This is a genomic window from Exiguobacterium sp. s78 (genome assembly GCF_018618985.1).
Lineage (GTDB): Bacteria > Bacillota > Bacilli > Exiguobacteriales > Exiguobacteriaceae > Exiguobacterium_A > Exiguobacterium_A abrahamii.
The window spans coordinates 1885334-1943004 of sequence record NZ_JACSNB010000001.1; the positions used below are offsets into that span (position 1 = coordinate 1885334).

Annotated in this window: 56 protein-coding genes, 1 riboswitch and 2 other annotated features (2 of these 59 running past the window's edge); of the genes, 21 read left to right on the forward strand and 35 right to left on the reverse strand. The window is 48.9% G+C overall.

Features of this window, described 5'->3' with window-relative positions:
- From KNQ18_RS09815 to KNQ18_RS09835, 5 genes are all read left to right on the forward strand, one after another.
- Window positions 1-340 carry the 3' end of an AAA family ATPase gene (locus tag KNQ18_RS09815; protein ID WP_029341157.1) on the forward strand. 584 nt of this gene lie to the left of the window's left edge, so the window shows 340 of its 924 coding nt (coding positions 585-924); its start codon lies off the left edge, out of view; it ends in the stop codon at window positions 338-340.
- A gap of 6 nt (window positions 341-346) precedes the next feature.
- Entirely contained in the window at window positions 347-1414 is a 1068-nt protein-coding gene (locus tag KNQ18_RS09820; RefSeq protein WP_214769145.1) for a DUF58 domain-containing protein, read from the forward strand.
- Window positions 1415-1442: 28 nt separating this feature from the next.
- Window positions 1443-2303, forward strand: coding sequence for an ABC transporter permease subunit (locus KNQ18_RS09825; RefSeq protein ID WP_023467647.1), 861 nt, complete (start codon window positions 1443-1445; stop codon window positions 2301-2303).
- Complete coding sequence (locus KNQ18_RS09830; protein ID WP_215084654.1) at window positions 2303-3331, forward strand: ABC transporter permease; 1029 nt, start codon at window positions 2303-2305, stop codon at window positions 3329-3331. The genes KNQ18_RS09825 and KNQ18_RS09830 overlap by 1 nt, the downstream gene beginning before the upstream one ends.
- A 114-nt stretch (window positions 3332-3445) precedes the next feature.
- Complete coding sequence (locus KNQ18_RS09835) at window positions 3446-4618, forward strand: MFS transporter (RefSeq protein ID WP_215084656.1); 1173 nt, start codon at window positions 3446-3448, stop codon at window positions 4616-4618.
- Between the two features lie 50 nt (window positions 4619-4668).
- On the opposite strand, the gene KNQ18_RS09840 is transcribed toward KNQ18_RS09835, so the two are convergent.
- From KNQ18_RS09840 to KNQ18_RS09860, 5 genes are all read right to left on the reverse strand, one after another.
- Window positions 4669-5778, reverse strand: coding sequence for an MFS transporter (locus KNQ18_RS09840; protein WP_149426996.1), 1110 nt, complete (start codon window positions 5776-5778; stop codon window positions 4669-4671).
- 144 nt (window positions 5779-5922) lie between these two features.
- Window positions 5923-8478, reverse strand: coding sequence for a sensor histidine kinase (locus tag KNQ18_RS09845; RefSeq protein WP_149426995.1), 2556 nt, complete (start codon window positions 8476-8478; stop codon window positions 5923-5925).
- Window positions 8479-8686: 208 nt separating this feature from the next.
- On the reverse strand, window positions 8687-9139 hold the full coding sequence (locus KNQ18_RS09850; RefSeq protein WP_215084658.1) for a hypothetical protein: 453 nt from the start codon (window positions 9137-9139) through the stop codon (window positions 8687-8689).
- 71 nt (window positions 9140-9210) lie between these two features.
- On the reverse strand, window positions 9211-9630 hold the full coding sequence (locus KNQ18_RS09855) for a hypothetical protein (RefSeq protein ID WP_047390976.1): 420 nt from the start codon (window positions 9628-9630) through the stop codon (window positions 9211-9213).
- The gene (locus tag KNQ18_RS09860) at window positions 9630-11747 is read right to left on the reverse strand and encodes a DNA topoisomerase III (protein ID WP_215084660.1); all 2118 of its coding nucleotides are present in this window, start codon (window positions 11745-11747) and stop codon (window positions 9630-9632) included. The genes KNQ18_RS09855 and KNQ18_RS09860 overlap by 1 nt, the downstream gene beginning before the upstream one ends.
- A 44-nt stretch (window positions 11748-11791) precedes the next feature.
- Between KNQ18_RS09860 and KNQ18_RS09865 the strand changes: the two genes are divergently transcribed.
- Window positions 11792-12688 (forward strand): DMT family transporter, encoded by an 897-nt coding sequence (locus tag KNQ18_RS09865; protein ID WP_023467639.1) that lies wholly within the window; start codon window positions 11792-11794, stop codon window positions 12686-12688.
- Between the two features lie 253 nt (window positions 12689-12941).
- Here KNQ18_RS09865 and KNQ18_RS09870 read toward each other — a convergent pair whose 3' ends face one another.
- Window positions 12942-14402 carry an MDR family MFS transporter gene (locus KNQ18_RS09870; protein WP_058703479.1) on the reverse strand — a complete coding sequence of 487 codons (1461 nt, stop codon included), beginning with the start codon at window positions 14400-14402 and terminating at the stop codon, window positions 12942-12944.
- 145 nt (window positions 14403-14547) lie between these two features.
- On the opposite strand from KNQ18_RS09870, the gene KNQ18_RS09875 reads away from it, so the two are divergent.
- The gene (locus tag KNQ18_RS09875; RefSeq protein WP_023467637.1) at window positions 14548-15363 is read left to right on the forward strand and encodes an SDR family NAD(P)-dependent oxidoreductase; all 816 of its coding nucleotides are present in this window, start codon (window positions 14548-14550) and stop codon (window positions 15361-15363) included.
- A gap of 43 nt (window positions 15364-15406) precedes the next feature.
- Here KNQ18_RS09875 and KNQ18_RS09880 read toward each other — a convergent pair whose 3' ends face one another.
- Genes KNQ18_RS09880 through rnz form a run of 7 tightly spaced genes read right to left on the reverse strand, consistent with a single transcriptional unit; the run spans window position 15407 to window position 20158 of the window.
- Window positions 15407-15778, reverse strand: coding sequence for a hypothetical protein (locus KNQ18_RS09880; RefSeq protein ID WP_215084662.1), 372 nt, complete (start codon window positions 15776-15778; stop codon window positions 15407-15409).
- A 27-nt stretch (window positions 15779-15805) separates the two neighbouring features.
- Window positions 15806-16369 (reverse strand): hypothetical protein, encoded by a 564-nt coding sequence (locus KNQ18_RS09885; RefSeq protein ID WP_050678517.1) that lies wholly within the window; start codon window positions 16367-16369, stop codon window positions 15806-15808.
- Entirely contained in the window at window positions 16366-17319 is a 954-nt protein-coding gene (locus KNQ18_RS09890) for an ATP-binding cassette domain-containing protein (protein ID WP_251133338.1), read from the reverse strand. The genes KNQ18_RS09885 and KNQ18_RS09890 overlap by 4 nt, the downstream gene beginning before the upstream one ends.
- Window positions 17255-17974 (reverse strand): hypothetical protein, encoded by a 720-nt coding sequence (locus tag KNQ18_RS09895; protein ID WP_215084664.1) that lies wholly within the window; start codon window positions 17972-17974, stop codon window positions 17255-17257. Before KNQ18_RS09895 ends, KNQ18_RS09890 begins: the two co-directional genes overlap by 65 nt.
- Window positions 17952-18356 carry a DUF4430 domain-containing protein gene (locus KNQ18_RS09900; RefSeq protein ID WP_087679903.1) on the reverse strand — a complete coding sequence of 135 codons (405 nt, stop codon included), beginning with the start codon at window positions 18354-18356 and terminating at the stop codon, window positions 17952-17954. Before KNQ18_RS09900 ends, KNQ18_RS09895 begins: the two co-directional genes overlap by 23 nt.
- Entirely contained in the window at window positions 18353-19249 is an 897-nt protein-coding gene (locus KNQ18_RS09905) for a hypothetical protein (RefSeq protein ID WP_029341141.1), read from the reverse strand. Before KNQ18_RS09905 ends, KNQ18_RS09900 begins: the two co-directional genes overlap by 4 nt.
- 3 nt (window positions 19250-19252) lie before the next feature.
- Window positions 19253-20158 (reverse strand): ribonuclease Z, encoded by a 906-nt coding sequence (gene rnz, locus KNQ18_RS09910; protein WP_029341140.1) that lies wholly within the window; start codon window positions 20156-20158, stop codon window positions 19253-19255.
- 108 nt (window positions 20159-20266) lie between these two features.
- Between rnz and KNQ18_RS09915 the strand changes: the two genes are divergently transcribed.
- On the forward strand, window positions 20267-20446 hold the full coding sequence (locus KNQ18_RS09915) for a hypothetical protein (protein ID WP_023467629.1): 180 nt from the start codon (window positions 20267-20269) through the stop codon (window positions 20444-20446).
- Window positions 20447-20508: 62 nt separating this feature from the next.
- Here KNQ18_RS09915 and KNQ18_RS09920 read toward each other — a convergent pair whose 3' ends face one another.
- Both KNQ18_RS09920 and KNQ18_RS09925 read right to left on the reverse strand, forming a co-directional pair.
- Window positions 20509-21633 carry a M20/M25/M40 family metallo-hydrolase gene (locus tag KNQ18_RS09920; RefSeq protein WP_064300262.1) on the reverse strand — a complete coding sequence of 375 codons (1125 nt, stop codon included), beginning with the start codon at window positions 21631-21633 and terminating at the stop codon, window positions 20509-20511.
- Window positions 21634-21865: 232 nt separating this feature from the next.
- A complete protein-coding gene (locus tag KNQ18_RS09925) occupies window positions 21866-22819 on the reverse strand; it encodes an aromatic acid exporter family protein (RefSeq protein WP_023467626.1) in 954 nt (317 codons plus the stop codon).
- Between the two features lie 85 nt (window positions 22820-22904).
- Here KNQ18_RS09925 and KNQ18_RS09930 point away from each other — a divergent pair, with 85 nt between their 5' ends.
- The 4 genes from KNQ18_RS09930 (at window position 22905) to KNQ18_RS09945 (ending at window position 26765) form a co-directional block, all read left to right on the forward strand.
- A complete protein-coding gene (locus KNQ18_RS09930; protein ID WP_215084666.1) occupies window positions 22905-23981 on the forward strand; it encodes an N-acetylglucosaminidase in 1077 nt (358 codons plus the stop codon).
- A 57-nt stretch (window positions 23982-24038) separates the two neighbouring features.
- Window positions 24039-24974 carry a manganese-dependent inorganic pyrophosphatase gene (locus KNQ18_RS09935; protein ID WP_029341137.1) on the forward strand — a complete coding sequence of 312 codons (936 nt, stop codon included), beginning with the start codon at window positions 24039-24041 and terminating at the stop codon, window positions 24972-24974.
- Window positions 24975-25059: 85 nt separating this feature from the next.
- The gene (fadH, locus tag KNQ18_RS09940; RefSeq protein WP_215084667.1) at window positions 25060-25824 is read left to right on the forward strand and encodes a 2,4-dienoyl-CoA reductase; all 765 of its coding nucleotides are present in this window, start codon (window positions 25060-25062) and stop codon (window positions 25822-25824) included.
- Between the two features lie 227 nt (window positions 25825-26051).
- Window positions 26052-26765 (forward strand): ZIP family metal transporter, encoded by a 714-nt coding sequence (locus tag KNQ18_RS09945; protein ID WP_035398248.1) that lies wholly within the window; start codon window positions 26052-26054, stop codon window positions 26763-26765.
- 65 nt (window positions 26766-26830) lie between these two features.
- On the opposite strand, the gene KNQ18_RS09950 is transcribed toward KNQ18_RS09945, so the two are convergent.
- From KNQ18_RS09950 to KNQ18_RS09980, 7 genes are all read right to left on the reverse strand, one after another.
- Window positions 26831-27469, reverse strand: coding sequence for an HD domain-containing protein (locus tag KNQ18_RS09950; RefSeq protein ID WP_215084668.1), 639 nt, complete (start codon window positions 27467-27469; stop codon window positions 26831-26833).
- A complete protein-coding gene (locus tag KNQ18_RS09955) occupies window positions 27451-27987 on the reverse strand; it encodes a GNAT family N-acetyltransferase (protein WP_035398252.1) in 537 nt (178 codons plus the stop codon). The genes KNQ18_RS09950 and KNQ18_RS09955 overlap by 19 nt, the downstream gene beginning before the upstream one ends.
- A gap of 65 nt (window positions 27988-28052) precedes the next feature.
- A complete protein-coding gene (locus tag KNQ18_RS09960; RefSeq protein WP_035398695.1) occupies window positions 28053-28775 on the reverse strand; it encodes an amino acid ABC transporter ATP-binding protein in 723 nt (240 codons plus the stop codon).
- A gap of 13 nt (window positions 28776-28788) precedes the next feature.
- Window positions 28789-29448 carry an amino acid ABC transporter permease gene (locus KNQ18_RS09965; protein WP_035398698.1) on the reverse strand — a complete coding sequence of 220 codons (660 nt, stop codon included), beginning with the start codon at window positions 29446-29448 and terminating at the stop codon, window positions 28789-28791.
- Between the two features lie 57 nt (window positions 29449-29505).
- The gene (locus tag KNQ18_RS09970) at window positions 29506-30279 is read right to left on the reverse strand and encodes a transporter substrate-binding domain-containing protein (protein ID WP_029341130.1); all 774 of its coding nucleotides are present in this window, start codon (window positions 30277-30279) and stop codon (window positions 29506-29508) included.
- A gap of 287 nt (window positions 30280-30566) precedes the next feature.
- Complete coding sequence (locus KNQ18_RS09975) at window positions 30567-30992, reverse strand: BrxA/BrxB family bacilliredoxin (protein ID WP_023467616.1); 426 nt, start codon at window positions 30990-30992, stop codon at window positions 30567-30569.
- A 30-nt stretch (window positions 30993-31022) separates the two neighbouring features.
- The gene (locus tag KNQ18_RS09980; protein WP_023467615.1) at window positions 31023-32207 is read right to left on the reverse strand and encodes a class I SAM-dependent methyltransferase; all 1185 of its coding nucleotides are present in this window, start codon (window positions 32205-32207) and stop codon (window positions 31023-31025) included.
- A 110-nt stretch (window positions 32208-32317) separates the two neighbouring features.
- On the opposite strand from KNQ18_RS09980, the gene KNQ18_RS09985 reads away from it, so the two are divergent.
- Both KNQ18_RS09985 and KNQ18_RS09990 read left to right on the forward strand, forming a co-directional pair.
- The gene (locus tag KNQ18_RS09985; protein ID WP_058705388.1) at window positions 32318-33091 is read left to right on the forward strand and encodes a sporulation protein; all 774 of its coding nucleotides are present in this window, start codon (window positions 32318-32320) and stop codon (window positions 33089-33091) included.
- Between the two features lie 208 nt (window positions 33092-33299).
- Window positions 33300-35216: a glycoside hydrolase family 3 protein gene (locus KNQ18_RS09990; RefSeq protein ID WP_215084669.1), complete on the forward strand. Its 1917-nt coding sequence runs from the start codon at window positions 33300-33302 to the stop codon at window positions 35214-35216.
- 30 nt (window positions 35217-35246) lie between these two features.
- Here the strand turns inward: KNQ18_RS09990 and KNQ18_RS09995 are convergent, their stop codons facing one another.
- Complete coding sequence (locus KNQ18_RS09995; protein ID WP_156323186.1) at window positions 35247-35543, reverse strand: hypothetical protein; 297 nt, start codon at window positions 35541-35543, stop codon at window positions 35247-35249.
- 51 nt (window positions 35544-35594) lie between these two features.
- Window positions 35595-36290, reverse strand: a complete 696-nt coding sequence (gene tenA / locus KNQ18_RS10000; RefSeq protein ID WP_215084670.1) for a thiaminase II — start codon at window positions 36288-36290, stop codon at window positions 35595-35597.
- A 74-nt stretch (window positions 36291-36364) separates the two neighbouring features.
- Window positions 36365-36471: riboswitch (TPP riboswitch) on the reverse strand.
- Between the two features lie 193 nt (window positions 36472-36664).
- Here tenA and KNQ18_RS10005 point away from each other — a divergent pair.
- The 7 genes from KNQ18_RS10005 (at window position 36665) to KNQ18_RS10035 (ending at window position 45852) form a co-directional block, all read left to right on the forward strand.
- Window positions 36665-37546 (forward strand): DUF1002 domain-containing protein, encoded by an 882-nt coding sequence (locus KNQ18_RS10005; RefSeq protein WP_023467610.1) that lies wholly within the window; start codon window positions 36665-36667, stop codon window positions 37544-37546.
- 276 nt (window positions 37547-37822) lie between these two features.
- Window positions 37823-39622 carry a ribosomal protection-like ABC-F family protein gene (abc-f, locus tag KNQ18_RS10010; RefSeq protein WP_215084671.1) on the forward strand — a complete coding sequence of 600 codons (1800 nt, stop codon included), beginning with the start codon at window positions 37823-37825 and terminating at the stop codon, window positions 39620-39622.
- Window positions 39623-39818: 196 nt separating this feature from the next.
- Complete coding sequence (locus tag KNQ18_RS10015; protein ID WP_064300273.1) at window positions 39819-41282, forward strand: alanine/glycine:cation symporter family protein; 1464 nt, start codon at window positions 39819-39821, stop codon at window positions 41280-41282.
- Window positions 41283-41419: 137 nt separating this feature from the next.
- Window positions 41420-42313 carry a diacylglycerol/lipid kinase family protein gene (locus KNQ18_RS10020; protein ID WP_023467607.1) on the forward strand — a complete coding sequence of 298 codons (894 nt, stop codon included), beginning with the start codon at window positions 41420-41422 and terminating at the stop codon, window positions 42311-42313.
- A 245-nt stretch (window positions 42314-42558) separates the two neighbouring features.
- Window positions 42559-43275, forward strand: a complete 717-nt coding sequence (locus KNQ18_RS10025) for a M23 family metallopeptidase (protein ID WP_023467606.1) — start codon at window positions 42559-42561, stop codon at window positions 43273-43275.
- Between the two features lie 116 nt (window positions 43276-43391).
- Window positions 43392-45365, forward strand: a complete 1974-nt coding sequence (locus tag KNQ18_RS10030; RefSeq protein ID WP_214769108.1) for a penicillin-binding transpeptidase domain-containing protein — start codon at window positions 43392-43394, stop codon at window positions 45363-45365.
- A 16-nt stretch (window positions 45366-45381) separates the two neighbouring features.
- A complete protein-coding gene (locus KNQ18_RS10035) occupies window positions 45382-45852 on the forward strand; it encodes a GNAT family N-acetyltransferase (RefSeq protein ID WP_214769105.1) in 471 nt (156 codons plus the stop codon).
- A gap of 265 nt (window positions 45853-46117) precedes the next feature.
- Here the strand turns inward: KNQ18_RS10035 and trpA are convergent, their stop codons facing one another.
- The 11 genes from trpA to lpdA all read right to left on the reverse strand — a co-directional run.
- The gene (gene trpA, locus KNQ18_RS10040) at window positions 46118-46900 is read right to left on the reverse strand and encodes a tryptophan synthase subunit alpha (protein ID WP_214769102.1); all 783 of its coding nucleotides are present in this window, start codon (window positions 46898-46900) and stop codon (window positions 46118-46120) included.
- Window positions 46900-48096, reverse strand: a complete 1197-nt coding sequence (trpB, locus tag KNQ18_RS10045; protein ID WP_023467602.1) for a tryptophan synthase subunit beta — start codon at window positions 48094-48096, stop codon at window positions 46900-46902. The genes trpA and trpB overlap by 1 nt, the downstream gene beginning before the upstream one ends.
- A complete protein-coding gene (locus KNQ18_RS10050) occupies window positions 48093-48662 on the reverse strand; it encodes a phosphoribosylanthranilate isomerase (RefSeq protein ID WP_215084672.1) in 570 nt (189 codons plus the stop codon). Before KNQ18_RS10050 ends, trpB begins: the two co-directional genes overlap by 4 nt.
- Window positions 48659-49426, reverse strand: a complete 768-nt coding sequence (gene trpC / locus KNQ18_RS10055) for an indole-3-glycerol phosphate synthase TrpC (protein WP_058713633.1) — start codon at window positions 49424-49426, stop codon at window positions 48659-48661. The genes KNQ18_RS10050 and trpC overlap by 4 nt, the downstream gene beginning before the upstream one ends.
- Window positions 49423-50439, reverse strand: coding sequence for an anthranilate phosphoribosyltransferase (gene trpD / locus KNQ18_RS17310; protein ID WP_035398277.1), 1017 nt, complete (start codon window positions 50437-50439; stop codon window positions 49423-49425). The genes trpC and trpD overlap by 4 nt, the downstream gene beginning before the upstream one ends.
- A 6-nt stretch (window positions 50440-50445) precedes the next feature.
- The gene (locus KNQ18_RS17315) at window positions 50446-51012 is read right to left on the reverse strand and encodes an anthranilate synthase component II (RefSeq protein ID WP_214724482.1); all 567 of its coding nucleotides are present in this window, start codon (window positions 51010-51012) and stop codon (window positions 50446-50448) included.
- A complete protein-coding gene (gene trpE, locus KNQ18_RS10065; RefSeq protein ID WP_214769098.1) occupies window positions 51009-52403 on the reverse strand; it encodes an anthranilate synthase component I in 1395 nt (464 codons plus the stop codon). The genes KNQ18_RS17315 and trpE overlap by 4 nt, the downstream gene beginning before the upstream one ends.
- Before the next feature lie 51 nt (window positions 52404-52454).
- Window positions 52455-52703: a binding site (T-box leader), on the reverse strand.
- A gap of 48 nt (window positions 52704-52751) precedes the next feature.
- Window positions 52752-53003, reverse strand: a binding site (T-box leader).
- 56 nt (window positions 53004-53059) lie between these two features.
- Entirely contained in the window at window positions 53060-54328 is a 1269-nt protein-coding gene (locus tag KNQ18_RS10070) for a dihydrolipoamide acetyltransferase family protein (protein WP_075642029.1), read from the reverse strand.
- A 14-nt stretch (window positions 54329-54342) separates the two neighbouring features.
- Window positions 54343-55326 carry an alpha-ketoacid dehydrogenase subunit beta gene (locus KNQ18_RS10075; RefSeq protein ID WP_023467596.1) on the reverse strand — a complete coding sequence of 328 codons (984 nt, stop codon included), beginning with the start codon at window positions 55324-55326 and terminating at the stop codon, window positions 54343-54345.
- On the reverse strand, window positions 55323-56336 hold the full coding sequence (locus tag KNQ18_RS10080; RefSeq protein WP_023467595.1) for a thiamine pyrophosphate-dependent dehydrogenase E1 component subunit alpha: 1014 nt from the start codon (window positions 56334-56336) through the stop codon (window positions 55323-55325). The genes KNQ18_RS10075 and KNQ18_RS10080 overlap by 4 nt, the downstream gene beginning before the upstream one ends.
- A 13-nt stretch (window positions 56337-56349) precedes the next feature.
- Window positions 56350-57671: the 3' portion of a dihydrolipoyl dehydrogenase gene (gene lpdA, locus KNQ18_RS10085; RefSeq protein ID WP_214724480.1), read on the reverse strand. It continues 100 nt past the right edge of the window; the window shows 1322 of its 1422 coding nt (coding positions 101-1422); its start codon lies off the right edge, out of view; it ends in the stop codon at window positions 56350-56352.

The window sequence follows — 57671 nt, forward strand, 5'->3', positions numbered from 1 at the left end:
AGGTGGCGACTTGATTTCTTGGCAGGAAGAGGCACGCCGCGTCCATGCATCGCAAGACGTGCTTGATTATCTATTACACATCGTTCAAGCGACACGAAACCATGAACTCATTGAAGTCGGTGTCAGTCCGCGTGGAGCGATTGCATTACTTCGCGCCTCGCAAAGCTACGCTTTCTTGAATCAACGCGACTTCATCATCCCGGAAGATATCAAATATCTTGCAAAACACGTCCTATCCCATCGCCTGACACTGACACTCGAAGGTGGAATCAAGACGACGAAAGCGGCTGTTTTGACGCATATTCTGGACGACGTGCCGGTTCCGGTCGAGATGGGGTGACGAATCATGCAGATTGAACGTTCCGTCCCGTTTTGGCTTGAACGCCGACTTTTTCCACTGTACGTCACGATGACGTTCATCTTCCTCTTCATTCCGCGTCTTTCCGTCCTCGGATTTCTGTTCGCAGCTTTGGCGACGATTCATTTCGTCGTCGGGCGAACAGAAAAGCAGTTACGACGGGACGTCGCCATCGAATGGAAGCACTATGAATCATTGATGTTCAACCAGGAACAGACGACACTCCATTTACAAGTCTTCGGTGTCGAATCCTTGAGTCAGCTTGGGCTCGAAGCGACCCTTCGTTTGCACACGGATGGCGGAGTCATCTTTCCGGAGATGGATCCACTTCACCCGGCGACGTTTCATGCAGTGATTGACTCTGAAGACGCAGTGACGATCCCGATTCAGACGGTTCGTCGTGGACCAGCCGAATTCGATGAGATCATCTTGACGATTCGTCTGCCGTGGAAGATGGGCGTTTATCTCTTCACGTTCGATACGTATCCGTCGTTTACAGTCTTGCCGTCCTTGACGGCGCAAGCGACGCCGTTGCTATTACAACGTTTACGGATTGGCGACCGACCGGACCGTTACTCACCGCTCAAGAACAAACTCGTTCAGCTTGGTGCAAAACCTTATACGGCGGAACCGTCAAAAGAAATCGATTGGTATGCGACGGCGAAGACCGGTCGCCTGCAGGCGAAAGTATTCGAAACGAGCAATCAGGATACGTTTACGATTGCCTTGAACTTATCTGCCCCGAGCGGTTACGGACTCCACCAACAATTTGAGACGTTCATCGAACAAGCGGCATTCCTGATCAGTGAATTAATCAAGGAGGGCTGTAAGATTGAACTGTTCTTGAATCGACTCGACGTAGCAAACCGGATGACACATCTCTCGTTACAAGAAGGACAACCGCAATTAAAACATGTCTTGATGACCCTTTCGACGGTCTCGACGCGTGATTCGTTCATCGCGACACAACAGTTCGAACGCTATGTACTGCGCCGGAAACATATGAACAGTCAGTTGATCCAAATTGGCAATGACCGGATCCTCGCCATCGGCTGAGGATCCAAAGAAAGGAGTTTTTCGCCTCATGGTGTTTATCGCCCGAAAATCAATTCAGCTTATCGTGGCATTTTTTGTCTTGATTGCGATCAGCGCCCTTCCGGCGCTTGTCGCGCAAATGAAATTCAACCCAGCAAGCTACTGGGAAGGTCTGAAGCAACAATTTGCTCAATTAACGAAACTTGATGAGATTACCTATTTCAACGTAACCGCTCAAAAGGAATTCTTGTTGCTTCCTACCATCAGTCCATTCATTAAAGAGACGTTGATCATCTTTACGACAGCTATGCTGGTCTCCGCTGTGTGTGCGATTTTTTATGCTTATTTGTTTTATCGGAGTGGTCGCAAAACACGCATGATGCTGAAACAAACGACTCGGACGCTTGAGATGGTTCCGGATCTGTTCTGGATCATTCTTTCGCAATTCCTTGTCCTCTATCTGTTTAAAACGACCGGGTATGACAAAATCGAAATTGCGGGATCCTATGCTGAGTACATTCGTTTTTTACCGATTCTTACGCTAACGTTGACAACACTATTCTTCTTCATCAAATGGTTAACGACGCAAGTACTCGAACAGGAAGCTGCTCCTTTCCTTGAACTCGCACGGGCTAAAGGCATTCGTCCTGCCGCTCTTTTCTGGAAACATTTGATTCCGACAATGATCTATCGGTTTTATCTGTTTTTCCGAGCGAACATCATTACGGTCTTATCGAGTCTCGTGATCATTGAATACACGTTCGAAGTGCAAGGTATGTTCCGGTTCGTCTTTTATAATGGACAAATGCCGATTTTGATGGTCATCTTGTTCTTAATCTATCTGCCGATTTTCATCATTGATTTGTTGGCAGAATGGCTTATTCCTAACGCCTGGAAAGGGGGGATTTGATGCGTCGTACTTTGATGCGAGATCCTGTCTTCTGGCTATGTTTAGTTTTACTCACTGGTTTACTGCTCCTTAGTTTTGGAAATACGATCTTCCGTGATGGTCAAGTCGATCAAATCTCGAACCGGTATGCTGAAGACGGTACGTTCCTTGCGACGTCACCACTAAAACCGTCAAGTGATCAATGGCTCGGTACAGACCGCTCTGGCTATGACCTCTTTCAATTGATGATTGAAGGATTTAAATGGACAGCCGGTATTTGTATGATTGTTGCGCTCGGTCGAATGTTTCTTTCGCTAGTGATTGCGATTCCGCTAGCTTTTAGAAGTGCTCGCGTCAATCGATACTTAAAACTTATTCTTGATGGATTTTTAGTTTTACCGCTCTCTCTTGTCGCGTTGCTCATTTTGCTTCCATCACTTACGTTCTTTGATTCGACTGCTATCCCACCGTTGTTCGACCGTGTATCGTTCGAGTTGATCGTCTTGATTTTGCTTGGTCTCCCCTCTTTATCGCTTTATCTGATTGCTGAGACCCGTCAGTTACTTAGTCAAGAGTTCATGATTGTCGCCCAGACGCTTGGTGGCAGTCCGTGGCATCGGTTCAGACGCCACATTTGGCCACATCTTGTTCCAACGTTGACAATCGTTTTTATGCAACAGTTCATCCAAACGTTGATGTTACTCGTTCACTTATCACTTTTCAAAATTTTCTTCGCTGGAACGGTTAATTTACATGTAGGAACTGCCCCAACGATTTTTGAGTGGTCCTCGATGTTCGGTTATTACTATAACCAGTTTTCAGCGACGTCTTGGCTCAATCATATGTTCCTTGTTCCACTGATTGGGCTAGCATTAGTCGTCTTGTTCAGCAATCTATTCATGAGTCGACTCGAACGGGCTTTCCGCTTCCGCCAGCAACTAAAACCAATCAAGCTATCGGCATCTCGTGCTCAAGACGAAGCCGCTGCGACGTCGATGGTCGATCCCTTTACACTCGTTGCCCGGAACTCCCGTCACGATTCTGATTGACAATCCATTTTTTTCCTCTTACACTAGAAAAAAACATGAAATGAGGGCGTCCAATGTAAGTCATTCTGAATTCTCACTCCTAACTAAATACGTACGATATGGAGGTCATTCAGAATGAACCGGTTTACGCTTTTATTGGTCAGTCAATGGATTGCGAATGCGGGAGATGCGCTCTATATCGTCTCCCTGATCGCGATGATCTATCAAACGACAGGGCAAGCGAGTCTCGCTGCCCTGTTTCCTGTTCTCGTCACAGCAGGCATGACAGGAAGCGGCTTCTTATTCGCCCAAGTCGCTCAACGTGTTCCCCATGCCTCGTTGTTGTTCGGCAGTCAACTCCTCAAGACGATTCTCTTAGGCATCATCTGGGGACTTGATTTACCACTGCCACTTATCCTCGCACTCGTTGGATGTATCGCTTTCTTCGACGGATTTGCTCGTCCGATCGAAAGTGCCTTCATCCCTCGACTGTGTCAGGATGTCCAAAAGGCTAACAGCCTCGTACAAGGTTCGAATCAAGTGATTCAGCTCATCATGTGGCCGCTCGGCGCCATTCTGGTCAGCTGGTTATCGCCGCTTTCCGTCTTGTCCGTCTCGGCCGGTCTGTTTTTAGGTGCGAGTCTCATCAGCTATCTGTTCTATCGAAGCGTCCGCTCTCTACCCGATCCTTCGATGGAAGAAGAAGACGTCTCCTTCCGGTCGAGTATTCGCTACACGCGATCGCATTCTTTCGCGAAAGCCAACACGTATCTCGTCGGAATCGATGCGTTCGTCAGTACGGCGTGGATTTCTGCTCTGTTCCTCGTCTACATCGATACACATTTCCAGCTATCGGAACGCTGGTGGGGCATTCTAAATGCCTTCTATCTGCTGAGCATGATCGCCGGCAGTTACATGATGTTACGTCGTCGTGGAACGCGTTCGTTGCTTTATCGTAGTATCGGCTTTTCGATTACTGCGACCCTCTTGTTTGCTTTCGCTCCAATCGTCACACTTGCCGTGATCGCTTGTCTGATCCAAGGGTTTGCAAGTCAAGTCCGGGCGATTGAGCTGAATACGTTGTTGCAGACGACGACACCACTCGAACGTTTACCGTATGTCTATAGCGTGCAACAAACCGTGTATGCACTCTGCTTCTGTCTCGGTAGTCTGCTGTTCGGATGGCTTGCCGATGTGTTTGCGATCGAGCTTGTCTATGCGCTCGCAGGACTCCTCTCCTTGTTGATGTGGCAACCAGCTCGCCAGGTATTGGCACGTTCTTCTCAGGAGCAACGACACGTGTCGTAATAAATGACAGTCAAAAGAGGCTGACTTTTGAGTCAGCCCCTTTTTTTGATTCAGTTCTGACGCGTTCGCGTCACACTATACAATAGAAGCAACATAAGTGAGACGAGACCGAGCGCGGCATAGGTCATCTGAAGCGAAAAGACACGTTCGACGAAGACGAACAGCGTACCGGTTCCAAGCACAGCTAAACGTTCAATGACTGAGATCAGCGACGTAAACGTTGCACGTCCATTTGGCGGCGCAACTTCTTGGATGATAGTGGTCACATAAGGCTCAGCCCAGCCATAGCACAAGTACAGCGTCCCGAGTAACCCGATACTGACGAGCGGAGAGGCAACCGACAATCCGGCAAGACACACGATATAGATCATCGCCCATCCGACCGGAGATCGGAACCGAGATAATGACGCGCCGGTCGCCTGCATGATTTGAAATAACACGAAAACGAATCCGAAATGGACCATCGGTATCGTTTGATCCCGTAGATAAAGTTGCCAAAACTCATCGACGAAATCAATCGTCGCCCCGTATAACAAGACAATACAAAGAATTCGGACGTAGACGCGTCGAAACGAAAAACCGTTTAGCAATGTCTTTAATGAAATCGTCTCTCCGTCTTGTTCTCGCGATGCTTCCTTTAAGAAAAACGTCAGCAGTACTGTTCCGAGCAATACCCACCAGGACACGTGATAGTGCCAAATCAAGTCTACCGATCGCACGGCGTAACTCCCGACAAGTGCTGCGAGTCCTGATGTCAATAAACCACCGATTGAAATCACTCGCCAGACCGTCTCGAATCGCTCTTCCATCCTATGCATTCGCAATGTTTCATAGACGTGGGCTTCAAGCGCTCCACTAAGTGCTGCGCCACCGATGCCGGCAAGGACCATCGCCAAGAGGAAGGCAGGTAATGAGTAGGCTTCAAGCAACACCGTAAACGATAACCACTCACATACGAAACCAGCCAGAATGAACGGCTTTCTGCCCCATCGATCGGATAACAAACCGAACGGGACCTCACCAATCAACATGACCCAAGCAAAGACGATTTCTGCGATGACGACTTCGGCAATGCTCATTCCCCGGTCTTCCCAGTAAAAGCGCTCAATCACATAAGCTGGAATGAACGAACTACTAGCTTCGATCAGGATCCAAAGCATGAGTGATCGTCGGACTTAACAAGGCCATCTGCTTCGCCGCATCTCCTCACTTCCTTTCTGTTTGATAGTAGTTAATTCCCGTTTTGCAGATGAAACCAACAAAAAAACGCCCTTTGATTAAAAAATCAAAGAACGCTTTTGACATTAACATTCATCTGCCGATTCCGTGACCGGTACGACGGACTGGACGATCGGTAGTTCGACGATGAACGCGGACCCGACACCTTCTGTTGATTCGACATGAATCATCCCTTCGTGCGAACGAACGATTTCCTGACAAATCGCAAGACCAAGACCGGTACCGCCGATTTTTCGACTATCCGAATTATCGACTCGATAAAACTTACTAAACAGTTGTGGTAACGCGTGACGGGGAATGCCGATTCCCTCATCTTCGATCTTCAGCTGGACACGATCTTCGACTTGACGCATCGTGATCGTGATTTGACCACCATCCGGTGAATACTTGATCGCATTGTTGATCAGGTTCGTGAACAGCTGACGCATTTTTTGTTCGTCAGCATGAATCCGACCCGTCGTCGTTTCTTCAAAATCAAGGACTAGCTCGTGATCTTTTGCCGAAGCCGTATGGAACTCGACCGTTTCCTGAATGACTTTCGTCAAATCAAGCGGTTTGAAGTCATACTGCTGCTGACTCGATTCCATGCGCTGGACATCGAGGAAGTCGTTGACGAGATTCGTCAACCGTTCGGTTTCTGCATGAATCGTCTCGAGATACCGTTGACGTTTTGATTCCTGGACGTCGCGCGCGAGCATCAATTCCGTGTAGCCGTAAATCGAGGCAAGCGGTGTCCGCAACTCATGCGAGACGGTCGAGACGAATTCCGATTTCATCCGGTCGATCGCTGTCTCTGCCGTCACGTCACGTAAGACGAGCATCGTACCGCGGAAACAACCACCGTAATGAATTTCCTCTGCATACAGCGTGACGAATCGCTCTTCCTTGTTCAAGGACAACGCCAAGCTCTCCGTCGGAATTTCCTGACTGCAGACATGATCCATGTAGGTTAAGAACGCCTCATGTTGATCAACCTGCACTGCCAACTCTTCGATTTTGACGTCGAGCGTCATCAATCCTTCTTCCGCCACTTGATCGTGCGCCGGATGATGGAATAAAGCGAGCAATGGTTTATTGGCAAAAATCGTCTCTCCTTCGATATAGATGACCGCTTCCCGAATCGAATGGAGAAGTTTTGAGGTCTTTTCCCGTTCTCGTTCGACTTCTTCAAAGACACGCATCCGGAGCAAGGAGAGTGCCAATTGACGGGAGAACGACCAGATTTCATTTGTCTGGTCTTCCGTGAAAGCATCCCGGTAACGGACGAGATAAATGCTTGCAATCATCGTGTTCGTCGCTGGATCCATCACCGGTACGACGATTTCGTACATCGTGTATGGATACGGGAGCGGATGATGACTCGCGACTTGTTTCGTCGAGCGAACAGCGCGTTTGTTTTGACGTGTGCGTTCGAGTAATGACGTCGAAGCATGTAATAACTGGTGCTCCTGAGCTGCCGTCATCCCGTACGAGACGAGATCCGTATAGCGGTCTTGCTCTAAGAAGACGATTGCTCCGAGCTCCGCATCGGTGATCGTAATCAATTTTTCGATGATCGCTGGATACGCCGTCAACGTTTCACGAGAAGCGAGCGTTTCCGTCAACTCATTGCGATAACGCAAATGGGTCTCGTTGCGCAACGTGATGTCGAGTGCTTCTTCGAGTTCTTCCTGTTGCGATTGAAGCTCTTCTTGCTGGGCAATTAATTCTTCTTGTTGACTTTGAAGTTCGTCGTTACTCGCGACAAGCTGGTGCTTTTGCCCGGAAATGGCGGCTGCCATCTGGTTGAACGTCGTCGTCAACTCACCAATCTCATCTTGACGATTCGTGATGACGATCGGTGTCGCATCCTCACCTTTAGCGAGTCGTCCACTTTCCCGGTTCAACTGACGCAACTGACGCGTCAAGCGGCGGACGAATGGTCGGACGAAAACGAGAGTAATCAATAAGAGGATTGCAATATTGACTGCTCCGAGAATTTGCGACGAGTTGACTTGTTTACCAAGCTGCTCTTGCGCCGCCATCTCTTGATCGTTTAAGGAATTACGATATTTTGTGAAGACCGTCTCCATATCAACGATACTTGAACTCATATCAGCCGCACTCTTCGTCTTGATGTTGAACTTCCGCTGTGGATCGAGTGGTTTTGATTTCGTGACCTTTCCAAGCGTCGGCATCTTCAAGAACGGTTCCGTCACTTTGCCGTCTTTTTTCGCCGCGACATAATTGACGAGGCTCGGCATGACGCGTTGGGTATACGCTGTATAGAGTTCCCGTGCGTCCGTTGCATACTGCCGTTCTTCTTTGAAGCGTGCATTGCGCTCGAACCATGTCGTTTGTTGATTGATGCCATTTTTCTTTGCTTCGATTTCTTTTAACATCTCTTCGTCACCAAGCAAGACGAAGCCACGCATCTCGTACTGCATGCTTTGCCATGATTCGTACAAATCCGTCGCCCGTGTCCGATGTTCGTTTAACATCTTTAACTCTTGGCGTGATTCATCCACCTGTTGTTTCGTATATAGGTAGACACCACCTGTCGTTAGCAGCAGTGTCAGAAAAATCACATAAAACGCAGACATGATTTGCCGTCCAATCGTTCGATTCAGCCATGTTTTCATTAAAGGAATTCAACTCCTTTCCCTTTATCTTTCTCCAGCAATAAAGGTATTCCCGTCCATTCATTGTAAACTTTTTTCAATCGATACACAGCATTCTGCTCAAAAAGATTTCAATTTCATACAACTTTAATCTAAATCGTTGTATATGACAATTAGATGTCACGATTCAACCGTTTTCAACAAAAAAAGAGCCCCTGAGGACCCTTTTTCAATGATGATGGTGATGGCTATGACTATGACTCCGGACCGGCTGTTCGTCCGCTAAATGATCCGCATCCAAAATGCCGAGCCGTAAGTACTGAGCGACGACTTGTTTTTTCGTCGTTTCGGAAATCTGATCTGTTCCTTGGACGAGCCTTAAGATGCCAGTCGCAATCCGAAACGGTTCGAGATTCGTCTTTTCGACTGGAAAACTTGTCAACGTTTCTAAGTAAGCGACGTAATTCAGTGCATCCGATTCCGTTGGACTGACGAGACGCGACGCATGCTCGCGCAGTTGTTGCGTCAATGAATTCGTCGAAATTCCCTTTGAGGCTGCAGAGATGACTCCAAACAGAATGAACCCGATGATGAGAACAAAAAATCCGACCATGAAAATCGGCATGCCCGAGAAGAAGCCGTCGCCTCCCAGTTCGCCTTCCATGAATGCTACTGTGAACATAGTGAACCCTCCAAATGAATAAAATGATGACGATCACTTATCCTACGTCATCCTCTTCAAGAAAGTTTCACCTAGTTAGGTAGTTTTTGTAAGTCAGCTTGGAACCAGTCTTCAACGAAGAAGCGTTCCGTCTCCGTCTCGATTTGATATGAATACAACACTTCGAAGTCGCCTTCCGTCAGCATCGGTAACGTCAATTCGCGTACGAGTTGGCGTAACTCTTCCGTCAGCTCAGCTTCGTAGCGGATGAATCCATCTTCCCGGTGCTCGACTTCCGTCAAGTACGGAAGCAGGATATGCTTGCCGAATGATTGTGGATCATCGATCACTTCCGCTGTCACACCAAACAGTTCTTCTGCTTCTTCGACCAGTCCTTCTGCCGACTGTACCTCAATATGGTCCGGAAACCAGACCGTCAAGCGGCGCCCTTCCTGTAACAGTCGTTCAAAGACAGGACGAAATGATTGATTTTGAATCAGTTCGTATTGCATCAGTCTTCCCCTTTCGTGAATTCGAATTTTAATTGATCGCGTTCGAGATAGAGCATCGCCTTAAACTGGCGCGCATTCTTTTTCATCTCGAGTGGCTTTGTTTTTTGACCCGCTAGTACTTTTTTGACTTCCGTTTGCGTCAGTCGGGCACCAAGGATCGTTTTCGGTAACGTAAAGCCACAGTTGTTCTTTTGATAGCCACTGCAGCCATAGAACTTCCCACGATCAAGCACTGCTGATTGACACAGTGGGCACGGACCGACCGGACGATTCGTTGCACCCCGCGGGGACTTGCTTTTGACTTGTGTCGGATCAACGGCGAGTTGTTCAATTCGTTGTTTGGCATCGACGACGAGATGCTCCGACAATTTTTTCGCCTGTTCAATGAACTGGGCAGCAGATGCCTCCCCTTTGCCGATTTGCTCGAGACGGCTCTCCCACTTCGCTGTCATCTCTGGCGAAGCAAGAATACTCCCCGTCACGGCATCGATCAAGATCCGACCTTTTGGCGTCGGATGAATCTCTTTTTTGACGAGTTTGATGTATTCCCGCCGTTTTAGTCCGTCGATGATCCCGGCACGGGTCGCTTCCGTCCCAAGTCCCTCGACTTCCTTCATGATCGCTTGCAGCTCATCTTCGAGTAACTTACCGGCTGTTTTCATACCGAGGATGAGCGTCCCTTCCGTATAGCGTTTCGGCGGCTCCGTTTGTTTCTCAAGCAGACGACAGCCTTTGATCGGCATCTCTTGTCCTTGTTCGACGGCTGGTAATTCGACTTCCTTTGACTCGATTTGTAAGACCTGTTTAAAGCCCGGATCAATCGTCCGACTGCCGCGCGTCAAAAAACGGTCCATCTCACGCGTCGTCACGATTTCCGTCTTCTCCGAGACAGCGTCCGGTGCAAAGGCAGCAAGAAAACGGCGAACGATTAAGTCATAGACTTGCGCATCTCGTCCGGAGAGCTTCGCGACGGCACCCGCTTCTTCTGTTGGAATGATCGCATAGTGATCGCTGACCTTTGCCGGATTGACGTAGCGCTTATCGTTAACCGGATTGTTCGTCAGGACATCCTTAATTGGACTATATTCCGCTTGCTTCAGTAACCGATCAAGAATGACCGGGAACTGTCCTGCCTCCTCTTTCGTCACGAAGGAAGAGTCCGTTCGTGGATAACTGATCCAACCACGGATATAGAGTTTTTGCGCGATATCGAGCGTCTCTTTTGCACCGAGACCAAACCGTCGGCTCGCTTCTGTTTGTAAGAGTGACAAACTGAACCAAAACGGTGGTCGTTCCGTCTGCCGCTTTTTCTCGATTGATGCGACGACTCCGGTTCCTTTTGTCCGATCCACGATCGCTTGTGCCTGGTCCCGGTCACTCAGCTTCGTCTGTTTCTTCGCATTGATGTATTTTCCTTTGTATCGCGTAAAATCCGCCTCGACTTCGTAGTACGTCTCCGGTCGGAAGTTCTCGATCTGTTTTTCCCGTTCGACGATCAGTGCAAGCGTCGGTGTCTGGACCCGTCCGAGGGAAAAGACGTCGGCGATGCCCTTCTTCTTCAGTAACGTCGTATACGCACGGGACGCATTCATCCCGATCAACCAATCGGCGCAAGCGCGACTCATCGCCTCATGAAAAATGTTCTCCGTTTCCTTACCATCGAGCAGGTTCGCAAACCCATGATCGACCGCTTGAGGCGTCAGACTCGAAATCCAGAGTCTTTGCAGTGGTTTCGCGTTGTTCGCGAGACGTAAGATCAATCGGACGATTGCCTCTCCCTCTCGCTCGGCATCCGATGCTATAATGATGGAAGTCGTCGTCCGCTCATTCAATAATTTCTTGATGACCTGGTATGGTTTACTCTTGCCTTTTGCCAGTCGGTAATCAAATCGTTCCGGGATGATCGGCAGATGATCGTAGTTCCATCGTTTCCATTTGGCGTCATAATGCGCCGGCTCCTGCAGTTCACATAAGTGTCCGACCGCATAGGCGAGTTTTGCTCCTTGCGGAAACCGGTCACATGGTTTGATTTCAATGTAGCCGTCCCGCTTCACGGACGGATACGGAGCTGCCAGTTTTTCCGCTTGTTTTGGTTTTTCAGCAATGATCAATTGCACACGCTTCACCCTCATTTCCTTACTTCAGACATGTGGAGGTACCCATGCCCTATTTTACGTTATTCATGGCTTTATTCTTTATTTCAACATCGGCAATCTTCGTCAAGTGGGCGGAGACACCGATCGAGGCTGTCGCCTTTTACCGCATGTTGTTTTCGACCTTGTTGTTGCTCCCACTCATTCGATTGAAGGAACTGTTGCAACTCAGTTCGTCGACGATCCGGCATATGCTATTAAGTGGCATTTTGCTCGCCGGGCATTTTTGGCTGTGGTTCCTCTCTCTTGATTATACGACAGTTGCGAGCTCGACGCTCTTCGTGACCGCGAGTCCGATTTTTGTCCTGGCCGGTAACGCGTTATTCTTCAAACAACACCCGTCGCGCAAGGCACTCCTGTTCGTTGCTGTCGCCCTATTTGGTGGCGGTCTCGTCGCTTACGGAGATATCGCCGTCGGCATGCGTGCCTTGATCGGGGACGGTCTTGCCTTGCTCGCAACGATTTTAGTCGCTGGTTACTGGTTGCTCGGTCAACATGTTCGCACGAGCGTCTCGACGAACCTCTATTCGTTCGGTGTCTACGCTGTCGCGTCGCTCGTCTTGCTTTTGTTATCGTTGATTCAATCGACGAATCTCGTCGCTGCGTTCCAACAAGATTGGTGGCTGTATATTCTTCTTGCCGTCTTCCCGACGTTACTCGGTCACAATTTATTCAACTGGGCGCTCGCTCGTGTCAGTGCCAGCATCGTCAGCATCACGATTCTTGGTGAAGCGGTTTGGGGGATGATCTTCGGATACTATCTGTTCGATGAGAAGCTGACATGGATTCAAATCACCGGTGCCGCTTTACTATTGATCGGAATCGGATTGTTCCTCCGACGCAACGAACGCGATATTCGCGAACAACTCGCCCAGCGTGAGAGTGCCACTAGTCAATCTTCCTAATGACAAGAGGCTGACTCAAAAGTCAGTCTCTACAAAGATAAGGGTGGCAGAATGATGATCTGCCACCCTTATCTCGTAACAAAAAGAATGACGCGTCACACGCCACTCCTACAGGAACAAGCGCATTTATGCGCTGTCAGAGACGAACAAGACCCGCTTTCCTGCTTCAACGAAGCAGAAAAACTGGCTTGTGTCTCGCCTGAGGAAAGGGCGTGAAAAGACGCGTCATTCTTTTTTTGAGTCAGCCCCTTCATTACGATCGTGGATCGTCAGGTCGAACTTTCGGTAAACGCCATGTCATCGCAAACGCGAGAATGGCACAAACGACTCCACCGATGAAGACGTAACGTAATCCATGTGATAACGCGATTTCTGCCGCATACTGCACATCCTGTCCGAACGTTTTTGCCGTACTCGATTGGAAGAATGGATCAATCGCGTACCCTGAAAGCGTGTCCGACGCTGCAAACGAACGAAGGATGGATAGGTTGAAGATCGTACCGAAGATCGCAACACCGAGCGTCTGCCCCGTCGTACTCAAGAACGAGTTGACGGCCGTCGCTGAGCCACGAAGTGACCAATCGACGGAAGTCTGCAAGACGACCATGAAGACGGGTTGTGAGAGACCAAAACCAATTCCGATCAGCGAAACGGCAAGATAGATGAAAACATCACTTGATTCGCGCGTGATCAACGATAAAATCACTGTACCGACGATCAGCAGTCCCATTCCTGTCATCGTCCGATACCGGGGTGAGGCGACACCAATCGTCCGTCCACCGATAATGGCGGTCAGCGTCCAAAAAAGCGACAGTGGCATCAACATGAAACCAGCTTCGGTCGGACTCTTGCCGAGTACCCCTTGGGCAAAAATCGGAATATACGCTGACATCGAGACCAGCACCCAGGCGGAAAAGAAGACCGCTAAGTTGATCACGAGAATGACCGGATGGCGAATGACTGCTGGTGGTAAGAGTGGATCGCTCGCCTTTTTCTCGACCCGATAGAACGTGAACAATAAAACGAAACTAATGAAAAAGCTGGCTAGAATGATTGGACGCAAGAACGTCTCCGACTCACTTCCCGATAATAAGCCGTAAAGAAACGCACTCATCCCGAGCGCAAACAATAACGCACCCCGGTAATCGATTTTCCGCTCCGTTTCACGGACCGTCTCTTTGTAGTAAACGACGATCATGAAGAACGACAATAAGGCAAACGGTACGTTTAGTAAGAAAATATACCGCCACGAAAGCGATTCGACGAGGAATCCACCGACAAGTGGTCCAGCGACACCTGAGATTCCCCAGACGGCGCTGAGCACTCCTTGGATTTTCCCCCGCTCCTCATATGTATACAAATCCCCAATGATCGTCATCGCGATCGGCAATACAGCTCCTGCCCCGATTCCTTGGACGGCGCGGAAAACGATCAACATCTCCATCGATTGAGCGAGTCCACAGGCTAACGAAGCGACGGTGAAGACGCCGATCCCGAATAACAGAACCCGTTTTCGACCATATAAATCTGCCATCTTTCCGTAAATCGGTGTTGATACCGCCATGAACAACAAGAACCCAGCAAAGATCCAACTGACTAATTTCGCCCCGTTCAATTCACTCGCCATGACAGGTGTTGCTGTTGCAACGATCGTCCCCTCGATCGCGGCTAAAAACGTCGCGAGCAACAAGGCGACGGTTACTTTTTTCCTCATTCGTTCCACTTCCCCTCTACTGTTCTATCATACTGGTTGAACCAGTGATAAGAAAAGTAAATGCTTACGAAACAGGATTCGCGGGAACGGTATGGAATGGTATACACTAGACTCAGATTCACGATTTCGAATGGAGGAATGTCCTATGTTACGAAAAACGGCACTGATTACCGGTGCATCGGGTGGAATCGGACTAGATCTCGCTGTCCTCGCGGCGCGAGATGGCTTCGATTGTGTACTCGTTGCCCGCAATGAGAAGAAATTGAAGGAGCTTCAACAGGTCCTTGAAAAACGCTATCAGATCAAAGTCTATGTATTCGCTGCTGATTTATCACTGAGCGACAGTGTTGATCGTCTCGTGCAGTACTTAGAGGAACAAGAATTGACGGTCGATCTATTGTTCAATAATGCCGGCTTCGCCACGTCGGGACGCTTTGCGGAAATCGATCCAACAGAAGACATTAACTCGATCCAGGTCAACGTCGTCGCCTTGACGGATTTGACGAAACGTCTCTTACCAGGAATGGTTGAACGTGGCTTCGGACGCATCCTGAATGTCGCGTCGGTCGCTGCCTTCATGCCAGGGCCTTACATGAGTGTCTACTACGCAACGAAAGCCTATGTCCTGTCGTTCTCGGAAGCACTTGCGACAGAAGTAGACGGCTCGGGTGTCAGTGTGACTTGTCTCTGCCCGGGACCGACCGATACGAACTTCTTCGATCGGGCGAACATCACGCTACCGTTTAAGAGTATGCCGTCACACCTCGTCGCATTCGCCGGGTACCGTGGCATGCTCAAAGGACGCCGCGTCGTCGTTCCAGGTGCGAGCAACCGCGCCATGGTTTCCTTGTCTCGTCTCTTGCCACGCCGTCTCCTGACAGAAGTGACAGGTCGAATTCAAGATCCTGCTCGCCAACAAGAATCATCGACAGAAGAAGAACTCCTGTACGCGAATTCATGAAAAAAACGGAAGGACCAGATAGCTGGTTCTTCCGTTTTTGTATTTATGCCTCGTGATGACGAAAACGCCGCGTCGCATAACGTTTGACGCGATCAAAGGTCGTCGTATAGCGATACAGATAACGAATGACGAGCGCACCCGTGATCGAGACGATGTAGCCCGTCGATAAGACGAGTAACCAGGAGACAATCGCGAGGAACCATGAACTCTCGAATCGTAAATGTTGCCAAAGTAATCCTTCTGATGAGGTAATGAGCATGGCGCTTGGGAAGATGGCGGCAGCAAGTAAGTAACAAGCAGCATAACGTCCTCTAATCGTACCTTTCATCAACAGAATACTGCCAAACACTAAGCCGACACTCGAGACGATGAGCAATATGACGACATAAGCAAGCGAAATCGACGATCCCAGCATATGCCTTCCCTCCTGTTCGGTATGTTACTATTCTGTACCCCTCTTTTCATCGAATGAATGCATAATTCGTAAAAAAATCGGAAACAATATCCAAATGAATATCGCGTTACTGAATCCGTGAAGCATATCAAACGTTCCCCCGGCTACAAGCAGTGTCAAAAAAGCTTGCCACGAGAATCCGGTCAATACCAAGAACCCGAGATTGCTCACCCATCCGTATAAGAAACCAGCTAGAAATCCATATCCAGTCAATACGATCCGGTAACGAAGAAACGGAACGAATCCTAAACTGGCAATCGTTGCATACGCCAGCGCCTGAAAGAGGACGAACGGACCGCTTCCGAGAAATAAGCTCGTTAACACAACGACAAGCATCCCAGAAATAGCTCCGACGATCGGATGGATGAATACGGCTAATAATAAGACGAGTGCCGTTGCCGGCTGGACGTTCGGCAAACTAGAGAACAACAATCGTCCGACGATTGCCGCTGCCGTGATGATGGCGATGAACCGTAATCGTTGATCCGTCATCTGAAGTCTCTCGAACATGACTAAAAACAGACAAACGATTAGAACCGTTGCGACGATCATACGAACAACCGACTTTCTTGTAAAAAATGCTTCGTCGGTCCATCGAAAGCAACTTCTCCGTGCACGAGATAAATGATCCGCTGTGCTGCCCGAATGAGAACTGGATCATGCGTCGCCATGACGATCAGATTCGTCGGATTCTGCTTCCACGATGCGACGAAAGCCATTCGTGCGCTGTCATCAAGTCCAGCCGTCGGTTCATCAAAGTAATAGCTGTCTTTACTCCAATCGATACCGTCCAAGAGATGTTTTTTTTGCGTCGTAAAACTACCGCTTCGATCGTCTAATGGCGCAAGCATCGGATGCGCTGGTACATAATGCGTCTCCCCCGACCGCCGGACTTTTCCGTATAGCGGTCGCTCGACACCGAGCGCGAGCCGTAGTAACGTCGATTTCCCACTACCATTCGCACCGACGATCGCAATGCGTTCACCTTGATGAAACGACAATTTTTCTGTCACGAGTGCATAGCGTGTCTGTAACGGATAACGGTGTTGGACGTTTTCGATCCGATTCAGGATACAACCTGTCAGTTCAGTGGCGCGACTCGTGATGGACAAGTCGGATTGTATCGTCATCGAGCAATGGATCTGACAACCAAACCGTCGTTCGATTTCTTCAAGCAATCCCATTAATCGCTTTCGCCTGACATGATCAAGAAAGAGAAACGGTTCCGACAAGAACAGGGTCTTTGGTGACGAAGACAACGCATGACCGAGACCGACAAGCTGTTGTTCTCCGGAAGAGAGCTCACTGGACTCCGCTTCAAAAAAAGCTTCTAGCCCAAGCAAGGTCGCGAGTTCTCCTGCCCGAAACAAGGAACCCGTCGCCAGAAGATCTCGGACACGTCCATGAAGCAACCGCTCGGGTGTCAAGACCGGTTGTTCATGTTCGCCCGCCTGTTGACGTAGTCGCTCTTCGCGATCGGTGTCGGTATACATGATAGGCATCCCGGATTCCCCCTTTTGTAAATAATAGCGCTATAGGCAAAATCATCGCCGGAATGATCGCCCATGGTGTCAGACAAAGAGCCAGTCCTGCCGCAAGCAATAAGCCTGTCTGAACATCACGTCGCGTGATCGGTCTTAAGCGAGACGGCACCGCTTCGATCGGTACGATATGATAGGCGGCCATCCGCTCCAGTCGAACAGCAAGCGACGTATCCGGATGACTCATCTTGACTTCGGGCCAAGTGCGTAAGAAAGACGGAATCAGCGCCAGCACCATACCCGTCAATCGTGTCAGTCGAGGTAAGAAACGAAACAACGGTCCCATCTGATCGAGTCGAACCAACGTAAAAATCCATTGACTCGACGTGATGAATAGCGTCACTTGGACCGTCGTTTCATAAATCGCAACTGTGTCGATGCTTGCACCATAAAGAAGCGGAACACACATCATGACGGCATAAAGAGCCGGGAGGACTAAATAGCGAAACACAGTCCGTTCTTGAACGAACAAAAACAAGAGCAGATGATAGACGACGATCACTGATTGATCATGTGTGAGGACGAACGGGATCGTAATCATCCCGATGAAAAAGAGAGCGACGTTCACTGGGTGAAGTCGCTCCCGTTCTGGTTTACTCAAAATAAGCCATTGCATCTTTTTCAAATCGCCATTCGAGACGATCTCCTTTTTTCAGTTCATAACTTCCGGCCCCGACTTCGCCTGGTTTGCCGTTGACCCCGAAGACCCAGCCACTACCTGCTCCAGCTGATTTCTCTCGAATCCCATCGACTGCCGTGACATATGCCATCTCACCTTTACCTGTTTTGACGACGTCGAGCGTCGTATCTTCCAGTGCATCCAGTGCTGTATCTTTTTCGTTCAAGCATACGTCTTTATTAAACAACGTCTTATCCTTGACGTGATCCACGACCGATACCTTGACTTCCGCCTCACAAGACGCTGTTTGTTGTTCCTCTTTTGCTTCCGCGCAACCGGCAAGTAACACGATACTTGCAGCAAATAGCCATTTTTTCATCGTACGACTCCTTTTCGCCTTGATGTCTCAAAGCTGTAATTGTATAACAGAATGGTTTTATTTCGTAAGGATTGACCGTCAGAACGGTAATACGTCAGACGGACCGCATTCGCTAAGACATCGTCCCCTGTATTGACGTACGGAATCAATTTCCCTTCGTCATCAATCAAGAAGACCGTTGCATCCTGTAGACTAAACGTTTCATAGAGCCCATCGAGATCCATCTCGACATAGGGTGTTTTGGAATCATGTAAAATCTCATGAATCGAAAGCTTTCGCAACGTCTCAAACGATTGATTCGCATCAATCAGTTTCTGGTAATACGACGTCAACGATTTTGTCGTCAACTCTTCACGTGGTCGATAGGAAATCGTTCCTGTCAGCTCCTGATAACTCACATCGTAACGAATGAAACGTTTCGGTGTTTCGACGAGCATCTCAAACGATGCGTTCCTGAGATTCCCGCCCCGATCGAACATCAACTGACTTTGTTCCATCCGCAGCCCCTCTTCACCGACACGTCGTTCGATTTGAGAAAGGAAATTGTCGAATGAGTCATCCGTGATCGTCACGCGACCAATCTGTTGTGTCTCTTCCCGCAACATCCCACCATCAAACGGACCGAGAAATAGTTGGAACAGGAAGAATAAGAACCCAAAGAGTGCCATATACCGTTTATAACGCGAGTTCTTTTTCGGATGCAGGACAATCAGGAAAATGATGATGCCGAGCGGTAACTGAATATCATAGACTGGAAATGACACGGCCCCGAGACACGCATAAAAAACGAACTTCATGTACAAGTATTTTTCTTTTTCCGTCCGACGTTCGAGCAAAAAACCTAATCCGCTAGCAGCCAGTAAAAAGAGTGCCCATAGAATGAGAAAGTCCATCTTCTATCCTTTGACCGGGACGACCCGGTGATCAAACATAAGATGGCTGTTCGCGAATACTTCTCGTGCCTCTTGTTCCAGTACTTCTTCTTGATCGACATAACGAGCGGATACGTGCGTCAATAGAAGCTTTTTCGCCTGTGCCGTTTCTGCAATGACAGCTGCCTGTCGAGCGGTCGAGTGACCGAAGCGTCCCGCATGTTCGACTTCTCGATCGGCAAACGTTGCTTCATGGACTAATACATCGACGTCTCGCGCAAGTTCGACCGAGGCCGCGCACGGCATCGTATCACCAAGAACTGCTAGCTTAACACCCGGTTTTGGTGACTCTAAAAAGTCGGACGACGTATAGACTGTTCCTTCGAATTCAAAGGTTTCTTCCAGTGTGATTCGGCGATAGAGCGGACCGGATGGCACTCCAAGTGCCTTCAGTGCATCAACACGCAAGGCACCTCTTTCCTCAGGACCTTCGAGTCGATACCCGAACGCTAAGAAACGATGCTCAAGCGACCGCGCCGTCACGCGAAATCCGTCCTGTTCATAGGTTTGACCGTCTTCGACTTCAACGATCCGGAGTGGATAACGTAGATATGTTCCTGTGATGCGTAATGTCGCGTCCATCCATTCTTTGATCCCGGTCGGTCCATAGATCGTTAGCGGTGTCGTTCCTTCTAGCGCTGCTCTTGTGCTAATGAAGCCTGGTAAACCAAAGATATGATCCCCATGTAAATGGGTAATGAAGATCGCGTTGACTTTTCGTGGTTTGATTGGGCTGTGTAAGATTTGATGTTGCGTCGCTTCTCCACAATCGAATAACCATGTCATTTTGGGGTGTAACAAGGCAATCGATGTGACGTTTCGTTGTTTCGACGGCATACCGGCTCCTGTCCCTAAAAAATAAAATTCCATCTTTTTCCCCTTTTCGTAAAATTAGCATTTTTTATACACAAAATACACCTTTCTTCTGTTGAAGCATGGTAAACTGTACCTATTCAGATTTGGAAGGTGGTTTTTTCCATGACTAAGATTGAACGGACCTATGCCCGCATCGTCCGGGAAGCCCGCAAACTGAACGAGAGTTATCGGCAAAAATACGGAAAGTCGATTCAAATCGATGAAATCGCTTCGACCTTATTATGTACAGAAGAACTCGTTCTAGAGTCTATGGAATATGTTGATCGTCCTCAAGTAGTTTAATCGTACAATGATAAAGAGTGTACCGCAATGTTGCGGTACACTCTTTTTTGTGTTTCATCAGCTTATTTGTTCGTGATGTAATCAACTAGCGTCACGCAAAGTTCCGCTGTTTTGACGAGTTCTTCGATTGGCATCTTCTCATTCGTCGTGTGGATATCTTCATATCCGACAGCCAAGTTGACCGTTGGGATACCAAAACCAGCAATGACGTTGGCATCTGATCCACCACCAGAATGTAGGAGGCGTGGCGTGCGTCCGAGTTGTGTGATCGCTGCTTTCGCGACTTCGACGACTTGATCTCCATCCTCGAACTTGAAGCCCGGGTACATGACTTTGACTTCAACTTCAGCACGACCACCAAGCTCTGCTGCTGCTTCTTCAAACGCCGCTTTCATCTTCTCTGTCTGTGCCTCCATCTTCGGAGCGACGAGTGACCGTGCTTCCGCGAAGATTTCTACATAATCACAAACGATGTTCGTTGATGGACCGCCACCGCTGAACCGTCCGATGTTCGCTGTCGTCTCTTCATCAATCCGACCGAGCGGCATTTTCGCGATCGCTTTCGAAGCAATCGTAATCGCCGAGACACCTTTTTCCGGTGCTACACCAGCGTGAGCTGTTTTCCCGAAAATCTTCGCATTGACTTTTGCTTGTGTTGGGGCAGCCGTGATGATGTCTCCGACTTTTCCATCTGAATCAAGTGCAAAACCATAATCGGCATCGATTTTTGATGGATCAAGCACCATCGCACCGACGAGTCCAGATTCTTCACCGACTGTGATGACGAACTGAATTTTCCCGTGAGGTTGTTTCGTTTCATTCAATACATGCACGAGTTCGATCAGAGATGCGAGACCTGTTTTATCATCTGCCCCAAGAATCGTTGTGCCGTCCGTCTTGACGTAACCGTCCTCGATGATCGGTTTAATGCCTTGACCCGGGAATACCGTATCCATATGGGAAGTGAAATAAATTTTATCGACGCCGTCTTTTGTTGCCGGAAGCGTGACGATTAAATTGTTTCCTTTATGTTCCGTCTTGGATGAAGCGTCATCCTCGAACACCTCACATCCGAGATCCTCGAACGTTTTTTTCAAATGGGCACAAATGCGTGCCTCCTCTTTTGATTCCGAATCGATCTGGACAAGTTCTAAAAACGTATCTAATACACGTTGTTCATTGACCATGACAAAACCCTCCTCCTAATATGTTTCAATCCACTAGCGCTTTTTTAGTATACCATCCCCATCGTCATTTGCACTTCTGAAAGGTTGTTTGTACAATGGCAGTAATCAGTCGATACGAGAGAGGAGTCAATGACGATATGGCAAAACCATCGAAACAACAACGCATCATCAAATGGACGACGATCGGGATTTTAGCAATCTTCCTGATCGGTACGTTCGCCTCGACGATGTTTTATTTCTTTTGATTGACGTAGCGTTGTTTTAAACGTAAATATTGCTCCGCTTCTTGTAGCATGTGCAGTAAGGCAGAGCGGACCTCGAACTCTTCCCGCGTGACGGGTAAGGCAGAGGCACGGAAACGTGTCAATAATGCCTCTAGTTCTGAAATGTACACCATTGCGTCGGCTTCAGGTCGGACATTGTCACCAATCGTCCGAAAGAAGTCGGCGACTTTTTTTCCTTCTTCGACGACGAGGACGAGTTCCTCGGCATGATGGACGATACCGCGCAGTAACTCGAATTGTTGTTCGCGCATCCGGAAGTAGGCATAATCCTCATCATCGTTCCGACGACCGATTGCGTTTCCCATCCGTTTTAAGGCGGCATCCTTTCCTTCACGTAACAGACGTTCTGTCTCGTCAAGCGTCAACGCATGATGATTGACCCGCCCTGTCTCGATCGCAGCGGCGACTTCGAAGAATAAGGCAGCAATTCGTTGATCGATCTTTTCTCGGCGGTCGTCAATCAACAAATCGAGACTTGGCATGTACATGTTGACAAGCAATCCGACACCGACACCGATTCCGAGCAATAAGGATTCATTTAACAGGATGTGCGCGTTGAGCTGACGTTCCGTATACAAATGTGTCAGAATGACGACACTCGTGATGAAACCGTCCTGAAGTCGGAGGCGTTGAACGGAGGGAAGGAATAAAATGAAATAGATCAATAACGTCACCGGACGATAGCCGATGACCTCGAATAGAATGAATCCGAGCACGATGGCAAGTAATGATGCCATGATGCGTTCGTAAGAAGATCGAAACGTCTTCTTTCGTGTCGACTGGATGCTCAAGATGGCGATGATGGCAGCGAAGACGTAATAGTCGAGCTTGAGCTGTTCTGCGATCCACATCGCGAGCGCAGCAGCGACCGCTGTCTTCAGCGTGCGATAACCGATTTGCAACAGGTTCACCCCCTTTTGTTTTTCTTTGTTAGACTACCTACGTTGGACACGAATGTCCATTGCTTTTTAAAGGACGTGATTTACTTTGACGACACGCACTATCCGCCCCGGTCGCCCCGTGCGCCGGACCGGTTCGATAAAAGGATTGCTTTTTTTCTTCCTCATCGGAGTTCTCTTGTTCTTTTGGCTCCGCGAGGAACCGAAAACCGTCTTAACCCCACCAGCGCCTTATTCAGCTGAGCGCTATGAAAAAGGCAAAATCATGGAACAAGAGTTCCAGACGTTCACCGAAGCGAAGGAGTACGCGGGACAGCGCGGCGCGGTGAAACGCGCTTCAGACGACCGCTACGTCTACCTCGGTGGACCAGGTACTGGGATCGTCGACGATCGTGGTATTCTATCGATTCATCGTGACCCTGAGTTAAAGAAACGGCTCACTTACGTCGCTTCCGGCACACGTGTCCAGTTGCTTGAGTTCGGTGAACAGACGAGTCGTGTCAGCATCGCCGGCGTGACGGGGCATGTCCCAACGGACCGCTTACGTCCGTTCCCGGCAGAACGTGTCTCGAATGCATCGTATTATCAGACGAAGGGCAATCGTCTCCTTCACTACATCGTCGCAGACAGCGGACTTGGTGGACTGATCGTTGCCGGCGAAGCGACGAAAACGACTCCTCGGACGAGCAAATATGTCGAATCGAAGACATTAACGCGTGATTTGACGAAACCGACGCGTCTCAGTGCCAAACAACTCGATGCGTTCATCAAGGAGCAAGCACCGGACAGCCCCTTGATCGGTAAAGGGAAAGTCTTTAAGTCCGTTGAAAAGAAATACCGTGTCAACGCGGCCTATCTGCTTGCACATGCGATTCACGAATCCGATTATGGACGGTCTGAGATTGCCCGCGAGAAAAATAACTTGTTCGGCGTCAATGCGACCGATTCCGCGCCGGGAGAGGATGCGACCGTCTATAAATCCTTGACGGACTCGATCGAGCAAACCGGTCGATTCATCGCAAAGGATTATCTCGATCGGGATGGACGTTATTTCCGTGGGGCGTACCTTGGAAACAAACAAAAAGGCATGAACGTCTTTTACGCGTCAGACCCCTTCTGGAGTGAAAAAATCGCTGGTATCATGGTGAAAATGAACGCTTTCTAAATCCGAGATATGATACACTATAGGGCGAGACAACAATCATTGAGGAGTGAACACGTCATGGAAAAAGTTTTAGTATTTGGTCACAAAAATCCTGATACCGATACGATCACATCGGCAATCGCTTATGCAGAATTAAAGAAAGCACTCGGTGTCAATGCCGAAGCCATCCGCCTCGGTGAAATGAATGATGAAACGTTATTCGCACTCGATACGTTCAAAGTGACAGCACCACGTTTAGTGACAGAAGTCGCGACAGAAGCGTCACACGTCATTTTAGTCGACCACAACGAACGTCAACAAAGTGCGAACGATATCGACGCTGTTACCGTAACAGAAGTCATCGACCATCACCGGATCGCAAACTTTGAGACATCGGATCCTGTTTACTACCGGGCAGAACCGGTCGGCTGTACAGCAACGATCCTTAACAAACTCTACAAAGAGCATGGTGTTGCCATCAAACCAGAAATCGCTGGGTTGATGTTATCAGCGATCATTTCTGACTCGCTCCTGTTCAAATCGCCGACTTGCACGGAGCAAGATATCATCGCAGCACGTGAACTCGCAGAAATCGCTGGTGTCGATGCGAACGTCTACGGTCTTGAGATGCTCAAAGCTGGAGCTGATCTCTCGAAAAAATCCGTTCCTGAATTGATCTCACTTGATGCAAAAGAATTCACGATGGGAACACTCAAAGTCGAAATCGCTCAAGTCAACACGGTCGATACAGCTGAAGTCTTACTTCGCCAAGAAGAACTCGAAACAGCAATCAACGAAGTCATCCTTGCAAAAGGACTTGATCTGTTCGTCTTCATCGTCACGGATATCTTGACAAACAACTCTGTTGGACTCGTCCTCGGGAAAGAAGCGAATCTCGTTGAGCGTGCTTACGGTCTTGAAGCGACGAACAACCTTGTTTACCTCGAAGGTGTCGTTTCACGTAAGAAACAAGTCGTTCCTGTCTTAACAGATACAGCTCTTGCAACACAATAAGTCAGAAAAAGAAGGAGTTCGCTCCTTCTTTTTTGAATAAAGAATATGAATGGCTGTTCATTCATTACATAAAGGAGGAAGCAATATGACACAAACGATCATGGTGACGGGTGGAACGAACGGAATGGGGAAAGCGATGGCGCTCACCTTAAAGGAAGCCGGCTGGAACGTCGTTGTTACAGGACGCGACGCGGAACGCTTGCGACTCATGGATGAAGCATTGGGTCAGATTCAAGGTGAACATCTGACGATTCAGATGGATGTCCGTGATGCTGACGCTTGTCTGGCTGCTGTCAATCAAGCACGCGAACGGTTCGGTCGTCTTGAGGCATTGATCAACAATGCTGCCGGGAACTTCATCTGTCCGACCGACGAGTTATCACCAAATGGATGGAAGACGGTCATCGATATCGTCCTCAATGGGACATTCAACTGCTGTCACGCTCTTGTCAAAGGATGGCAGGAAGATCAAGTCGTTGGCGGACAAATCGTCAACATCGTTGCGTCTTATGCGTGGCAGGCCGGCGCTGGTGTCGCTCCGAGTGCTGCTGCGAAAGCCGGTGTCCTGAACTTGACGCGGACGCTTGCCGTCGAATGGGGCTATAAATATCAAGCCCGTGTCAACGCGATCAGTCCAGGTCCGATCGAACGGACAGGTGGTGCTGACAAACTTGCTTTATCACCGGAACACGCGGAACGAATTCGTCGCAACGTCCCGCTCGGTCGATTCGGTACGCCGGAAGAGATCGCAACACTTGCAACGTGGATGGTGTCAGATCAAGCCCGCTACTTGAACGGAGAATGTATCGCTCTTGACGGTGGTCATTGGTTAAATAAACAACCATTCTAATGATTGAGATGTAATGACTTAAGAAGTCGGTCTCCACAAAGATAAGAATGATGCGTTTCACGCCACTCCGACAGGATCTTGTATCTTGCCTGAGGAAAGGGCGTGAAAAGACGCGTCATTCTTTTTTTAGTCAGCCCCTTGCATGCGTCGCGAACTTTTTTTCTTTCTTTTCGCTATGTTTATGAATTATCTAGAACAGGTAGAAAGGACAAGAAGGAGGCGATCGTATGTGGGAAGCGTTCGGTTGGGGAGCGCTAGCAGGTGGGGCCGTTGTCATCGGTGCCCTATTCGGGCTGTACTTACCCTTAAAGCAACGCCTGATTGGTTATATCATGTCGTTTGGGACTGGCATCTTGATTGGAGCAGCGACGTTCGAGTTACTCGATGAAGCATTAAAGAAGTCAACGACACTCGTCGTCGCGATCTCCTTCATCGTCGGCGCACTCGTATTTACGGGCTTTGACTTATTCATTTCGTCACGCGGTGCGAGTAAACGGAAACGCTCATCTGGCGGGAACGAAGGCACGGGAACAGCGATTTTCTTCGGGACGATTCTTGATGCCATCCCGGAATCAATCATGATCGGTGCCAGTCTGTTATCCGGAAATGTCAGCGCGGCACTCGTCGCGGCGATTTTTGTCAGCAACATCCCGGAAGGTTTATCGAGTACGACCGGTTTGCGAAAAGATGGATTCTCGAAGAACAAAGTATTGCTGATGTGGGGAGTCGTCTGGTTGATCTCCGCCCTCGCCTCACTCGCCGGCTACACGATTCTCGCAGAACTACCGGACATGCAATTCGCCATGATCGGTGGCTTCGCAAGCGGTGGAATCATCGCAATGCTCGCTTCGACGATGATGCCGGAAGCCCACGAGGAAGGTGGCGCGATCGTTGGTCTGTTCGCAGCACTTGGGTTAATTACTGCTATCATCCTTAGTTAAATACAACATAAGGCGCGTTGTCTGGAAAATGAACCGGACAACGCGCCTTATGTGTTTAAAACGATTCAAATATCACCAGTTCCTCCCGTAGCACCCTCCCATTCCTGCTTAAAACGATTGACGAACTCTTCCATATAGCGATGCCGCTCCTCTGCTAAATGAAGTGCTGTTTTCGTATTCATTAAATCTTTTAGTCGGAATAACTTCTCTTCAAAATGATTCAGGGCACTCGTCTCTCCCTTTCGGTCACCTGGCTCTCGTGGCGCTAGTCCAGGCACATGCATCGGCTCCCCGAATCGACCAGCGAACTGAAACGTTCGGGCAATTCCAATCGCACCGATGGCATCGAGGCGATCGGCATCCTGGACGATTTGCCCTTCTACCGTCCGCATCGGTGGACGTGTGCCGTCTTTAAACGAAAGACTCATGATGATGTCTAGAATCTGTTCTTGTTCTTCCTCTGTCACCTTTCCTTGCAAAAAGGATGCGACCGTCTCTGCCGTTCCTCCGAGTTTGCTATCTGCTACGTCATGAAGTAAGGCCGCCAGTTCGATGATTTTGACGTTCCCGCCTTCCTGTTTTGCAATATGTAAGGCTAAGCGGCGAACTCGTTCGATGTGAGCATAATCATGACCTGAAAAGTCCGTCGCGTGAAACGACCGGACGAACGCTTCCGTTTCTTGAATCATTGTCGTCCCCTCCATTCCGGTTCGAGTAATCCGTACAGTAACATATCATGTCGCTCTCCGTCTCGTCGTAAAAAGGCTCGGTATCTTCCTTCCTGAACGAACCCGAGTCGTTCGTACAGTTGAACCGCACGTGTATTATACTCAAAGACCGTCAATTGAATCCGGTACAGATTCAGTTCGAAGAAGGCGTATTCGAGGATTGTCTGTAGCGCATCCGTTGCATACCCTTGCCCTTCACAATCCGGATCGATGCCGATCATCAGCCATGCCGTTCCATGTGTCGGTAAAATATCTTCTAATGCGACCACCCCAATCATCCGTTCATCTTCGAAGTTACGAATCGCAAACCGAAACGTCTCCGGAGCATCCGTCGCCATCATCTGTTCAATCTTTTCCTTCGATAAGTGACGATATGGCGTCGCACTGAAATGGCGAGCAAACGTTGCATCGTCAAGCAACCGTTGCATCACTTCGGTATCTTCCGATTGAAAACGCGTCAGACGAGTATGATGACCTTCAAGCAATTTTTTCATTCTTATCCCCCCTCTATACAAAAAACCGAAAAACGCTAACCCTCTTCAGAGTTAGCGTGCTGTGCTCATAAAACTTTTTCGAGGAACTTTTTCGCCCGGTCCGTCTTCGGATTGTCAAAGAGTTCGACCGGTGAACCTTCTTCCATCAGAATCCCCTCGTCGAGGAACAAGACACGATCTGCAACCTCTTTTGCAAAGCCCATCTCGTGTGTCACGATGACCATCGTCATCCCACTTTCCGCCAGTTGCTTCATGACGTCAAGGACTTCATTGACCATCTCCGGGTCAAGCGCTGACGTCGGTTCATCAAACAACATGACGTTCGGTTCCATCGCGAGTGCACGTGCGATCGCGACCCGTTGTTTTTGTCCACCTGACAACTGGTTCGGATAATTATCGCGTTTTTCGGCTAAACCAACGCGATCTAGTAGCGTCTCTGCCCGCTTGACTGCCTCGTCTTTTGAGATACCAAGGACGTTGATCGGTGCGTACGTCAAGTTATCAAGAACAGACTTATGTGGGAACAAGTTAAATTGTTGGAACACCATTCCGATGTTCTGACGTGCTTTCGAGATGTTCGCTTTTGGTTTCGTCAGTTCAAAACCATCGACGATGATCGTTCCACTCGTTGGTTGTTCAAGTAAGTTGATACAACGTAGAAATGTTGATTTACCGGATCCCGACGGTCCAATGACAGCGACGACTTCACCGCGTGTAACTGTCGTCGAGATACCTTTTAATACTTCTAATTTTCCGAATTGCTTATGCAAATCGGTGACTTGGATCATAGGTTCCATCTGATTACCCACTCTTTCTCATAGCTTTTTCGACTTGTTGGCCTATCAAGCTCAATCCCATGACGAGAACAAAATATACGAATCCGGCAAACAACAACGGTTCGAAATAAATCGCCTTTTCTCCTCCAACGATTTGTGCTCGACGCATGACATCGAGAACACCGACCGTCGAGACGAGTGCCGATTCCTTCGTCAACGTGATCAATTCGTTCATGATCGCTGGAAGGATATTTTTAAAGGCTTGCGGCAAAATGATCGAACGGAGTTGTTTGAAATACGAAATACCAAGCGCATCTGCAGCTTCCCACTGCCCACGATCAACGGCTTGAATCCCGGCCCGAATGATTTCCGAGATGTACGCTCCGGAGTTCAAGGAGAAGGCGATGATTGCCGATTGGTATCCTGTCGTGACATACCCTGTCAACTGTGGTAATCCGAAGTGGACGATCGCCAGTTGCAAGATCAATGGGGTTCCCCGGAAAATCGCCGTATACGTATGACCAATGAAACGGATGAAACGGCTCTTCGTGATTTTCAGTGCCGCGACGACGATTCCGATCAGCATCCCGGCAATGGCCGCCACGATGACGACTTGGAAAAGGACCGGAATCCCCTCAAGAATATATGGAATTGAATCTTGAATCTTTGTAAAGTCTATCATAATCAATCTCCTAACGTCGCACAAAAGGGATGAGGTTACCCCCACCCCCATGCACTTGACTTATTTTGCTTCTTTTTGGAACCATTCTTCTGCCAATTTATCGATTTCACCACTGTCAATCATCTTCTTCAACTCTTTGTTGAAATCGTCACGCATCTTGTCACCTTTTTTGAAGGCGATCGCTGATCCAGCTGGACCATCTTCTTCAATCTGGTACGTTTTCAGGGATGCATCTTGATCCATGTATTTGACGGCAACTGCATCCTCGATGATGAGGGCATCGATCCGACCTGTATTCAATTCTTGAATGATTTCTGGGATTTTGTTTAAAGGAACCGCTTCGCTATCTTTGAAGCGATCTTTTGCGAGTCCCTCTTGGATGGATCCAAGCTGGACACCGATTTTTTTGCCTTTGAGTTCGTCTTCCGAACTGATGGCTTTATCCTTCGTCATGACCAAGTTTTTTGATTCGAAGTAGATGTCCGTGAAGTCAGCGTTTTTCTTCCGCTCTTCTGTCGGTGTCATGCCCGCCATGACGAAGTCGACACGACCTGAGCTGAGGGCACCAAGTAGGCTACCGAATTCCATGTCTTCGATTTTTAAGTCATATCCGAGATTTTTCGTGACTTCTTTGGCGATCGCAACGTCGAACCCGACGATGTCCTCTCCTTTTTTCGTATCGATGTATTCAAATGGGAAGTAATCCGCTGACGTTCCCATCGTCAATACTTTATCGCTTTTGCTTGATCCACCTGTTGATTCTTCCGACGCGCCACATGCTGCCATCGTGACTGCCAGAATGCCTGCCATTGCCGTTGCTAATAATTTTTTCATTCGAGTTTTCCCCTTCCAACGCTCAATTGTCAGAACTTTAACAATAGTATGACTTATGTGTATGTCCAATTCAATACCGAAAAGCCTGACCTGTTCTATTGCTTTTAGGATATACGAATATTTATTCACTGTAAAGCATAAATATATAAATTTTTTTGACTTTCTATTCATAAATCATGCATAAATGACTTTTTATACAATTTTGCAAACGCTTTCAATTTTAAAATTTATTATTTTAATCTCATGAATGTGCAAAAAAAGACTCCTTTATCAGGAGCCTTCTTTGCTTATGCGTAGATTTCAATCAATGATTCAAGTTTCTCGACGACCTCTTCCGCCGTGAACGATTCGATGTCGAAGCGCTCGACCATCGAGAGGATGTTTCCATCTTGCATTAATGCAAATGATGGAGATGAAGGTGGGTAACCTTCGAAGTATTCCCGCGCACGGTCTGTCGCTTCGCGATCTTGTCCAGCGAATACCGTGACGAAATGATCGGGCTTGATACCCTCTTTCCGATTAACGTACGCTGCAGCAGGACGGGCGATCCCGCCAGCACATCCACACACCGAATTGACAAGGACAAGTGTTAGCCCTTCGCGTTTCATTGCTTCATCCACGCTCTCTGGCGTCGTTAATTCTTCAAATCCAGCAGCTTGCGCTTCTTTGCGGGCTGTTTGGACGACATCTTCAAAATACATTTGGAAATCCATCGTATTGCCTCCTTTGATTCGTTCTCCTTCTTATTGTACGAGTTTCGGTGAAATCTGTCCAAGTCTGCCGCTTAATTCAGTTTCTAAAAATGGTCGGGCATGCAACAGATCGCGGAAAGCGATGTAGCGGTCGATTTTCTCTTCCGTTGGTCGCTTATTTTGTTTGTATGCTCGAATCAAGATGTTCTTCGGTGTGTGCTCAAGATCGATGAATTCGAGAAGTTGGGCTTCATATCCGACCAGTGTTAGCAACTCGGCACGAATCGAATCTGTCGCCAGTGATGCAAATTTTTCTTTGATCAGTCCGTGCTGGAGCATGACATCGAGTGGCGAACAGTCCAGTTGACGGTTCAATTCCTTTTGACAGCACGGTACGCTCAGGATGACTGATGCATTCCAGTCGACAGCTCGTGCGAGTGCGACGTCCGTTGCGACATCACAAGCGTGAAGTGTCACCATCAGGTCGACTTCCGTCTCCCCTGTGTAATCATGAACGTCCCCGACGCGGAATGTCAGATCGGTATAATCCAGATCACGCGCAATTTGCGTACATTCTTCGATGACTTCTTTCTTTAAATCAAGACCTGTCACTTCGAGGTCGAATCCTTTGACGACTTTTAGATAATGATAGAGAGCGAACGTCAAATACGACTTCCCGCATCCGAAGTCCAAAATCCGGAGTTTTTTTCCTTTTGGCAAGGCAGCAATGCTATCCTCAACGAATTCAAGAAAGCGATTGATTTGTTTAAACTTATCATACTTCTGTTTTTTGACTTGACCCGCTTCCGTCATGACGCCTAAGCGAATCAGAAACGGAACCGGCACACCGTCTTCTAATAGATAGGTTTTTTTCCGGTCATGCGACAAGAGAGCTTTCATCGGCTCCTTTTTGGATGTCTTGATCGCGACTTTCATCTTTTTCGAGAGCTGGAATTGCCATTCTTCTTCTTCAAAACGGAATAAGAATTGACGGAATTCCGTGAACCAGTCATCGAGTCGTCCGACGAAATCGTCAATTAAAATATTTTCATGCTTCATAACGCGTTCAAATTGAAACTCTACCTGCATCATCACCGTATCTCTTAATAGAATCGGTTTTACCTTGATTCGTCGGAGATCATTTGATTTTTGACGCGGATTACTTATCGTTGCATGGATCAGTGTTCCTTGCGTGATTTGCGAGGCAAGACTCGCTTTTAATTCATGTAGTTCCACTAGTCGTCCCGTCCTTTTCTGATGTTCTTTCGAAACTGTAGCAAATTCGTACCTGTTCGACAAGTTTACACGCTTTATCATTCGTACGTAATCAAAAGGAGGAATTCATCATGTTCAAAAAAATTCTCTCACAAATCGGAATCGGTGCCGCAACGGTCGATACACGCTTGACGGATGACCGCTGTGAACCAGGCGGTCAAATTCACGGTGTCGTCCATATCAAGGGCGGAAACGTCGATCAAGAAATTGATCGAATTTATCTTGAATTCAACACGCAGTACAAACAAGAAGTCAATGATAGCACGACGTTTACGACCTTCACGCTCGACCGATTTGCCTTAAATGAAGCGAAGTTCACGATTGAAGCGGGTGTCGAGCGGGAAATTCCCTTTACATTACGCGTACCGCTGAATACACCACTCTCCGTCAGTCAATCGAAATCGTGGATCGAGACGGGACTCGACATCGCTCAAGCCGTCGATCCATCGGACCGTGACGCTGTCATCGTCGAAGCAAACCGCTACCAAGCAACAGTCTTAGATGCGATGGAGTCACTTGGCTTCCGATTGAAAAAAGCCGACACGGAAAAATTACCTGGACGATTCCGGAAAGATTTACCGATTGCTCAGGAGCTTGAATATTCAGCTCGCAATACACACTACGCTCATAAACTGGATGAGATTGAAATCATCATGCTTCAAGACGGGTCTGGGATTGATTTAATCGTCCAAGTCGATCGTCGTGCGCACAGTCTCGGATCATTGTTCAGTGAAATGGCTGGTGCGGATGAGTCGATGATCAAACTGCGTCTGTCCAATAGTGAACTGCAGGATCAATCGTTCGTCGAACGTCAGCTGACAAGCATCGTGGAACGCTATAGCTGATCAATCGATCGACTTTACTTGAAAGTGATTCCTCTTCAGGGGGAGTCACTTTTTTTCATTCAAGTCAGTTTGTCTAAAAACATCTTTGAAATTTATTTCAGTTTGAAATCGTTTACAAATAAAATATTGTTTTAAAACAAACACCTTGCTATACTGTCCGTATTGAAAAGAATTCCAGTCACGGTTTGACTAAAGGAGGACGTACATCATGAAAAAAATCGGACAGTTCACGTTAACAGCCGGACTCGCAGCAGTACTCGTCTCAAGTAGTTTACCTGTCATGGCAGAGGCAGGATCTTCAGCCGATCGGATCAGTCACAAAATCGACACGATGACACTCGAACAAAAAATCGGGCAGATGATCATGCCGGACTTCCGGCAGTGGAATGGCAGCAATCACACGTCGCTTGCCCCAGAAGTCGCGAATATCATCGATCGCTATGATTTAGGCGGCGTCATCTTGTTTGCTGAGAACGTCAGCGAAACCGAACAGACGACGAAACTCGTTCATGATCTGCAAGAAGTCGTCAAACAAGACGCTAGCAACGATATTCCGCTCTTCGTCACGATCGACCAAGAAGGTGGAATCGTTACTCGGCTCGGAACAGGGACGAACTTACCTGGCAACATGGCGTTAGGTGCGACCCGCAGTAGCACATATGCCAATGATGCCGGTCATATCATCGGTTCGGAACTGCGTGCGCTCGGCATCAATGTCAACTTCGGTCCGGATCTTGATGTCAACAGCAATCCTGGAAATCCCGTCATCGGTGTCCGCTCGTTCTCGAGTGATCCGGAGCTCGTCGGCACACTCGGTTCCGCTCTAATGAAGGGAATTCAGTCTGAAGGTGTCGCGGCGACCGCCAAACACTTCCCGGGTCACGGCGATACGGCGACCGATTCCCACTATGGATTACCGGTCGTTGACCGGTCCCTGCAGGAGCTAGAACAAGTCGAGCTCGTACCGTTCAAGCGAGCTATTGCTGAAGACATCGATATGATCATGACAGGACACATCGGGATGCCGCAAATCGAACCTGAAGTCGTCACGTCGACAAATGGTACCTTCCCTTTACCTGCGACGTTATCGGATGATGTCATCACGGGCGTACTGCGCGAAAAACTTGGCTACGATGGCATCGTCATCACAGACGCGTTGAACATGCAGGCAATCGCCGACAACTTCACGGAATCAGAAGCCGTCTTAAAGACGTTTGACGCCGGTGTCGATATCGCGCTCATGCCGACGATTCTTCGTTCCGAACAAGATGTCGAAAAGCTCGATCAGATTTTCAAAGATGTGATTGCAGCGGTTAAAGACGGTCGTCTTTCAGAGGAACGAATTGATCAATCGGTCGAGCGAATCCTGACCCTGAAAGCAGAACGCGGAATTTGGAACGGTACGACTGACACGACATCCCTAGCTGAAAAAATCGCGCAATCGAACCAAATCGTCGGTAGTCCCGAGCATAAAGCAAAAGAACGTGCGATGACGGAAGCCGCGGTCACACTCGTGAAAAATGATCAGCGGACCTTACCATTCAAACCGAAAAAGAATGCCAACGTTCTTGTGATCGCTCCTGCGGCGGATCAAACGGACAGCATGAAAAAAACGATCGCTTCCCTACCGAAGAATCGGAACTGGCACGTGACGACAGCGAATTACTCGGCTACTACGCTATCGCTCGACCAAAACCCGACATTACGGGCGCAACTCGATGCAGCAGATTACATCATCGTCGGTTCCAACGTCAACACGAGTACTAAACTACTACCTACTGCACCAGAACAAGCAATTCCAGCTTCGATCTTCCGCTATGCGAAACAAACGGATACACCATCCGTCCTGCTCAGTCTCCGTAACCCAAACGATGTCGCCGTTCAACCGGACGCACCGGCACACGTCCTCGTCTATGGCTTCAAAGGCGACCCGAACGGTCCAGACTCCGAAGCAGGCAATCTAAAATCAGCGGGACCGAACCTGCCTGCAGGTATCCGAGCAATCTTCGGAACGTTCAAACCGCAAGGCACTTTACCGGTTGATGTGCCGGTCTTTCAGAACGGTGTCTTTACCGATCAACTGCATCTCGAATTCGGTGACGGCTTTAAAAACTGGAAAAAATGATGACGTGATACATTAAAAGACCGAAGCTCCTTAAAGGATGCCTCGGTCTTTTAATGATTGATACGGATATTCAGCTTCTTCTTTCGCACGATGGTAGACGCGGTATAACCAATAAGTCAGCAGTGCATAGACGACGATGACAAGAACAGCAGAAATATAGCTTCCCATGCTATACGCTACCTTAAAGTTTCGAGTCGATGCGGATATACCGGATAACACGATCAACGTTGGGATGATAAGTCCTACAAATCTTACTTTGACTTTACCAAGCATTCGTTGCATAGCATATGCCGCGAGGATCACGAGTGCGATGACTACGATTTCCATTCCAATCCCTACTTTCACTAGATGGTATTCCTAATTCTACCATCTACTGGTTTAAGAAGATACCGGGCGTGCTGGAATCGTTTCGTAGACCGACGTGAACGTCTCTTCCGTCCACCCCATGTGCCAGAAGAGTAACTCATAGTAACAACTTGTCACGAAATGACGTTTCATCCGCTCGCGTTCCGTTGGGCTCGCTTGCTCCGCCAGCGCATCAAGCCGTGCAATCTGTTCAAAGACGACCTTTTCAAACCATTCCGAGCTATACGTGTCGATCCATTGCTGATAGATTTTTTCTTCCGGTGTACACGTCAGTAATTGTTGCCCGACTTCATAATACAACCAGTAACATGGCAAGATGGCAGCAATCGTCTCACCGAGCGTTCCTTCACTCGCATGATGCATGTGCGAAACGTACGCATATGCTGTCGGTGCCGGTTCAAATGCTTCAAGGTCTGCTGCCGTAATACCGAGCGGCTCAAAAAATGATTGATGTAAGCTCAGCTCTGCCTCATAAGTCGAAGTCGCATGTTCGGCAAGTGTCGCGATCGTCGCGAAGTCGTCTGCTTTTGACGCTGCCTTCGCTTGAATCTTCGCAAAGTGTTTTAAGTAATAGGCATCCTGCATGACGTAATGCCGAAATTTCGAGAGTGGTAACGTCCCCTCCCCGATTCCTTGTACGAACGGGTGCGTAAAACTACTATCCCAATACGCTTGTGCCGCTTGTTTGATTTCTTGTGTGAATGTCATGATCTCATCCTCCTCGTTTAGTTATGAAACGAAAAAACACCACCCCGAAACACACGGGCATGGCGCAAGAAGAACAAGACTTGACGCCACTTCCCTCCGTAAGTACGAACTTAATCAGGTTCAAAGGGTCCGAACGTCTTCGTTCGTCTCAGTCAGCCTACTGACTCCCCTAGTGGTCATTATTCGATTCCCATTCACTATAGCATGCTGAAAACGGAAGTCAAGTTGTCCTTTTTTCGCTATACTATGGAGTGTCAGAAGACGGATACCGTCTCCATCTGCAGACCGATTCCGAACAGACATCGTTACCGTACACTAAATTTAGTACCTGATACTATAATTCATTCTGTTACTTACAATTGGAGGATTTCATTATGCATACACCAACAAAAATCATGGCATCAGCCGTTATCGCTTCTGCTTTATTACTCCCAACAGCCGCATCCGCCGAACAAGTCGTCGATAAGACGATCGTCACACTCGGGGAGTCGCTCGGCGCAAAAGATAAAGCATGGGTGCTTTCACGTCTCAATGCACCGGAAGGGATCACACCGATCATCGCAACTTCTGCTGACGAGGAAAAATATCTCGGGAAAAACATCCCACAGTCGCAAAAAGGCGGCAATATGTATTCGTCGGCTAAAATCGAACTGACGGAAAAAGGAGATGGACTCTCCGTCTCGACGGAAAACATCACATGGGTGACGAAGGATATGTATCTCAACGCTCTCGTCACAGCGGGTGTCAAAGATGCCGATATCACGATCACTTCTCCCTACAAGGTGACCGGGACATCGGCACTGACAGGAATCATGAAAGCGTACGATCAAACTTCCGCTGAGACTGGAATTAAGTTAAGTGACGAACGCAAGGATTTAGCACAGCAAGAATTATCGGTCACATCAGACGTCGGAAAAACGGTCGGCACGGATAAAGTCGCAGACTTAATGAATGAGATCAAGGCTGAGATCGCCAATCAAAAACCGGAAACCAAAGTCGAGATCGAAAACCTGATCGTCCAAGTCATTCAAAACAACAATATCCAGTTGTCTGACGCACAAATGGACCGGTTGACGAATCTATTCAATCAAATGGAGCAAGCGAACATCAACTGGGGACAAATCGAAAGTGGACTTAAAAATGCGGGACAAGACATCCATGCCTTCGCGACTTCAGAAGAAACGAAAGGGTTTTTTGCTAAACTATTCGATGGACTCAGTGACTTCTTCAGCTCGATTGCTGGCGTGTTCAAATAATTCAGACTTCCGTAACTGACAAAAAAATAGTAAACTAGATGTATCTGAAACGAAAGGTGGTGTGAAAAGATGGACTTTGCCGCGTGCAAACACTGGTTGATGGAACAATTGTATCTGTTGCGCGCGATTTTTCATGGAATGGCGTTCTAAGGCACCCGTCTGTCCTTTTTTAAGAACTTCATGAATGAAAAATACTGCAAAGCGCATCTTTCACACGTTAGGGAGAGTGCTATTTGCGCTCTCCTTTTTTGATGCGCGCGAAAGGATCAATTGATTATGATGATTTGCGACATTCAACACCTGACCAAACAATTCGGAGGCGAAACGATCTTAACGGATGTTTCCCTCTTCTTAAACGAACACGACCGTGTCGGTCTAATTGGACGAAACGGGAGTGGTAAAACGACATTACTCCGCTTGCTTGCTCGCCTTGAGCAACCGGACGGTGGTGTCATCTATCAAAAGAACGGTTTGACGATCGGCTACTTGGAACAACTTCCTGTATATAGTGAAACGATGACCGGACTCGACGTCCTTTGGACAGCGTTTGCAGAGACTCTTGCGATCCGTTCCCGGATGCAACAGTTGGAGCAAATGATGGCGACAGCACCAGATGATCTCGATGCACTACTCGTACGGTATGCGGAAGCGACGAATGCATTCGAACAAAAGGACGGCTATCTACTCGACTCGAAAATCGAACGCATGGTGAACGGATTACATCTCCTTCCGTTACTCACTCGTCCTTTCCACCAGTTGAGCGGTGGTGAACAGACGAAGATTTGTCTCGGTCGCATGTTACTCATGGAACCAAATCTGCTTATTCTTGACGAACCGACGAACCATCTCGATTTAGCTGCCGTTGAATGGCTGGAGCAGTTCTTACGGGACTACACAGGAACCATCCTGCTCGTCTCTCACGACCGGGTCTTCTTAGACGCCGTCGTCACTTCGATCGTTGAACTCGAAGACGGTGAACTGACAACCTATATAGGGAACTACAGCGCGTTCGTCGTCGAGAGAGAACGCCGTCTGCTCGAGCAGTTCCATGCGTATCAAGAGCAACAGAAAAAAATAAAGAAAATGAAGGAAGCGATTCGTCGACTCCGGCAATGGGCAAACGAAGCGTCTCCACCGAGTGAGAAATTATTCCGTAAAGCAAAATCGATGGAACGGGCACTCGAGCGGATCGAACGGATTAAACGACCACAACTCGAAGCCAAAACCGCTGATGTCTCCTTCTCTTCCACTGATCACTCGAGCCAAGTCGTCTTTCGCGCTGAAGAACTCTCGTTTGCTTACGGAACCCGTCACATTTTTGATGAAGTCTCGTTCGAGATCATGGCACAGGATCGGATCGCGATCGTCGGAACGAATGGGAGCGGGAAATCGACGTTGCTCTCACTGCTGCTTGACGAATTATCACCAGACGCAGGCACACTCACGCGTGGACCATCGAATCGGATCGGTTACTTGTCCCAGCATGCCCATTTCGAGGAGGACGCGCGGTTAATCGACTGGTTTAGAGACCGGATTGCCGTTCCAGAAGCGGAAGCCCGCCATATCCTAGCCCGGTTCCTGTTCTTTGGACCAACTGTCTTTCGGTCCATTTTGTCACTGAGCGGAGGCGAACGTGTGCGATTGCAATTCGCCGTCCTCGTTCATTCGTCGATCAATGTATTAATTCTCGACGAGCCGACGAATCATCTCGATATTGAATCAAGAGAGACATTGGAAGAAGCACTCGAGAATTTTTCTGGTACATTGATTGCCGTCTCACACGACCGCTATTTCTTGAATCGTCTTTTTCCGCAGATCCTTTGGCTTGAAAATGGTCTGACGCGTTATCATGGTACGTATACGTATGCCCAACAGAAGCGTACCGAGTTCGCTGCGTCGTCTCCACTTCACGTAACCCTACAAAAACCAAAACGCTTATCACAATACGAGTTAGAAATGCAGATCGAGCGGCTTGAACAGAAATTAGCAAAACGTGAAAAATCGACCGATACCGTTTCTAAAAGCATCCAACAGCAACTCGATGACCTATACGAACAATTGCTACAGTATGGATGATTTAGCTTTACTTGCCTGTCACTCTCGATACCGAGAGTGGCAGTTTTTTCGTTCACCTACAATGTTTTTAACTCCTAACATTTAGCTAACTTTATTAAGTTTTAAAATTTTATTTTATTTTGTTGTTGCTTATTGTCTGAAAATTCGTATAATTTAGCGTATAGCTTTTATTATTCTTTGGGAGGAATACACCATCATGAACGCCATTCAGCAAGTCATTCAAGGAAGTGTCGATTACGCCAACAATATTTTATGGTCGTATGTATTAATCGCTGTATTGATCGGCGGCGGGATCTACTTCACGATCCGAACTGGCTTCATCCAATTCACTTACTTAAAAGAGATGTTCCGCGTCACGCTCGATAAAAGTGAACAAACAACAGACGATAAAGGAGAAAGCATCACTTCTCTCCAGTCATTCTTCATCGGTGCGGCGACACGGATCGGTACGGGTAACCTTGCCGGTGTCACGATTGCCGTCACACTCGGCGGACCAGGTGCCGTCTTCTGGATGTGGATGGTCGCTCTCTTAGGGGGCGCGACGGCTCTCATCGAAAGTACACTGGCTCAAGTCTATAAAGTACGCGATACGAAATCGAACGCATACCGTGGTGGTCCTGCCTACTACATCGAAAAAGGCTTGAAGAACCGAGCTCTCGGAATCGTCTTTGCAATCTTGATTGCTGTGACGTTCGGCCTTATCTTCAACTCCGTTCAATCAAACACGATTGCCGCTGCCTTTGACAATGCGTTCGGTATCAACACAGCTGTCGTCGGCGCAGCACTCGTCGTCTTGACGGGACTCGTCATCTTTGGTGGTGTCCACCGTGTCGCGAAGTTCTCTGCAATCATCGTTCCTATCATGGCAGGTCTCTACTTGATTGCTGCTCTTTATGTCGTCGTTACGAACCTGACGGAACTTCCTGGTGTGTTCGCAATGATTTTCAAAAGTGCCTTCGGAATCGAGCAAGCATTCGGTGGCTCGGTCGGTGCTGCAATCTCACTCGGTGTCAAACGCGGATTGTTCTCAAACGAAGCGGGAATGGGGTCTGCTCCGAACGCTGCGGCGGCGGCTGAAGTCTCTCACCCAGCAAAACAAGGTTTCTTACAAACACTTGGTGTATTCCTTGATACGTTGATCGTCTGTACAGCGACAGCAACGATTATTCTCCTCAGTGATAGTTATGCTGCTGGAAATGGCGAAGGAATCGGCATGTTGCAAAACGCGCTCTCCGAAGAATTTGGTGCAATTGCCCCACCATTCATCGCACTCAGCGTCTTCTTGTTTGCTTTTAGTTCGATCGTTGGTAGTTACTACTACGGTGAGACGAACATCGAGTTCATCAAACAAAGTCCAGCAGCCGTCTTCGGTTTCCGGATTGCGACAATGGGCTTCGTCTTCATCGGATCTGTTCTCAGCCTCGGTATGGTATGGAGTTTTGCCGATCTCTTCATGGCAGGCATGACATTAATCAATATGACAGCGATCCTCCTCTTGAGCGGCATCGCTCTCAAAGTCATCAAAGATTATCAGGAACAACGGAAACAGGGACTCGATCCTGTCTTCTCAGCAAAAGCACTCGGGATTGAAAATACGGAGTGTTGGGACGTTGAAGAAGAAGCTCGTCCTGCTGCTGGTGAAGTGCCGCCATCACAATAATTTAACTCTGAGTTCAAACTTCAACACCGAGGAAGCCATGCGCCTACTCGGTGTTTTTATTTGTAAAAAAGAATTTGGATTATGTTTTCATCGGACAGGGAAAAAGTCAACAGATTGTCCCGAAGGAGGAATTCATCTTGTCTCAAGCCATGTTGATCATCAACCCGTCTTCTGGTAAAGAACTCGGAAAAAAACACGCGACGCTCGCTGAAGAGACGCTTGCTACTCGCTTTGAAACCGTCGACGTTCGGTTCACGGAAAAAGAACACGATGCGACGGAATTTGCGCGTCATGCTGCCCAGTCTAATTACGATGCTGTCATCGCCATGGGAGGTGACGGAACGGTCAATGAAGTCATCACCGGAATTGCCGAACAACCGCATCGCCCAACACTCGGGATCGTGCCACTCGGAACGGTCAATGACTTATCGCGCGCATTACACATTCCGACGGATCCCGAAGAGGCGATTCAGATTCTAGCTGACGCCCCTGCCCGACCGCTCGATATCGGTAAATATGATGACCATTACTTCATGAACGTCATCGCTGTTGGTCTGATTGCAGAAGCCGTCGAGGAGGTCAGTGTCGAACAAAAAACGTCACTCGGATCGGTCGCTTATTTCATTGAAGGTCTAAAAGCCTTCAAGGATCATAGCCCCTATCCGATTGAAATTGATTCTGCTGAGAAACAATTTGATGGAGAAGCACACTTGTTGATTATCGCCTTGACGAATTCCGTCGGAGGGTTCGAATCCTTTGCAGAAGACGCAAAAGTCGATGATGGACTGTTGCATGGGTTCATCATTACGAAGCTTGGATTCTTTGATGCGCTCCAAGCATTACCCAAACTCATCACGGGGGGATTATCAAAAGCCGATCAAATCGAACACTTCACGACGACACGTGTCGAAATTCGCTCGAAAGAAGAATTGCCGATTAATGCCGATGGGGATACAGCAGGTCATGTTCCTGTGACTGTCGAAGTGCTCCCGCAACATTTAACCGTGTTTTCACCCTCTTCTGCTGAATAACAGTATAGGTTCATCGAAAAAAGAACTGACTCTTCGTCAGTTCTTTTTTACTTATTAATCCATTACAATATATGTTAACAAAGCGTAATTTTGAAACATATTTGAAATATTTTCGTGTTATTGACGATGCTATAATCATCTCAGGCGAAAAATCATTCTTTAAAATAAATAAATATACATAAATTCTTACAATTTTGTAATGATCCGTTCTGTCGCTTCAGATTTTTAAGGAGGAAAAACACTCAATGAAACGTTTACTTACAACAATGACAATGACAGCTTTGGTAGTTTCAGGTTTTGCAACAACGAGTGCTTCGAAAGTTGAAGCTGCAACGACATATAAGGTAAAGGTCACAGCAGACGGGCTTCGTGTCCGTACAGGTCCATCAACAGCTTATAAAATCGTCGGTAGCGTCAATACAGGACAGACATTCAATTATCTCGGTGTTTCCGGTTCATGGACAAAAATTTCATACGGTGGCGCATCACGCTACGTTTCTTCTACATACGTAAAAAAATACAGCACAACGACTTCGTCAAAAGCAACGACTGGCTTCTCGCGTCCAGCAAGCGGTCCAATCACGCAAGGATATGGTGCTGCAAGTGGCGTTTACGGTTATACGTTCCATAACGGCATCGATATCGGTGCTCCAACAGGCACACCTGTCTATGCATCGGCTGCTGGTAAAGTCATCACATCCCGTTATTACGGCGCATACGGAAATCACGTCATGATGACGCATACCGTCAATGGCATTCAATATACGACGGTGTATGCACACTTAAACAGTCGCTCTGTCTCAGTCGGACAAACGATTGCTAAAGGATCGAAAATCGGTACGATTGGTGCGACAGGTAACGCATTCGGTGCGCACCTCCACTTCGAAATGCATCGCGGTCCTTACGTCTACAGCGGAACGTCTGCTGCAAACAGTGTCAATCCACTCAATTACTTCAACTAAGCTTGATTCACCGGACTTCTCCCCATGAGAAGTCCGGTTTTGTGTTTCAGATGAAATCTCCTGACAGGAGTGGTACGGTATGATTATGAGTCTAATCCACAACGGAGGCGAAACACATGAAACGAACGATCCCCTTTCTTTTATCAGCGACGTTTGGTGTGACGTTACTTGCCGGATGTCAAGATCAGCCGACACCCGAAGAACGTCTTGATGCCTACATCAAACTTTGGGAAAAACAAGATTACGATAAGATGTATACGTACGCGAGTACGGCTACTAAAAAGGAATACGGAAAAAAAGAATTCATCGACCGGACAAAACAGTTGTCGAAATCGCTTGATATCAAAAAGTTATCCGTCGAACGGAAGAAAGCAAAGGAAGCAACGGATGACGAAAAAGCGTCCCTTCCCGTACGAATCTCCTTCGATACGGTTGCAGGATCTGTCGCTTATGATAAACAAGTCCCGTTAACATTCGAGAAACAAGGAGAAACAGAAAACTGGTTCATTGACTGGGACTCTTCGTTTGTTCTAAAAGACTTTAAGAAAGAAGACAAGGTTCAGTTAGAAACCGTAGAAGGCAAACGTGGTGATTTACTCGACGCGAACGATAAACCGCTCGCGACCTCCGGTAAAGGGTATGCTGTCGGCGCCACTGCAGGACAACTTAAAGATGTCGACCAAGTTGCCGAGTTGCTCGACCGCCCGACCTCATCGGTCGAAGATTCCTTAAAAGCAAGTTGGGTCAAGGATGGACAATTCGTTCCGCTCAAAACACTGACCGACGAAGCAACGGTTGAAAAATTGCGTGACATTCCTGGAATCAGCGTCAAAGAGACAGAAGTCCGAACGTATCCACTTGGTAAAGCAGCCTCTCATTTAATTGGATATATCGGTTCGGCAACAGCAGACGAGATTAAAGAATCGAAAAATAAAATCCAAGCTGGCGAACAAGTCGGGAAACGGGGTCTTGAACAAGTCCTTGATGATCGGTTACGCGGTAAAGCCGGTGCCTCGATCATTCTACAAAAGAAAGACGGATCAAGCGTTACCGTTGCTGAAACGAAACCGACGGATGGTGAGGATATTCCGTTGACGATTGATGCTACGCTCCAGAAAAAGACGTACGACACGATGCAGGAGGATCCAGGAACGGCATCGGCAATCGATCCGCGGACTGGTGAGACACGTGTCTTACTCAGCTCCCCTGGCTTTGATCCTTCTGAATTCATGTCAGGGATCTCGCAAGCGCGACTCGATGAATTGACGCAGGATCCGGATCAACCATTGTTGAACCGATTCACGAGTGCTTTCGCACCCGGTTCGACCCAAAAACCCCTAACGGCCGCGGTTGGTTTAAAGAGTGGAACACTCGACCCGGAAAAAGCCTATACAATCAATGGACTGAAAAATAAGATCGATGGTTTTAACGTCACGCGGATTCACGAGACGCCAGCACCCGTTAATCTGCACAATGCGCTCGTTTATTCAGACAACATCTATTTCGCCCGCTCAACACTCGAACAGGTCGGAACGAAGGCGTTCACGTCTGGACTTGAAGCACTCGGATACGGAGAGAAACTACCGTTTGCGTATCCGTTACGCGCTTCTCAAATCTCAAACGACGGGACGATCGCTTCAGATGGACAGCTGATGGATACGTCCTACGGACAAGGACAGATGCTGACGAACATTCTCCATCTAGCGTCGATGTATGAAATTTTCCTGACAGATGGAACAATCTATCGCCCGACCCTTTTACAAGAGGAAAAAACGAAGCAAGTCTTCAAAAAGGATCTGCTGGATGCAAAAGACGCGAAGATGATCCGCGATGATCTTTATGACGTCGTCCATAACGGTTACACGCTCCCAGCTGACATCAAGGAAGTCGATGTTGCCGGTAAGACCGGTACGGCAGAATTGAAAAAAGCAGGCGAAACCGATGGAAAAGAAAATGGCTTCTTCGTCGGTTACGACAACGACAAAAAAGATCTTCTCGTTGCCATCATGATCGAATCGGTCGAAAAAGAAGATCGTGGCAGTCCGTATGTATCGGGACTCGTCGCCGAAGTACTCAAACAAAATCGATGATTGGAGTGATTGCTTGATGATCCGCACGAGCCGTATTTCAGACCTTCCTGCCCTATTTTCCTTGACGGCAGAGACGTTCGAGCATCATAAGCGGTTATCGTCTCATTTTCATCCGGATGTTTTGACGCCATACACGCTCGAGTCCTTAAGACAAACGCTTGATTCAGAACAACACCTCTGTCTGACGGCACTCAACGGAGACGACATCACCGGTTACTTGTTTGGCAAATGGACGGCGCCAGCAGCCAATCGATTCACGCCAGTCCGGATCTTGAACATCACTGACGTCGGTGTCACCTCATCCCATCGTTCATTCGGAATTGGTCGCCAGTTGATGCAGGCGGCAGAAGAACTCGCGCTCGAGCGAAAGGTCGATGCTGTTCGCTTAAACGTCTGGGCGGTCAACGATCGTGCCGCCACGTTTTATGAGGAACTCGGATTCGAACCACTGTATACGAACTTGCAGAAGTCGCTCGTTCAACAGTGACATCTATACGAAAAAGAAGCTGACTCAAAAAAAAGAATGACGCGTCTTTTCACGCCCTTTCCTCAGGCGAGACACAAGCCAGCTTCCCTGCTTCATTTAAGCAGGAAAGCTGGTCTTGTTCGTCTCTAACAGCGCATAAATGCGCCTGTTCCTGTAAGAGTGGTGTGTGACGCGTCATTCTTTTTGTTACGAGATAAGGGTGGCAGATCATCATTCTGCCACCCTTATCTTTGTATAGACTGACTTTTGAGTCAGGTCCTTTTTATTAATGCGACGGCGTCGCCGCAAGACGTGCTGCCATCAACTGTTGAATTGTTTCTCGATCGTTCTGATGCAGTAAATCGACGATTTTACTGCCGACGATGACCCCCGAGACTGGGCGGCTCAATTGTTTGACGTGTTCCGGTGTACTGATCCCGAACCCGGCAAGGACTGGTACTGGACTATTTTCTGCGACGTTCGCTAAGTGGTCTTCAAGCGCCGTATCAAACGTCGTCTGTCCACCTGTCGTTCCGTTGACCGTGACCGCATAGAGGAATCCTTCACTTTTATCGGCAATCTTTTGAATCCGCTCCATCGGACTCGTCAAGGAGACGAGCTGGACGAGCGCGATGTCCGATTTGTCCTCTTGCTCGAAAAACTGTTCGCTCTGCTCAAGCGGCAAATCAGGAATGATCAGTCCATCGACCCCGACTTTGCGACATGTCGCTAGAAACGCCGTTAATCCGTAGCGGAAAATCGGATTTAAGTACGTCATCAAGACGACAGGAACATCGACGGTCTGACGAGCAACGCGAACTGCCTCGAGGACATCCTTCAGTCCAACGTTCGCTTCTAGCGCCCGGAGTCCCGCTTCTTGAATGACCGGACCGTCAGCGACAGGATCCGAAAACGGAACACCGACTTCAATCGCTGTCGCTCCGGATTCAGCGAGAAACGACAGGATTTCCGGGAGTTGATCGATTCCTCCATCTCCCCCCATGACGTACGGAATGAAGGCTTTCTCCCCTTTGCTCGTAACGGTACGAATGGCTGTTTCTAATCGCATCACGCTTCCCCCTTTAGTGCGTTTCTGACAGTGACGACGTCTTTATCGCCCCGTCCTGATAAGCAGATGACGAGAATCTCTTCCTTGTCCATCTCTGCCGCGAGTTGAGTCGCGTAGGCAATCGCGTGTGCCGACTCAAGTGCCGGGATGATTCCCTCCTTGCGGCTCAACAACTGGAGTGCTTCGAGTGCTTGTTCATCGGTCACCGCTTCATATTGGACGCGACCGATATCTTTTAGCAAGCTATGCTCCGGTCCGACACCCGGGTAATCGAGTCCAGCTGAGATCGAGTGCGCTTCTTGTACTTGACCATGCGCATCCTGTAAGAGATACATCATCGAGCCGTGCAAGACACCGACCTCTCCTTTTGTCATCGTCGCTGCGTGTTTCTCTGTGTCGATTCCGCTGCCCGCCGCTTCAATGCCATACAATTTTACATCTGTATCATCGATGAACGGGTGGAACATCCCGATCGCATTACTACCGCCGCCGACACAAGCGACGATCGCCTCTGGTAGACGCCCCTCTTTTTCGATGATTTGGCGTCGTGTCTCTTTTCCGATGACCGCTTGGAAATCACGGACGAGTTGCGGGAATGGGTGTGGTCCGAGAACAGAACCCATCAAGTAATGCGTGTCTTCGACGTGTTTGACCCAGTAGCGGAGTGCTTCATTGACGGCATCTTTGAGTGTCCGACTGCCTTGTGTGACTGGGATGACGGTTGCTCCAAGTAACTCCATCCGGAAGACGTTCAATTCTTGACGGCGCACGTCCTCTTCTCCCATGAAGATGACACACTCGAGATCGAGTAAGGCACAGACCGTCGCTGTCGCGACACCGTGTTGTCCTGCCCCTGTCTCAGCAACGATTTTTCGTTTCCCCATCCGTTCAGCCAATAACGCTTGACCGATCGTATTGTTGATTTTATGGGCACCGGTATGGTTCAAGTCTTCTCGTTTCAAGTAGATCTTTGCGCCACCGATCGTTTGCGTCAAATGTTCGGCAAAATAAAGTGGTGTTTCACGTCCGACGTATTCTTTCAATAATTCGTCCATCCGCGCTTGAAACGCTGGATCTTCTTTTACGGTTGCGTAAGCTTCTTCGAGTTCGATCACTGCGTGCATCAATGTTTCCGGGATGTAGCGTCCTCCGTATTTACCGTATTGTCCTAGTGTATCCGGTTGTGCGTAGCTCATACTTCTCTCTCCTTTACGGCATCTGCGAATGCCTGCATTTTGATGGGATCTTTCCGTCCATCCGTCTCGATGCCACTTGAGACATCGACGGCGAACGAGTGATATCGTTTGATTGCTTCTCCGACGTTTCCTGCTGTCAAGCCACCGGCAATGAACAGTGGTCGATCGGCTTGAATGTCTCGTGACCAGTCGAATGTCTCGCCACTTCCAGCAACCGGTGCGTCAACGAGCAAATAATCCGTCTGTTGCTCTACTTGTCCGATGTCCGTCACCGGAATCGCTTGAATGACGGGAACTGGTAACTCTCCGTTCGGAATGACACCATGAATTTGGACGAGATCTAGCGCGACTTGTTCGACCGCGTCGGTCACCTGCTGGTAAGTCGGGGAGACGAAGACACCGACGACTTGGACCGTTTTTGGAATGTCGCGTCTGAGACGAGCCGCCTCTTCCAGCGTGACCTGTCGTTTACTTTTAGCAAAGATAAAGCCGATGTAGTCCGCTAAGCGAACTGCCGCTTCGACATGTTCTCTTTCCCGGAGACCACAGAACTTAATCCGTGTCATACGCGAACGCCACTCACTTCTCGGATGAAGACTTGCGGATCGTCTGCCCGCATCAACGTCTCGCCGACGAGGATCCCGTCTGCACCGGCAGCGTGTAATCGCTGTGCTTCCTCGACCGTCTTGATGCCACTCTCACTGATATACCGGACGTCCGGTTGTTTTTGTTCGAGTAATCCGACCGATGTCTGTAAATCAACTTCGAACTTTTTCAAGTTCCGGTTGTTGATGCCAATGATTTGCGCACCAATCGCCTCTGCTCGGCGTAACTCCTCTTCGTCATGGACTTCGACCAAGACCTCAAGTCCTTCTGCGTAAGCATACGCATACAAGTCAGCAAGCGTCTCCTGCTCGAGAGCGGCGACGATTAAGAGAATCAACCGTGCCCCATGTGCTTTTGCCCGGTCGATTTGAATCCGATCAATCATGAAATCCTTACAAAGCACCGGGATGTCGACTGCTGCAGCGACTGCCGCTAAATCGTCCATCGACCCTTTGAAGTACGTCTCGTCCGTCAAGACGGAGATGACGGTCGCCCCACTCGCTTCATATTGTTTTGCCTGAGCGACGACATCGACGTCGAGTGCGATTGCCCCTTTTGATGGCGACGCTCGTTTGATTTCCGCGATGACGGATAAATCCGCTCCCGCTAGTCGTTGCTTAATCGACGGCTTCAATGCCTCCCGACTGATCCGTTCGACCCCGTTTAATTTTAATTGCAGGACTTCTGCTCGTTTCGTTTCGATGATGCGATCTAAGATATTCATCCGATTGCTTCCTCCCGTGTCATTTGTCGTAATTGGTTCAATCGTTCCATCGCCCGTCCTGAGTCGATGCTATCTGCTGCTAAGGCGATTCCTTCTTCGATCGTCTTCGCCCGATTTGCTGCAAAGAGAGCAATTCCCGCATTGAGTAGAACCGTGTCGCGATAAGCACCATGCTCTCCACCAAGAACACGGAGTAAAATCGCCGCATTCTCTTGTGCACTACCTCCGCGAATTGCTTCAAGCGGTGCGGTCTTCAGTCCGACTTCCTCCGGGTGAAGACTGAAGCGGATCAGCTCGCCTTCGTCGAGTAAGACGAGTTGGTTCGTTCCGGCAAGGGATGCTTCATCCATTCCATTCGCACCGTGTAAGACGATTGCCCGCTTCCGTCCGAGTCGGTGCAATGTCAACGCCATCGTCTCAAGCATATCCTCCCGGTAAATTCCTAATAGTTGTGTCTTGAGCGGAACCGGGTTCGTCAATGGACCGATCAAGTTAAAGATCGTTGGAATCCGCAGATCGCGTCGGACCTTCATGATTTGCTTGACGCGTGGGTGCATCCGTTGCGCAAACAAGAAGGCGATTCCGTTCGACTCGAGCTGTTCTGCTAAACGTTCCGGTGTCGCATCGAGCGAAACCCCGAGTGCTTCGAGCACATCAGCGCTGCCCGTTTTACTCGAGACACTCCGATTCCCGTGCTTCGCGACTTTCATGCCGGCACCTGCCAGAACGAAGGCGGCTGTCGTACTGATGTTGAACGATTGTGAGCCGTCGCCTCCAGTGCCGCAGTTATCCATGAAATCGCCGGTGACCGGAATGTCGAGGGCGACCTCGCGCATGATCGAAGCGAGACCGGCTAATTCTTCTGCAGTCTCCCCTTTTGCTTTCAATGCGACGAGAAAAGCGGCAATTTCGCTATCGGTAACGTCTTCCGCAAATAGTTCGCGTGCTGCCTGTTGCATTTCTTCATATCGTAAATGTTTTGCTTCTGCTAATTTCAATAACGTCTCTTTCATCGTTCGTCACTCCTTTGTCAATTCAATGAATCGTTTAATCATCTGCTGTCCTTGTGGTGTTCCGACAGATTCAGGATGGAACTGGATTCCGAAGGTCGGATGCGTCCGGTGCTCGAGTGCCATGATCGTCCGGTCATCCGTTTCTGCTGTGATGACGAGCTCCGTCGGTAAGTCGTTGCGAGCGACGATCAGCGAATGATAGCGCATGACCTCTAACGTTTCCGTCATGTCGTCGAAGAGTTGTCCCGATTGTCGGATCATCGATGTCTTTCCGTGCATGATGATCGGTGCTTCGACGACGCGTCCTCCGAATGCTTCGCCGATTGCCTGATGTCCGAGACAGACACCGAGAATTGGTACTTGACCCGATAATTGACGAATGAGATCGATGCAGATGCCAGCGTCAGCCGGGCGACCGGGACCGGGTGAGAGGATGATGCCGTCTGGTTTCATCTCGCGTAGTTCTTCGATGCTGACCGCATCGTTTCGAATGACGTGAACGTCAGTATAAACGGATGCGTATTGGTATAGGTTATAGGTAAAAGAATCATAATTATCAATTAGGACGATCATTTCCAAACCTCCAGTAGTGATTTCGCTTTGTGTAACGTCTCCTGGTACTCGAGGCGTGGAATCGAGTCGTAGACGATGCCAGCTCCTGCTTGAACAGAAGCGACACCATCCTTGATCACCATCGTCCGGATCGCGAGGGCAAAATCCATATTCCCTCGAACATCGAAATAGCCGACAGCCCCGGCATATACTTCTCGTTTCACCTGCTCGTACTGGTCGATCAACTGCATCGCTCGGATTTTCGGAGCTCCCGTGACCGTCCCTGCCGGTAGACAAGAGACGAGTGCGTCTGCTCCAGTCTTCCCGTCTGCTAGCGTACCTTCAACGACCGAGACGAGATGCATAACGTTCTTGAATCGTTCGATTTGCATGAAGCGCGTCACCTCGACGGTACCAATCTGGCAAATCCGTCCTAAGTCGTTGCGTCCAAGATCGACAAGCATTCGATGTTCGGCTCGTTCCTTCTCGTCGTGCAGCAACTCTTCTGCTAACCGTCCATCTTCCTCTTTCGTCTTCCCCCGGCGCCGGGTGCCGGCAATCGGATTCGTCGTCACTCGATTCCCTTTGACTTGGACCAAACTTTCCGGGGAGGCCCCGAGTACGATTGCTTCGCCTAAGTCGATATAAAAGAGATAGGGACTCGGATTATCCTTACGAAGCTTCCGATAAAATTGGAACGGATCACCTGAGAACGTCGCATCAAGTCGTTGCGAGAGAACCAGTTGGAAGACGTCGCCTTGGCGGATGTGTCTCTTCGCTTGTTCGACGAGTCCTTCAAACGTCTCTTGATCCATTAACGGTTCATAGACGACATCCCGGAGTGGACGCTCGATGTCCGTTCGCTCCCGTGGTTGCTCAAGTTGCGCTTTCCGTTCTGCTAAACGTTGACGTAATTCATCACGATCGGTGATGCCACCGAGCGACGTCTGAATCAAATGAACACGATGTTCGAGATGATCGAACAGGATGATTTGGTCGTATACAGCGAGTAGCGCGTCCGGTAGTTGGCGCGTTCGCTCAGGAACCGCTCCGAGTGTTTCATAGGCGCGCATCATGTCGTAACCGACATATCCGATCCCACCCGCTAAAAACGGAAGGTCTTCTTCGACGCCAACCCGGAGGATCATCTGTTGCATCAGTCGTACTGGATCACCCGTTTCCTGCGTCAATCGACCTGTCGTCAACTGTTCCCGCGTCACGGTTTGCCCCTCTGCCCGAATCATCTCCACCGGATCGACACCGATGATCGAATACCGTCCTTGATCCGTATGCGCAGAACTTTCAAGTAAACATTTCTGTGTTCCGCTCAGTTGTTGAAAAATCATGATCGGCGTCATCTCGTCGCCGTTTAGTTCAAGTTGTTCGATGATAAGTGTGTCTGTCTGAACCATCCCTGTTCGCCTCCTGGAATATAAAAAAGTCCCCCACACAGCGTATGCTGCATGGAGGACGATTATCTCGCGGTGCCACCTCTCGATTGGAACGGTTCGACCGTTCCCACTCTGTCTGATGCGTCTAATAAGAGACATCATAGCCTACGATAACGGGGGCATCCGTCGCGACCTACTTCTTCGTTCAGCCACGCTCTCATGAGACCATTCACGAAACCTCGCCGTACGGAAGTCGCACCATTCTTCCGCTCTCTGAAACGCCGATGTTGTCTCGCTACTTAACTCACTCTACGATTTGTTCGATTCGATTGTATACGAAAAGGGTCTTCTCGCCCATTCATGTAGAACATGAAGGACGGGAAGACCCGCGGTACCACCTTCGTTGACGATGCTGACACCGTCCCCTTTGAAACGAACCGGACCGTTGTCCTGATTCGTCGACCCCGATAACGGGAGGAACCCGTCAGAGCCTACTACCCATTGAAGGGATTCGGTCTGAAGCTCAGAAGGCCATTCGCTTGTTGCCCGATACTGATTCGCACCACCCATCAGCTCTCTTGAATCGTTTCACAAGTTACTTCTCTTCGTCTTTGCTATCGTGTGTTGAATTGATTCTTATATTACGATGCTTCTTCTTCCCTGTCAACTGGAAAAACTCAGTACAAGGAAAGTTGGTTCGGATCAATCGATTCGAGCGCTTGTTTGACAGTTTGTAGGAACTGTCCGGCAACGAGTCCGTCGAGCACCCGGTGGTCGATCGACATACAGAGGTTGACCATGTCGCGTGCTGCAAACATGCCGTTCACCCAAACTGGACGTTTGACGATTGATTCAACGGATAGAATCGCCGCCTGCGGGAAGTTAAGGATCGGTGCTGATTGGATTGAACCGAATGAGCCCGTATTGTTGACCGTAAACGTCCCGCCTTGCATCTCTGCAGACGACAACGTGCCGGCTTGTGCCCGTTTCCCGAAGTCATCAATCGCGCGTGCGATCCCCTTGATGCTTAGTTCATCCGCATTCTTGACGACTGGTACGAACAGAGCGTCCTGCGTCGCGACAGCAAGTGATAGGTTGATCGCTTTCTTTTGAATGATCTTATCTCCCGCCCATGTCGAGTTCATGATTGGATGTTTCTTCAATCCTTCGACTGTCGCCTTCATGAAGAATGGTAAGAACGTCAATTTGACCCCTTCTTGTTTGAAGAACGCATCTTTATGACGATTACGTGCTTCGACCAAGTTCGTTACATCGACTTCGATCATCAACCAAGCATGTGGCGCTTCGTGTTTCGCGCGAACCATGTTCGAAGCGATCGCTTGACGCACACCGGCAGTCGGAATCTCGATGTCGCCCGTTTCCGTCGGTTGTGGTGCACTGACCGGACGTTTTGGTGCGGGTGGTGCTTCTGCCGGAGGCGCTACCGGAGCCGCTTGCGCTTCCGGTTTTGGTTCCGTTGCTTGTGGTGTCGGGATCGATCCAGACTCAATCAATTTCAAGAGATCTTTCCGGGTAATCCGGCCGCCCGCTCCTGTACCCGTCACTTGTTCAAGATCAATGCCGTGTTCGCCTGATAATTTCAAGACCGCTGGTGAATAGCGTTTTTTCATCGATGTATCAGCCGACGTCGTTTCTTCGACAGCCGGTACTTCTTGTTCGGTCGCCGCGACTTCCGTTGATCCGCCGCTGACTTGCATCGTGACGATCGCGTCACCGACTTGCAACGTATCGCCTTCTTCTGCAAGCAGTTTTTCAATCACACCATCAAACGAAGATGGGACTTCTGCCGTTACCTTATCGGTAATGACTTCTGCAATCGGATCATATTTTTTGACAGTATCGCCCGGTTTGACAAGCCACATCGAAATCGTTCCTTCAGTAACACTTTCCCCGAGTTGTGGCATCGTAAGTGTTTCAGTCTTCATTGGTCAGTTCCCCCTTAGTATGCGTGTAACGTCCGGATTTTGTCTTCAATTTTCTCACTTGAGATGTTGAAGAACTTCTCCATCGTCGGAGCGTATGGCATCGCTGGTACGTCTGGACCACAGAGTCGTTCGATTGGTGCATCGAGATCGAACAATGCTTCTTCTGCAATGATCGCCGACACTTCACTCATGACGCTACCTTCTTTATTGTCTTCTGTGACGAGCAAGACTTTCCCCGTCTTTTTCGCTGCTTCGACGACTGCTTCGCGGTCGATTGGATACACCGTCCGCAAGTCAAGGATGTGGACATCGATTCCGTCTTTTTCAAGGCGTGTTGCTGCCTCAAGTGCCATATGAACACATAGCCCATAAGTGATGATCGTCACGTCTTCGCCCTCACGCTTGACGTCTGCTTTACCGATTTCGACCGTATAGTCGCCTTCAGGAACATCCCCTTTTAACAGACGATAGCCTCGTTTGTGCTCAAAGAACAAGACCGGATCATTCGAACGAATCGCTGCCTTTAGCAATCCTTTTGCGTCATATGGATTCGATGGGATGACAATTTTCAGACCAGGCGTCGAGTTGAACATCGCTTCGACCGACTGAGAATGATAAAGTGCCCCGTGAATACCGCCGCCGAACGGTGCGCGGATGACGATCGGACACGTCCAGTCATTGTTCGAACGGTACCGAATCTTCGCTGCTTCACTGACGATTTGGTTGACCGCTGGCATGATGAAGTCAGCGAATTGCATTTCAGCAATCGGACGCATGCCGTACATCGCAGCTCCAATTCCGACACCGGCAATCGCACTCTCAGCGAGTGGTGCATCGATGACACGTTCTTCTCCGAATTGTTCGAGCAATCCTTGTGTCGCCCGGAAAACACCACCACGGACACCGACGTCTTCGCCGAGGATGAAGACGGACTCGTCGCGTTCCATCTCTTCTTTGATTGCACTATTGATCGCTTCGATTAAACTTAACGTCGTCATTTTGTTTCCTCCTCGTCGTACACGTAACGTAATGCATTTTCTGGCGCATCGTAAGCTGCTGCTTCCGCATAAGCCGTTGCTTCGTCGACTTCTTTCTCCATCGCTTGTTCGATTTCAGTCGCTGATTCTTCCGTCAGGACGCCCATTTCAATCAAACGCGCACGGAAGAGTTTGATCCCGTCACGTGCTTTTAAGGCATCGAGTTCTTCAGCAGAACGGTACGATTTATCGTCATCATCGGATGAGTGTGGCACGAGGCGTTCGACTTCAACTTCGATCAAGGTCGGACCTTCTCCCCGTAATCCGCGCTCGCGTGCTTCCTTGACGACTTTGTAGACAGCGAGTGGGTCAATGCCGTCCACCGTATAGCCTGGCATACCATAGCCGATCGCCCGATCAGCAACGTGTTTCGCCGACAGCTGTTTCGAGAGAGGTGTCGAAATCGCGTATTTATTGTTTTCACAGAACAAGATGACCGGGAGTTTATGAATTCCGGCGAAGTTCGCCCCTTCATGGAAGTCTCCTTGGTTTGAAGAGCCCTCTCCGAACGAGACGTAAGCAACGAGTGGTTCCTTACGCATCTTCGCAGCAAGTGCGATCCCGACAGCATGTGGGACTTGTGTCGTGACCGGACTTGAACCCGTGACGATATTCAAGGCACGTGAACCATAGTGTCCTGGCATTTGACGACCACCTGAGTTCGGATCTTCTGCCTTTGCGAATGCCGACAGCATGATATCGCGTGACGTTTGACCGAAGTGTAAGACGACGCCTAAATCACGGTAATACGGCAAAATGTAGTCCGTTCCTTTTTCAAGGGCGAACGCTGCACCGACTTGAGCCGCTTCTTGTCCTTGACATGAGACGAGGAAGGGAATTTTACCCGCTCGGTTCAACTTCCACATCCGTTCGTCGATCTTCCGCGCACGGACCATCGTTTCGAACATCTGAATCGCGTCCTGTTCCGTTAATCCGAGTTCTACTAATTCTTTGAATTCTATTTTTTCCATCCGTAATTCCTCCTTAGGCGTGAACCGCGAGTCCGTCGACTGCAAGTGCTGCTTCACCGAATGCTTCTGACAAGGCCGGGTGCGGATGCACGAGCTGTCCGACTTCCCATGCCGTTGCATTGAGTACGAGCGCTAATCCACCTTCACTGATCAGTTCCGTTGCTTTTGGTCCGACGATGTGAACGCCGACAAGATCATCTGTCTTCGCATCGGAGACGAGCTTGATGAAGCCTGCCGCCTCTCCTTCGATCCGCGCTTTCCCTAATCCGTTGAACGAGAAGCTTCCGACCTTAACGTCCATTCCGGCACGTTTCGCTTCGTCTTCCGTCAAACCGACCGATGCCGCTTCCGGTACGCTGTAGATACAACGTGGTACGAACGCATATTCAAGTGGTGTCGTCGTTCCGTGGACGATCGCCTCGACCGCTTTGACACCTTCTGCTGACGCGACGTGCGCCAGTTGTAAGCGACCGATGACATCTCCGATCGCATAGATATGTTGATCCTTCGTCCGGAAATGGTCATCTACTTGGATGAAGCCATTTTCGACGACGATATTCGTGTTTTCGATCCCGATGCCTTCGACGTTCGCCATTCGACCGATCGCGACGAGCAACTTATCCGCTTCAAGCGTCGTTTGTTCTCCGTTACGGTCGATCGCGATCGAGACACCGTCTTCTGACATCCGGAACGTTTCACTTTGTGCAGCTGCGCCGGTATGAATCTTGACGCCCCGCTTTTTCAATTGACGGGCGACTTCACGACTGACTGCCGCATCTTCCGTCGGTAAAATCCGGTCGCTGAATTCGACGACCGTTACTGCGACGTCAAAATCCGTCAACATCGATGCCCATTCGACACCGATGACGCCGCCACCGATGATGACGATCGACTTTGGCAAATCTGCCATATCGAGTGCATCATCCGAGCTGAGGACATACTCTGAATCAAAAGCGAGTCCGTTCAATGGACGTGGACGCGACCCTGTCGCGACGATCAATTGACGCGGAAGGATCAACTCGCCTTCGCCTTCTTCCGGCTCAACGCTGATCGTTCCCGGCATCGGTGAAAAGATACTTGGTCCAAGAATCGAACCCCGACCATGAAAGACTTCAATCTTTCCTTTTTTCATCAGATGCTGAATGCCTGCCTCTAATCCATCTACGATCTCTTGTTTACGTTGTTTGACCTGTTCGAATCGTAAAAACGATTCCGGTACGTCCACGCCATATGTAGCAGCGTGTTTGACCGTCTGATAGACTGCTGCTGATTTCAAAAAGGCTTTAGATGGGATACAGCCACGATGTAAGCATGTCCCGCCTAATTTTCCTTGTT

Coding starts and splice junctions, on each gene's coding strand:
- KNQ18_RS09830 (WP_215084654.1), top strand. CDS start 2,303: ATGCGTCGTACTTTGATGCGAGATCCTGTCTTCTGGCTATGTTTAGTT.
- KNQ18_RS09955 (WP_035398252.1), bottom strand. CDS start 27,987: ATGAAAAAATTGCTTGAAGGTCATCATACTCGTCTGACGCGTTTTCAA.
- KNQ18_RS09990 (WP_215084669.1), top strand. CDS start 33,300: ATGAAAAAAATCGGACAGTTCACGTTAACAGCCGGACTCGCAGCAGTA.
- KNQ18_RS09905 (WP_029341141.1), bottom strand. CDS start 19,249: ATGGACTTTCTCATTCTATGGGCACTCTTTTTACTGGCTGCTAGCGGA.
- trpC (WP_058713633.1), bottom strand. CDS start 49,426: ATGAATATCTTAGATCGCATCATCGAAACGAAACGAGCAGAAGTCCTG.
- fadH (WP_215084667.1), top strand. CDS start 25,060: ATGACACAAACGATCATGGTGACGGGTGGAACGAACGGAATGGGGAAA.
- KNQ18_RS10030 (WP_214769108.1), top strand. CDS start 43,392: ATGAAACGAACGATCCCCTTTCTTTTATCAGCGACGTTTGGTGTGACG.
- KNQ18_RS09915 (WP_023467629.1), top strand. CDS start 20,267: ATGACTAAGATTGAACGGACCTATGCCCGCATCGTCCGGGAAGCCCGC.
- abc-f (WP_215084671.1), top strand. CDS start 37,823: ATGATGATTTGCGACATTCAACACCTGACCAAACAATTCGGAGGCGAA.
- KNQ18_RS10015 (WP_064300273.1), top strand. CDS start 39,819: ATGAACGCCATTCAGCAAGTCATTCAAGGAAGTGTCGATTACGCCAAC.
- KNQ18_RS09970 (WP_029341130.1), bottom strand. CDS start 30,279: ATGAAAAAATTATTAGCAACGGCAATGGCAGGCATTCTGGCAGTCACG.
- KNQ18_RS09975 (WP_023467616.1), bottom strand. CDS start 30,992: ATGGATTTCCAAATGTATTTTGAAGATGTCGTCCAAACAGCCCGCAAA.
- KNQ18_RS09845 (WP_149426995.1), bottom strand. CDS start 8,478: ATGAAAACATGGCTGAATCGAACGATTGGACGGCAAATCATGTCTGCG.
- KNQ18_RS09825 (WP_023467647.1), top strand. CDS start 1,443: ATGGTGTTTATCGCCCGAAAATCAATTCAGCTTATCGTGGCATTTTTT.
- KNQ18_RS10075 (WP_023467596.1), bottom strand. CDS start 55,326: ATGACGACGTTAAGTTTAATCGAAGCGATCAATAGTGCAATCAAAGAA.
- KNQ18_RS09820 (WP_214769145.1), top strand. CDS start 347: ATGCAGATTGAACGTTCCGTCCCGTTTTGGCTTGAACGCCGACTTTTT.
- KNQ18_RS09880 (WP_215084662.1), bottom strand. CDS start 15,778: ATGCTGGGATCGTCGATTTCGCTTGCTTATGTCGTCATATTGCTCATC.
- KNQ18_RS10025 (WP_023467606.1), top strand. CDS start 42,559: ATGAAACGTTTACTTACAACAATGACAATGACAGCTTTGGTAGTTTCA.
- KNQ18_RS09870 (WP_058703479.1), bottom strand. CDS start 14,402: ATGAGGAAAAAAGTAACCGTCGCCTTGTTGCTCGCGACGTTTTTAGCC.
- tenA (WP_215084670.1), bottom strand. CDS start 36,290: ATGACATTCACACAAGAAATCAAACAAGCGGCACAAGCGTATTGGGAT.
- KNQ18_RS09865 (WP_023467639.1), top strand. CDS start 11,792: ATGCCCTATTTTACGTTATTCATGGCTTTATTCTTTATTTCAACATCG.
- KNQ18_RS10080 (WP_023467595.1), bottom strand. CDS start 56,336: ATGGAAAAAATAGAATTCAAAGAATTAGTAGAACTCGGATTAACGGAA.
- KNQ18_RS09985 (WP_058705388.1), top strand. CDS start 32,318: ATGTTCAAAAAAATTCTCTCACAAATCGGAATCGGTGCCGCAACGGTC.
- KNQ18_RS09835 (WP_215084656.1), top strand. CDS start 3,446: ATGAACCGGTTTACGCTTTTATTGGTCAGTCAATGGATTGCGAATGCG.
- KNQ18_RS09950 (WP_215084668.1), bottom strand. CDS start 27,469: ATGGAGGGGACGACAATGATTCAAGAAACGGAAGCGTTCGTCCGGTCG.
- KNQ18_RS09960 (WP_035398695.1), bottom strand. CDS start 28,775: ATGATCCAAGTCACCGATTTGCATAAGCAATTCGGAAAATTAGAAGTA.
- KNQ18_RS10035 (WP_214769105.1), top strand. CDS start 45,382: ATGATCCGCACGAGCCGTATTTCAGACCTTCCTGCCCTATTTTCCTTG.
- KNQ18_RS09890 (WP_251133338.1), bottom strand. CDS start 17,319: ATGCCTATCATGTATACCGACACCGATCGCGAAGAGCGACTACGTCAA.
- KNQ18_RS09840 (WP_149426996.1), bottom strand. CDS start 5,778: ATGCTTTGGATCCTGATCGAAGCTAGTAGTTCGTTCATTCCAGCTTAT.
- trpD (WP_035398277.1), bottom strand. CDS start 50,439: ATGAAAGAGACGTTATTGAAATTAGCAGAAGCAAAACATTTACGATAT.
- KNQ18_RS09895 (WP_215084664.1), bottom strand. CDS start 17,974: ATGCAATGGCTTATTTTGAGTAAACCAGAACGGGAGCGACTTCACCCA.
- trpB (WP_023467602.1), bottom strand. CDS start 48,096: ATGAGCTACGCACAACCGGATACACTAGGACAATACGGTAAATACGGA.
- KNQ18_RS09920 (WP_064300262.1), bottom strand. CDS start 21,633: ATGGTCAATGAACAACGTGTATTAGATACGTTTTTAGAACTTGTCCAG.
- KNQ18_RS09855 (WP_047390976.1), bottom strand. CDS start 9,630: ATGCAATACGAACTGATTCAAAATCAATCATTTCGTCCTGTCTTTGAA.
- KNQ18_RS17315 (WP_214724482.1), bottom strand. CDS start 51,012: ATGATCGTCCTAATTGATAATTATGATTCTTTTACCTATAACCTATAC.
- KNQ18_RS09850 (WP_215084658.1), bottom strand. CDS start 9,139: ATGTTCACAGTAGCATTCATGGAAGGCGAACTGGGAGGCGACGGCTTC.
- rnz (WP_029341140.1), bottom strand. CDS start 20,158: ATGGAATTTTATTTTTTAGGGACAGGAGCCGGTATGCCGTCGAAACAA.
- trpE (WP_214769098.1), bottom strand. CDS start 52,403: ATGGTTCAGACAGACACACTTATCATCGAACAACTTGAACTAAACGGC.
- KNQ18_RS09935 (WP_029341137.1), top strand. CDS start 24,039: ATGGAAAAAGTTTTAGTATTTGGTCACAAAAATCCTGATACCGATACG.
- KNQ18_RS10050 (WP_215084672.1), bottom strand. CDS start 48,662: ATGACACGGATTAAGTTCTGTGGTCTCCGGGAAAGAGAACATGTCGAA.
- KNQ18_RS10005 (WP_023467610.1), top strand. CDS start 36,665: ATGCATACACCAACAAAAATCATGGCATCAGCCGTTATCGCTTCTGCT.
- KNQ18_RS09900 (WP_087679903.1), bottom strand. CDS start 18,356: ATGAAAAAATGGCTATTTGCTGCAAGTATCGTGTTACTTGCCGGTTGC.
- trpA (WP_214769102.1), bottom strand. CDS start 46,900: ATGCGATTAGAAACAGCCATTCGTACCGTTACGAGCAAAGGGGAGAAA.
- KNQ18_RS09995 (WP_156323186.1), bottom strand. CDS start 35,543: ATGGAAATCGTAGTCATCGCACTCGTGATCCTCGCGGCATATGCTATG.
- KNQ18_RS09875 (WP_023467637.1), top strand. CDS start 14,548: ATGTTACGAAAAACGGCACTGATTACCGGTGCATCGGGTGGAATCGGA.
- KNQ18_RS10070 (WP_075642029.1), bottom strand. CDS start 54,328: ATGAAGACTGAAACACTTACGATGCCACAACTCGGGGAAAGTGTTACT.
- KNQ18_RS09885 (WP_050678517.1), bottom strand. CDS start 16,369: ATGATCGTCGCAACGGTTCTAATCGTTTGTCTGTTTTTAGTCATGTTC.
- KNQ18_RS09945 (WP_035398248.1), top strand. CDS start 26,052: ATGTGGGAAGCGTTCGGTTGGGGAGCGCTAGCAGGTGGGGCCGTTGTC.